Source organism: Aquirufa sp. 5-AUSEE-100C1, assembly GCF_054558655.1.
Genome location: NZ_JBPXKO010000003.1, coordinates 238,187 through 295,857, shown reverse-complemented (window position 1 = coordinate 295,857; position 57,671 = coordinate 238,187). Strand labels below are relative to the sequence as shown.

Annotated in this window: 56 protein-coding genes and 1 tRNA gene (2 of these 57 running past the window's edge); 39 read left to right on the top strand and 18 right to left on the bottom strand. The window is 38.0% G+C overall.

The annotated features are described in order from the left end of the window. Positions 1-517: the 5' portion of a lipoyl(octanoyl) transferase LipB gene (gene lipB, locus ACMH5P_RS08385; RefSeq protein WP_459493900.1), read on the bottom strand. It extends 221 nt beyond the left edge of the window; 517 of the gene's 738 nt are visible here — the first part of the coding sequence; the start codon lies at positions 515-517; the stop codon falls past the left edge of the window. Here lipB and ACMH5P_RS08380 point away from each other — a divergent pair. From ACMH5P_RS08380 to ACMH5P_RS08335, 10 genes are all read left to right on the top strand, one after another. Further along, the gene (locus tag ACMH5P_RS08380) at positions 516-941 is read left to right on the top strand and encodes a YraN family protein (RefSeq protein WP_459493899.1); all 426 of its coding nucleotides are present in this window, start codon (positions 516-518) and stop codon (positions 939-941) included. The two genes, lipB and ACMH5P_RS08380, sit on opposite strands and share 2 nt — an antisense overlap. A gap of 22 nt (positions 942-963) precedes the next feature. Beyond that, a complete protein-coding gene (ybeY, locus tag ACMH5P_RS08375; protein ID WP_459493898.1) occupies positions 964-1,374 on the top strand; it encodes an rRNA maturation RNase YbeY in 411 nt (136 codons plus the stop codon). Positions 1,375-1,406: 32 nt separating this feature from the next. Continuing rightward, a complete protein-coding gene (gene mnmG / locus ACMH5P_RS08370) occupies positions 1,407-3,266 on the top strand; it encodes a tRNA uridine-5-carboxymethylaminomethyl(34) synthesis enzyme MnmG (protein ID WP_459494205.1) in 1,860 nt (619 codons plus the stop codon). Positions 3,267-3,268: 2 nt separating this feature from the next. Further along, a complete protein-coding gene (locus ACMH5P_RS08365) occupies positions 3,269-4,153 on the top strand; it encodes a class I SAM-dependent methyltransferase (protein ID WP_459493897.1) in 885 nt (294 codons plus the stop codon). After that, positions 4,146-5,768: an Ig-like domain-containing domain gene (locus ACMH5P_RS08360; RefSeq protein WP_459493896.1), complete on the top strand. Its 1,623-nt coding sequence runs from the start codon at positions 4,146-4,148 to the stop codon at positions 5,766-5,768. The genes ACMH5P_RS08365 and ACMH5P_RS08360 overlap by 8 nt, the downstream gene beginning before the upstream one ends. A gap of 499 nt (positions 5,769-6,267) precedes the next feature. Beyond that, positions 6,268-8,043 (top strand): AMP-dependent synthetase/ligase, encoded by a 1,776-nt coding sequence (locus tag ACMH5P_RS08355; RefSeq protein ID WP_459493895.1) that lies wholly within the window; start codon positions 6,268-6,270, stop codon positions 8,041-8,043. Positions 8,044-8,141: 98 nt separating this feature from the next. Next, positions 8,142-9,218, top strand: a complete 1,077-nt coding sequence (gmd, locus tag ACMH5P_RS08350; protein WP_459493894.1) for a GDP-mannose 4,6-dehydratase — start codon at positions 8,142-8,144, stop codon at positions 9,216-9,218. A 3-nt stretch (positions 9,219-9,221) separates the two neighbouring features. Beyond that, a complete protein-coding gene (locus ACMH5P_RS08345; RefSeq protein ID WP_459493893.1) occupies positions 9,222-10,475 on the top strand; it encodes a nucleotide sugar dehydrogenase in 1,254 nt (417 codons plus the stop codon). 1 nt (position 10,476) lies between these two features. Further along, entirely contained in the window at positions 10,477-10,947 is a 471-nt protein-coding gene (locus ACMH5P_RS08340) for a UpxY family transcription antiterminator (RefSeq protein WP_459493892.1), read from the top strand. Positions 10,948-11,098: 151 nt separating this feature from the next. Continuing rightward, positions 11,099-12,535, top strand: a complete 1,437-nt coding sequence (locus ACMH5P_RS08335; protein ID WP_459493891.1) for a capsule assembly Wzi family protein — start codon at positions 11,099-11,101, stop codon at positions 12,533-12,535. On the opposite strand, the gene ACMH5P_RS08330 is transcribed toward ACMH5P_RS08335, so the two are convergent. Further along, positions 12,532-13,767 (bottom strand): nucleoside recognition domain-containing protein, encoded by a 1,236-nt coding sequence (locus ACMH5P_RS08330; protein ID WP_459493890.1) that lies wholly within the window; start codon positions 13,765-13,767, stop codon positions 12,532-12,534. The two genes, ACMH5P_RS08335 and ACMH5P_RS08330, sit on opposite strands and share 4 nt — an antisense overlap. 46 nt (positions 13,768-13,813) lie before the next feature. Here ACMH5P_RS08330 and ACMH5P_RS08325 point away from each other — a divergent pair, with 46 nt between their 5' ends. From ACMH5P_RS08325 to ACMH5P_RS08300, 6 genes are all read left to right on the top strand, one after another. Continuing rightward, positions 13,814-14,482, top strand: coding sequence for a M15 family metallopeptidase (locus ACMH5P_RS08325; RefSeq protein ID WP_459493889.1), 669 nt, complete (start codon positions 13,814-13,816; stop codon positions 14,480-14,482). 96 nt (positions 14,483-14,578) lie between these two features. After that, positions 14,579-16,033: a TolC family protein gene (locus ACMH5P_RS08320; protein WP_459493887.1), complete on the top strand. Its 1,455-nt coding sequence runs from the start codon at positions 14,579-14,581 to the stop codon at positions 16,031-16,033. A 215-nt stretch (positions 16,034-16,248) separates the two neighbouring features. After that, a complete protein-coding gene (locus tag ACMH5P_RS08315) occupies positions 16,249-17,631 on the top strand; it encodes an efflux RND transporter periplasmic adaptor subunit (RefSeq protein WP_459493885.1) in 1,383 nt (460 codons plus the stop codon). Between the two features lie 77 nt (positions 17,632-17,708). Further along, positions 17,709-17,782 (top strand) — tRNA-Asn (locus tag ACMH5P_RS08310). Positions 17,783-18,035: 253 nt separating this feature from the next. After that, a complete protein-coding gene (locus ACMH5P_RS08305) occupies positions 18,036-18,581 on the top strand; it encodes a hypothetical protein (RefSeq protein WP_459493883.1) in 546 nt (181 codons plus the stop codon). Between the two features lie 192 nt (positions 18,582-18,773). Continuing rightward, the gene (locus ACMH5P_RS08300) at positions 18,774-19,094 is read left to right on the top strand and encodes a hypothetical protein (RefSeq protein ID WP_459493882.1); all 321 of its coding nucleotides are present in this window, start codon (positions 18,774-18,776) and stop codon (positions 19,092-19,094) included. Between the two features lie 411 nt (positions 19,095-19,505). Here ACMH5P_RS08300 and ACMH5P_RS08295 read toward each other — a convergent pair whose 3' ends face one another. Together ACMH5P_RS08295 and ACMH5P_RS08290 are read right to left on the bottom strand one after the other, a co-directional pair. Then, the gene (locus ACMH5P_RS08295; RefSeq protein ID WP_459493881.1) at positions 19,506-19,817 is read right to left on the bottom strand and encodes a hypothetical protein; all 312 of its coding nucleotides are present in this window, start codon (positions 19,815-19,817) and stop codon (positions 19,506-19,508) included. Positions 19,818-19,893: 76 nt separating this feature from the next. Beyond that, on the bottom strand, positions 19,894-20,343 hold the full coding sequence (locus tag ACMH5P_RS08290; protein ID WP_459493880.1) for a 5-fold beta-flower protein: 450 nt from the start codon (positions 20,341-20,343) through the stop codon (positions 19,894-19,896). A gap of 703 nt (positions 20,344-21,046) precedes the next feature. Between ACMH5P_RS08290 and ACMH5P_RS08285 the strand changes: the two genes are divergently transcribed. The 5 genes from ACMH5P_RS08285 (at position 21,047) to ACMH5P_RS08265 (ending at position 26,124) form a co-directional block, all read left to right on the top strand. Next, positions 21,047-21,913: a DUF3347 domain-containing protein gene (locus ACMH5P_RS08285; RefSeq protein ID WP_459493879.1), complete on the top strand. Its 867-nt coding sequence runs from the start codon at positions 21,047-21,049 to the stop codon at positions 21,911-21,913. Further along, entirely contained in the window at positions 21,914-22,474 is a 561-nt protein-coding gene (locus tag ACMH5P_RS08280) for a helix-turn-helix domain-containing protein (RefSeq protein ID WP_459493878.1), read from the top strand. A gap of 100 nt (positions 22,475-22,574) precedes the next feature. Beyond that, positions 22,575-23,288 carry a heavy-metal-associated domain-containing protein gene (locus ACMH5P_RS08275; protein ID WP_395768086.1) on the top strand — a complete coding sequence of 238 codons (714 nt, stop codon included), beginning with the start codon at positions 22,575-22,577 and terminating at the stop codon, positions 23,286-23,288. 2 nt (positions 23,289-23,290) lie between these two features. Further along, complete coding sequence (locus tag ACMH5P_RS08270) at positions 23,291-25,519, top strand: multicopper oxidase family protein (RefSeq protein ID WP_395768087.1); 2,229 nt, start codon at positions 23,291-23,293, stop codon at positions 25,517-25,519. A 44-nt stretch (positions 25,520-25,563) separates the two neighbouring features. After that, entirely contained in the window at positions 25,564-26,124 is a 561-nt protein-coding gene (locus ACMH5P_RS08265) for a DUF2911 domain-containing protein (RefSeq protein ID WP_459493877.1), read from the top strand. Positions 26,125-26,444: 320 nt separating this feature from the next. Here ACMH5P_RS08265 and ACMH5P_RS08260 read toward each other — a convergent pair whose 3' ends face one another. The 3 genes from ACMH5P_RS08260 to ACMH5P_RS08250 form a co-directional block, all read right to left on the bottom strand. After that, positions 26,445-26,849, bottom strand: a complete 405-nt coding sequence (locus tag ACMH5P_RS08260) for a hypothetical protein (RefSeq protein ID WP_459493876.1) — start codon at positions 26,847-26,849, stop codon at positions 26,445-26,447. 429 nt (positions 26,850-27,278) lie between these two features. Beyond that, positions 27,279-27,896 carry a recombinase family protein gene (locus tag ACMH5P_RS08255; protein ID WP_459493875.1) on the bottom strand — a complete coding sequence of 206 codons (618 nt, stop codon included), beginning with the start codon at positions 27,894-27,896 and terminating at the stop codon, positions 27,279-27,281. A 115-nt stretch (positions 27,897-28,011) separates the two neighbouring features. After that, positions 28,012-28,257, bottom strand: a complete 246-nt coding sequence (locus ACMH5P_RS08250) for a hypothetical protein (RefSeq protein ID WP_276343953.1) — start codon at positions 28,255-28,257, stop codon at positions 28,012-28,014. 346 nt (positions 28,258-28,603) lie between these two features. Between ACMH5P_RS08250 and ACMH5P_RS08245 the strand changes: the two genes are divergently transcribed. Then, complete coding sequence (locus ACMH5P_RS08245) at positions 28,604-29,647, top strand: BT4734/BF3469 family protein (protein ID WP_276343954.1); 1,044 nt, start codon at positions 28,604-28,606, stop codon at positions 29,645-29,647. 147 nt (positions 29,648-29,794) lie between these two features. Here ACMH5P_RS08245 and ACMH5P_RS08240 read toward each other — a convergent pair whose 3' ends face one another. Genes ACMH5P_RS08240 through ACMH5P_RS08230 form a run of 3 tightly spaced genes read right to left on the bottom strand, consistent with a single transcriptional unit; the run spans position 29,795 to position 37,506 of the window. Then, positions 29,795-31,825 (bottom strand): heavy metal translocating P-type ATPase, encoded by a 2,031-nt coding sequence (locus ACMH5P_RS08240; protein ID WP_223130142.1) that lies wholly within the window; start codon positions 31,823-31,825, stop codon positions 29,795-29,797. 25 nt (positions 31,826-31,850) lie between these two features. Beyond that, positions 31,851-33,107: an efflux RND transporter periplasmic adaptor subunit gene (locus ACMH5P_RS08235; RefSeq protein WP_276343955.1), complete on the bottom strand. Its 1,257-nt coding sequence runs from the start codon at positions 33,105-33,107 to the stop codon at positions 31,851-31,853. Position 33,108: 1 nt separating this feature from the next. Next, on the bottom strand, positions 33,109-37,506 hold the full coding sequence (locus tag ACMH5P_RS08230) for a CusA/CzcA family heavy metal efflux RND transporter (RefSeq protein ID WP_459493874.1): 4,398 nt from the start codon (positions 37,504-37,506) through the stop codon (positions 33,109-33,111). A 27-nt stretch (positions 37,507-37,533) separates the two neighbouring features. Here ACMH5P_RS08230 and ACMH5P_RS08225 point away from each other — a divergent pair, with 27 nt between their 5' ends. After that, a complete protein-coding gene (locus ACMH5P_RS08225; RefSeq protein ID WP_459493873.1) occupies positions 37,534-37,743 on the top strand; it encodes a hypothetical protein in 210 nt (69 codons plus the stop codon). 46 nt (positions 37,744-37,789) lie between these two features. Here ACMH5P_RS08225 and ACMH5P_RS08220 read toward each other — a convergent pair whose 3' ends face one another. The 4 genes from ACMH5P_RS08220 to ACMH5P_RS08205 form a co-directional block, all read right to left on the bottom strand. Next, complete coding sequence (locus ACMH5P_RS08220) at positions 37,790-38,104, bottom strand: DUF6660 family protein (RefSeq protein ID WP_329959048.1); 315 nt, start codon at positions 38,102-38,104, stop codon at positions 37,790-37,792. A 138-nt stretch (positions 38,105-38,242) separates the two neighbouring features. Continuing rightward, positions 38,243-39,607 (bottom strand): DUF3987 domain-containing protein, encoded by a 1,365-nt coding sequence (locus ACMH5P_RS08215; RefSeq protein WP_130895641.1) that lies wholly within the window; start codon positions 39,605-39,607, stop codon positions 38,243-38,245. Between the two features lie 456 nt (positions 39,608-40,063). Continuing rightward, entirely contained in the window at positions 40,064-40,717 is a 654-nt protein-coding gene (locus tag ACMH5P_RS08210) for a recombinase family protein (protein WP_130922412.1), read from the bottom strand. A 75-nt stretch (positions 40,718-40,792) separates the two neighbouring features. Beyond that, positions 40,793-41,044 (bottom strand): hypothetical protein, encoded by a 252-nt coding sequence (locus tag ACMH5P_RS08205; RefSeq protein ID WP_459493872.1) that lies wholly within the window; start codon positions 41,042-41,044, stop codon positions 40,793-40,795. Between the two features lie 344 nt (positions 41,045-41,388). Here ACMH5P_RS08205 and ACMH5P_RS08200 point away from each other — a divergent pair, with 344 nt between their 5' ends. The 6 genes from ACMH5P_RS08200 (at position 41,389) to ACMH5P_RS08175 (ending at position 47,403) form a co-directional block, all read left to right on the top strand. After that, positions 41,389-42,657 carry a hypothetical protein gene (locus ACMH5P_RS08200; RefSeq protein ID WP_459493871.1) on the top strand — a complete coding sequence of 423 codons (1,269 nt, stop codon included), beginning with the start codon at positions 41,389-41,391 and terminating at the stop codon, positions 42,655-42,657. A gap of 119 nt (positions 42,658-42,776) precedes the next feature. After that, positions 42,777-43,433 carry a hypothetical protein gene (locus ACMH5P_RS08195; protein WP_459493869.1) on the top strand — a complete coding sequence of 219 codons (657 nt, stop codon included), beginning with the start codon at positions 42,777-42,779 and terminating at the stop codon, positions 43,431-43,433. Between the two features lie 220 nt (positions 43,434-43,653). Then, on the top strand, positions 43,654-45,246 hold the full coding sequence (locus ACMH5P_RS08190; RefSeq protein WP_459493867.1) for a DNA methyltransferase: 1,593 nt from the start codon (positions 43,654-43,656) through the stop codon (positions 45,244-45,246). Between the two features lie 42 nt (positions 45,247-45,288). Beyond that, complete coding sequence (locus ACMH5P_RS08185) at positions 45,289-45,873, top strand: hypothetical protein (protein ID WP_276343963.1); 585 nt, start codon at positions 45,289-45,291, stop codon at positions 45,871-45,873. A gap of 65 nt (positions 45,874-45,938) precedes the next feature. Then, positions 45,939-46,187, top strand: coding sequence for a helix-turn-helix domain-containing protein (locus tag ACMH5P_RS08180; protein WP_420841143.1), 249 nt, complete (start codon positions 45,939-45,941; stop codon positions 46,185-46,187). 91 nt (positions 46,188-46,278) lie between these two features. Continuing rightward, on the top strand, positions 46,279-47,403 hold the full coding sequence (locus ACMH5P_RS08175) for a tyrosine-type recombinase/integrase (protein ID WP_459493866.1): 1,125 nt from the start codon (positions 46,279-46,281) through the stop codon (positions 47,401-47,403). Here the strand turns inward: ACMH5P_RS08175 and ACMH5P_RS08170 are convergent. Together ACMH5P_RS08170 and ACMH5P_RS08165 are read right to left on the bottom strand one after the other, a co-directional pair. Then, positions 47,395-48,240 (bottom strand): hypothetical protein, encoded by an 846-nt coding sequence (locus tag ACMH5P_RS08170; protein WP_459493864.1) that lies wholly within the window; start codon positions 48,238-48,240, stop codon positions 47,395-47,397. The two genes, ACMH5P_RS08175 and ACMH5P_RS08170, sit on opposite strands and share 9 nt — an antisense overlap. A 366-nt stretch (positions 48,241-48,606) precedes the next feature. Next, a complete protein-coding gene (locus tag ACMH5P_RS08165; protein WP_459493863.1) occupies positions 48,607-49,431 on the bottom strand; it encodes a helix-turn-helix domain-containing protein in 825 nt (274 codons plus the stop codon). A 143-nt stretch (positions 49,432-49,574) separates the two neighbouring features. On the opposite strand from ACMH5P_RS08165, the gene ACMH5P_RS08160 reads away from it, so the two are divergent. The 7 genes from ACMH5P_RS08160 (at position 49,575) to ACMH5P_RS08130 (ending at position 53,806) form a co-directional block, all read left to right on the top strand. Beyond that, positions 49,575-50,474 carry an MBL fold metallo-hydrolase gene (locus ACMH5P_RS08160; RefSeq protein WP_459493862.1) on the top strand — a complete coding sequence of 300 codons (900 nt, stop codon included), beginning with the start codon at positions 49,575-49,577 and terminating at the stop codon, positions 50,472-50,474. Between the two features lie 91 nt (positions 50,475-50,565). Further along, positions 50,566-50,871, top strand: a complete 306-nt coding sequence (locus ACMH5P_RS08155) for a putative quinol monooxygenase (RefSeq protein WP_459493861.1) — start codon at positions 50,566-50,568, stop codon at positions 50,869-50,871. A gap of 211 nt (positions 50,872-51,082) precedes the next feature. Then, positions 51,083-51,319, top strand: a complete 237-nt coding sequence (locus ACMH5P_RS08150) for a DUF1059 domain-containing protein (RefSeq protein WP_459493860.1) — start codon at positions 51,083-51,085, stop codon at positions 51,317-51,319. A gap of 210 nt (positions 51,320-51,529) precedes the next feature. Next, entirely contained in the window at positions 51,530-51,757 is a 228-nt protein-coding gene (locus ACMH5P_RS08145; RefSeq protein ID WP_459493859.1) for a hypothetical protein, read from the top strand. A gap of 251 nt (positions 51,758-52,008) precedes the next feature. Beyond that, a complete protein-coding gene (locus ACMH5P_RS08140; protein ID WP_459493858.1) occupies positions 52,009-52,554 on the top strand; it encodes a Crp/Fnr family transcriptional regulator in 546 nt (181 codons plus the stop codon). A gap of 85 nt (positions 52,555-52,639) precedes the next feature. Next, complete coding sequence (locus ACMH5P_RS08135) at positions 52,640-52,978, top strand: DUF2147 domain-containing protein (RefSeq protein WP_459493857.1); 339 nt, start codon at positions 52,640-52,642, stop codon at positions 52,976-52,978. A 54-nt stretch (positions 52,979-53,032) separates the two neighbouring features. Next, a complete protein-coding gene (locus ACMH5P_RS08130) occupies positions 53,033-53,806 on the top strand; it encodes a sterol desaturase family protein (protein WP_459493856.1) in 774 nt (257 codons plus the stop codon). Between the two features lie 154 nt (positions 53,807-53,960). Here ACMH5P_RS08130 and ACMH5P_RS08125 read toward each other — a convergent pair whose 3' ends face one another. Further along, positions 53,961-54,557 (bottom strand): GNAT family N-acetyltransferase, encoded by a 597-nt coding sequence (locus tag ACMH5P_RS08125; RefSeq protein WP_459493855.1) that lies wholly within the window; start codon positions 54,555-54,557, stop codon positions 53,961-53,963. A 15-nt stretch (positions 54,558-54,572) separates the two neighbouring features. Then, positions 54,573-55,415: a M50 family metallopeptidase gene (locus ACMH5P_RS08120; RefSeq protein WP_459493854.1), complete on the bottom strand. Its 843-nt coding sequence runs from the start codon at positions 55,413-55,415 to the stop codon at positions 54,573-54,575. A gap of 163 nt (positions 55,416-55,578) precedes the next feature. Here ACMH5P_RS08120 and ACMH5P_RS08115 point away from each other — a divergent pair, with 163 nt between their 5' ends. The 3 genes from ACMH5P_RS08115 to ACMH5P_RS08105 all read left to right on the top strand — a co-directional run. Then, positions 55,579-55,962: a hypothetical protein gene (locus tag ACMH5P_RS08115; protein WP_459493853.1), complete on the top strand. Its 384-nt coding sequence runs from the start codon at positions 55,579-55,581 to the stop codon at positions 55,960-55,962. 47 nt (positions 55,963-56,009) lie between these two features. Further along, positions 56,010-56,465: a hypothetical protein gene (locus tag ACMH5P_RS08110; RefSeq protein ID WP_459493852.1), complete on the top strand. Its 456-nt coding sequence runs from the start codon at positions 56,010-56,012 to the stop codon at positions 56,463-56,465. Between the two features lie 159 nt (positions 56,466-56,624). Beyond that, on the top strand, positions 56,625-57,671 hold the 5' portion of the coding sequence (locus ACMH5P_RS08105; protein ID WP_459493851.1) for an LTA synthase family protein. 894 nt of this gene lie beyond the right edge of the window; only the first 1,047 of its 1,941 coding nucleotides appear in the window; the start codon lies at positions 56,625-56,627; its stop codon lies off the right edge, out of view.

Here is a 57,671-nt window from a genome sequence, read left to right as displayed (position 1 = left end):
TAATCCAACGAGATGCTTTGACGCCAAATGCACAAATCTTTCTTGGGTCGTCCGACTCGGGGTCTATCCAAACTCCGGTAAGCCCATCAATTCGTCCGGCCTGTAAGCCATAAGACGAACAGGTTCGAATGACAGCCTCTTCAAGCATTCGCAGATAGAGGTGTATATCGGTAAAGAAATTCTCTAGATCAAAAATGGGGTATCCGACCAATTGTCCCGGCCCATGGTAAGTAATGTCGCCGCCGCGGTTTATTTTAAAAAAGCTGGCGCCAATTGTATGCAGAAAGGATTCTTGCATTAATAGATGAGACTCATCGCCGCTTTTCCCCAAGGTATAAACATGCGGGTGCTCACAAAATAAAAGGAAGTTCGGCGTAGGCTTTTGGTCTATTTCATCTAAGCCTCTATTCGACAATTTTATCCCTGCCGTATGGGCCATCAATGATTCTTGAAGGTCCCAGGTTTCCTTGTAGGCGACAAGGCCTAAATCAACAAATTGGACATTTTTATTCTGCATGGAAAATTATCAAAAACAAGCTCGGCCGCTTCCCTTAGAAGCCTTTTATTTGAAAAACAAATATACAAGAATGGCGAAACATTTACGACTAGGCTGGCTTGCGGAAAACCTGGCAACTGATTATTTGCGGCAACAAGGGTATTATATCCGAGAAAAAAATTACCGAGCTGGAATCGCGGAAGTAGATCTGGTCGCACAAAAATCCCAAACCCTGTGTTTTGTTGAGGTTAAAGCCAAAAAGTCAGGTGGGTTTGGGACACCCGAAGAACGGATCGATGCTGGGAAAATTCGTCGCTATCATCAAGCCGCAACGAACTATCAAGAGGATGAAAATTGGTTTGGGGAAATCCGGTTCGACACCATTTCCATTACTTTTTTTCCACAAGCTGTACAAATTGAGCATTTCGAGGATGCTTTTTCGTAAATTCGTGGTTTAGTTTACAAATATGATCAGTTTTCACACCGAGGACGTTTCTTTTAATCTACCCGATAAGCTTAAACACAAGCAATGGCTTCAAGCTGTTGCCAAAGAGGAGCAAAAAAAAATCGAGGAGCTAAACTATGTGTTTTGTTCTGACGACTATTTATTGCAGATCAACCAGGAATACTTGCAGCACGATACCTATACAGATATCGTCACCTTTGACAATTCTGATAATCCCAAAATTATCGAAGGGGATATCTTTATTTCATACGATCGCATCTTGGAAAATGCCGCGAAATTTGGCACCGAAAACAGCGAACTGCAGCGCGTCATGGTTCACGGCTTATTGCACCTGTGTGGTTATAAAGACAAGGCGAAAGCGGATAAAAGCTTAATGACCGAAAAAGAAAACTACTATTTGGAAAAAAGATAACACGTGTTCCACGTGAAACAAAAATAAAAATGATGCAGAATTCATATGATGTAATCGTAGTAGGAGCGGGGCATGCGGGCTGTGAGGCGGCGCATGCGGCGGCGCAAATGGGCTCCAAGGTTTTGCTGATTACGATGAACATGCAAACCATTGCACAGATGTCTTGTAACCCGGCGATGGGTGGGGTTGCGAAAGGACAGATCGTGCGAGAGGTAGATGCGCTGGGAGGGATGTCGGGAATTATCTCGGACAAAACGATGATCCAGTTTAGGATGCTTAATCGCTCGAAGGGTCCTGCGATGTGGTCGCCACGTTGCCAGTCGGACCGTGCGCGATTTGCCGAAGAGTGGCGTTGGGCCTTGGAGCAAAATGCCAATGTTGATTTTTGGCAGGACTCGGTCGAATCGCTACTTGTGGAGGAGGGTGTTGTGAAGGGGGTAAAGACGCGGATGGGCATGGCATATTTTGCACCCACGGTTGTGTTGACAAATGGGACGTTTTTGAATGGCCTTATTCATATTGGTGAAAAGAATTTTGGCGGGGGTCGAATGGCCGAACCAATGGCTGGGGGGATTACGGAACAATTGATTCAATTGGGTTTTGAATCGGGACGAATGAAAACGGGAACACCGCCGCGTGTAGATGGTCGTAGTTTGGATTATTCCAAAATGGAGGAGCAAAAAGGGGATGAGAACCCCACTGCATTTTCCTATTTGACGAAAACACCCCTGAAGGAACAGCGCTCTTGTTGGATTACACACACGAATGAAAAAGTACACGAAGTCTTGCGAAAAGGTTTTGATCGCAGCCCAATGTTTGCAGGAAGAATCAAGGGGTTGGGGCCGCGTTATTGTCCATCCGTAGAAGACAAGATTAATCGTTTTGCGGATAAGGATTCCCATCAAATTTTCGTTGAGCCAGAAGGTTGGAATACGGTTGAGATTTATGTAAATGGATTCTCAACGTCATTGCCGGAAGACATTCAGTTCGAGGCTATTCGTTTGATTCCGGGTTTTGAAAATGCAAAATTATTCCGCCCGGGTTATGCTATTGAATATGATTACTTCCCGCCGACACAATTAAGTTCGACTTTGGAAACAAAACGGGTGTCGGGTTTATTCTTTGCTGGTCAAATTAATGGAACAACTGGTTATGAAGAGGCTGCATGCCAAGGCTTAATGGCGGGAATAAATGCCCATCAAAAAGCGCACGGATTAGATCCATTTACCTTGTCAAGGTCAGAGGCGTATATCGGTGTGTTAATTGACGACCTTATCAACAAAGGTACTGATGAGCCTTACCGCATGTTCACCTCACGCGCCGAATTCCGAACCCTATTGCGACAAGACAACGCCGATGAGAGACTAACCGAAAAAGGATACGCACTCGGACTGGCAACACAAGAACGCATGGATACCTATGCGCAGAAAAAACAACAAGTTGCCGAGTTGTTGGAAACCATTCAAACAACAAAAGTAAAGCCGGCCGAAATCAATGATTGGTTGGAAAGCCAAGGAACAGCAACGCTAAAAGAAGGAGCTCCGATAATCAATTTACTAAAGCGGTCGGATTTGAGTTTTGAACAAATTCTCCAACATGAGATTGGACAGAAGCTGAAAGAAACCTATACGCAAGAGGTGCTAGAACAAGTAGAAATTATCGTCAAGTACGAAAGCTATATCGAGAAAGAGCGCTTGATGGTCAATAAGATGAAGAGCATGGAAGATTTGGCGATACCGGCCAACTTCGATTATGATAAGATAAAAACTTTATCCACCGAGTCCCGAATCAAGCTTAAATCCATTCGTCCACAAACGATTGGTCAGGCTAGTCGGATTTCAGGCGTGTCTGCCGCCGACGTATCTATATTACTATTATTCATGGGTCGCTAACTATGGAAACATTATCATCATGTCCTGCGTGTGGAGAAAAGAAAATGACACGCGAGTTAGACGCTAAAGATTACACGGTATCGAAAAATACGTTTGGAATTGTGCGTTGCTCGTCCTGTGATTTGTTATTTACGAACCCTCGGCCAGAAGCAGAGAATGCCGGATACTTTTATAAATCTGAAAACTACATTTCACATAGCAATACGCAGAAAGGCTTCGTTAATAAATTGTATCATGCCGTTCGAAATATCACGCTAAAACAAAAGACCGCGCTTATCCAAAGTGAACAAAAAGGCGAAAAGAAACTGCTGGATATAGGCTGTGGCAACGGACACTTTTTACATGCCTGCCAACAAGCCGGGTGGAAGATCACGGGAATGGAACTAGATCCCGATACGGCAGTGAGAGCATCCGAGTTAACCCAACAAAATATCTATCCCAATTTGATGGCAATTCCAACGAAGGAAAAGTTTGAAATGATAACGCTGTGGCATGTGTTGGAACATGTCTATGAATTGGACGCCTATTTTGAGTTCTTTAAAAATCGGATTAATGATGGCGGAAAATTGCTTTTAGCATTACCTAATTCGAAGTCTTTTGATGCGGATTACTTTAAGGAATTTTGGGCAGCATATGATGTTCCACGACACATTTATCACTTCAATCCAGAAACCATTCAGTCGGTGGCCAAAAAACATGGCTTTGTTCTGAAAAAACAAAAGGGTCAGATTTTCGATAGTTTTTACATTGCTCTATTGAGCCACGAATATAAGACGGGAAGCAAAAAACTGATTAGCTCATTTTTTATTGGGCTTTGGTCCAATTTGTTTGCCTATTTTAAAACGGGGAATTATTCGAGTAATATCTATATTTTTGAGCATGCTTAAATTCGTGCAACACATCGCTTTCGTATCCTTCATGCTATTCATTAGCCTGAACCTTTTTGTCCGCTGTGCTCAAACGGCCAGCCCTCCAGGAGGAAAAAAGGATACTTTAGCGCCCAAGATTGTCAGCACAATTCCATTGAACAAAAGCAAAAACTACAATAGCAAAAAGATTGAATTAAACTTCAATGAATACGTCAATATTCGAAGTCTCAATCAAGAGCTTTTAATCACCCCCAATGTAGGAACCTACGAGACGCGCATTCGCCCCATGGGTTTGACGATTTTGTTGGATTCAAGTCTACAAAAAAATACAACCTATACCTTCAATTTCAGAAACGCAATTGAAGATATGTCGGAGCGCAACATTGGCAAAAACATTAAATTGGTTTTTAGTACGGGTTCAGACATCGATTCCTTGCAGATTAGTGGAAATGTGAAGAGCCTGGAAACCAACAAAAAATTGGAATCGGTTTTGGTGGGCCTATACCCTTACACAGATACCCTGCGAATTGATCAAGCAAAGCCTTATTACTTCACGAAAACAGATACCTCGGGAAATTATCAAATCGAAAATATTGCGGCAGGGAAATATTACATGGCTGCATTTATCGATGCCAATAATAATTTGTTGTACAACTCCAATAAGGAGGCTGTCGACTTTATGACTCAGGACTTCATCGATTTAAAGAAAAATTATAGCCAGGACTTTCGCATCGCATTACAAAATCAGGATCCACTTAAAATAAGTAAGACAACGAGTACGGCAAAAACAATACTTTATGAACTTTCCCGGGGGGTTAAATCAATACAAATAGAACCTAAGACACTCGCCTATCAAGTAGAGAACAATCGAAACCTGCGCTTTTATGTGGGAAACGTGGAGCAAAAAGATACCGTTAGAATCACCGCGAACGTGATCGATTCCTTGAATCGTGTAACAAATCTCTCTTTAAAATTAAAATTCCGGGAACCCAACAAAAAAGAAAAAATCACAAGTACACCCTTGCGTTTTGAGGTATTCCCATTGGGAAATCGTCTATTAAGTCCTTCAGATTCCATAAGCATCAAATTCCAAAAACCGATTGCGCTCATCGATACGAAAGGTATTCGCTTTGGTACGGGTCCCGACGAAGAAATCCAGTTGCCAGATGATGCATTTGCTTGGAATAGTTTTGTAAATGAATTAACCATTCATCGTAGCTACTTGCCACTAAGAGCGAAATTTGAACTAAAGCTCGCCAAAAATACGTTCATCAGCGTTGAGAAAGACACCTCACAAGTATTTTCACAGAACTTTGAATTTCAAAATTTAGAAAATTATGGAAGTATTTCAGGCAGCGTCGAGGGAACATCGGGTCAATACATTTATCAATTAATTAAATCGGATAATAAGGTCTTGGCTTACCAACAAATTGGAGGATCCAAATTCGACTTTCCCCACGTGGAACCCGGAATCTATGAGTTACGTGCCATTGAGGACAAAAATAGCAATGGGCTATGGGATTTAGGCAACTTTCGAACAAAGACCAAACCCGAAGCGATTCATTATTTCCCTACGAAAATTAAACTGAAGGCTAATTTTCAGATCACGGATGTGTTGATAAGTACGAAATAAACACCCATTTTATCCACATTCACTGTGGATGATTGTGGATAAATAAAATGACTAAGGACCGAATGTGTATAAATCGATACTTATCCACGATGATTGGTCAAGTTATCCACAAGAAGAAAGTCTAAGAATAAAATATAAGTGATTAAATTACAGCTAATTACAAAGTAAAATAAGACTTATCCACTTATCCACATAGAACAACAAAAAGAAACAAAGAAAAGATTTTAAAGATTTTTTCTTTTTTTAATTTACATGTGTGGATAAAAGAAGAAAGGGAAAAACACGCTGGCGGGGTATCCCATATTTAATGTTTTATTGATATTTTTTTCGATTTTTAATTAAAAATAGGTCAGAATAGCATTAAAAGTTAATCCCGATTGTGGATAACTTGTGGATAAGCCTATTTTAGCCAAATTTGTGTACAAAATTTTCGCATTATAGTACAAATGGAAGAGCTGTTTTGTTAACTTTGACTTAACAAATCAACAAATAAAAAACCATGCTCGACTTTTCTAATTTCAATCGTGTTTTTGATTTATTGCCTATTTATGATCGACTTCATAAATCGGATTTATTTTGTCTAAAACGTAATGGCGAATGGCGTCGTTACAGTTCAGAGGAAAGTTTAGAAATTATCCAAGATTTAGCTTTGGGCTTATTAGATCTTAAAGTAAAGCCTGGTGACAAGATTGCGATTATATCCGCTAATCGTCCCGAGTGGAATTTCATTGATTTTGCGATTCAATTGGTAGGTGCTGTATCTGTTCCGATGTATCCAACGATTACGGTAGAGGATTATACGTTTATTTTCGAAAATGCGGAAGTGAAGTATGTTTTTGTAGAGGGAGAGGAATTGTATTTGAAGGCGAAAGAGGCGGCTAAGGGAAACAAGAAGATTAAGAAGATATTCACTTTTGATCCGGTGGATGGTACTGATATGTGGACCGATGTGAAAGATGCAGGTTTTGGAAAAGATCGTGCGCCTTTGAAACCACTAATGGATGCTGTGAAACCGAGCGATTTGTTGACATTAATTTATACGTCCGGAACAACCGGTCGGCCGAAAGGCGTCATGCTAACGCATCACAACATTGTATCCAATGTTAAATCATTGATTCGTGGAAAGTTTTTCGATTTAAGTGCGAAGGATTGTGCCTTAAGTTTTTTACCACTTTGTCACATCTATGAGCGGACAGATATCTACATGTATATGTCGTATGGGGTTTCTATATATTATGCGGAAAGCATGGAAACCATTGCGGATAATATCAAGGAAGTAAAGCCATCGATGTTTGCCTCGGTTCCTCGTTTGTTGGAGAAAGTATATAACAAGATCTTAGCGAAGGGTAATGAATTGACAGGCATTAAGCGGAAACTGTTTTTTGGAGCTATTGAATTTGGCTTACAATATGATCCGATGGTTAAATTGGGCTTGCTTGGTTCGATGAAATTAGCGGTTTATCGGAAGTTAATCTTCAGTAAATGGAAGGAGGCTTTGGGAGGAAACGTACGTTTAATTGCGTCGGGTTCAGCGGCCTTACAACCGCGTTTGTCGCGTGTATTTTGGGCGGCGGGAATTCCGGTGAGTGAGGGCTATGGTTTGACGGAAACATCACCTGTTATTTCGGTATCGCAGGTAAATCCCCCAGATTTTCGAATTGGTTGTGTAGGAAGCTTGGTGGATAGTATTGAGCTGAAGATTGCGGAAGATGGAGAGATTTGTGTTCGTGGTGATTCTGTGATGGTGGGATATTACAAGAATCCAGAGGCTACCGCTGAAGCGATTGATCCTGAAGGCTGGTTCCACACGGGCGACATAGGCGAAATGGTGGAAGGCAAATATTTAAAGATTACAGATCGCAAGAAGGAAATATTTAAGACGTCGGGCGGGAAATATGTAGCGCCTCAATTGGTCGAGAACAAATTGAAAGAATCAGCCTTCATTGAGCAATGTATGGTTGTGGGCGAAGGTCAGAAATTCCCATCAGCCTTAGTTATTCCTGAATTTAATGCTTTGGGTGTCTGGTGTAAACAGCACGGAATTGAGGTCGGAACCCCTGAGGAATTAATACAAAACAAGGATGTCATTCGAAAGCTAGAGGAAGAAGTTATGTCGACGATGGGATCGGTGGCTAAATACGAGCAGGTAAAGAAAATAGTCTTATTGCCTCGCTTGTTTACGGTACAGGACGGTGAAATTACGCCTACATTGAAGTTGAAACGTAAGGCCATTTATGCCAAACACGAAAAGGCAATTCTGGCGCTTTACCAATAAAAACAATGTGTTTTCACATTTTGGGTTGAGTGCTCCGTATAATTTTCGTAATTTTGGGGTTTGTAAGAAATTCCGTTAGGAATTATTAAATTGGATGTATGTCAGAGCAAAAGAAAGTAGCCCTCATTACGGGAATTACCGGTCAAGATGGGGCGTATTTAGCAGAGCTATTGTTGAGCAAAAATTACGTCGTTCACGGAATCAAACGTAGAAGTTCATTAATTAATACACAGCGGATTGATCACCTATACGAAGATCCGCATGTAAACTCGTCGCAGTTTCATTTGCATTACGGCGACTTAAGTGACTCGACAAACATTATTCGCATCATCCAAGATGTGCAACCGGATGAAATTTACAATTTAGGTGCGATGTCGCACGTAAAGGTTTCTTTCGACGAGCCTGAGTATACAGCGCAAGTAGACGGAATCGGTACGTTGCGAATTTTAGAGGCCGTACGATTATTGGGCCTATCCAAGAAGACAAAAATCTATCAGGCATCTACGTCTGAATTATATGGCTTGGTACAAGAAGTACCTCAGTCGGAAAAAACACCCTTTTATCCACGTTCTCCTTATGCCGTAGCTAAATTATATGGCTATTGGATTACGGTAAACTACCGCGAGGCTTATGATATGTTTGCGGTCAATGGTATTCTATTTAATCACGAGTCGCCTTTGCGTGGCGAAACTTTTGTAACGCGTAAAATTACGCGTGGCGTTTCGCAAATTGCTTTGGGCCAGATGGAGAAATTGTATCTGGGGAATCTAGATGCTAAGCGTGATTGGGGACATGCCAAAGACTACGTAGAAGCGATGTGGTTGATTTTACAGCAAGAAAAGCCTGAGGACTTTGTCATTGCAACGGGCATTACCACAACGGTGCGGGATTTTATCCGCATGGCATTTAACGAGGTAGGAATCGAAGTTGAATTTAGCGGCGAAGGAGTTAACGAAGTTGCCAAAATTAAGGCCTGCAATAATCCGGCTTATCAAGTAGAAATAGGCAAGGAAGTGGTCGCGGTAGATCCGCGTTATTTCCGTCCGACTGAGGTTGAGTTGTTAATTGGAGACCCAACGAAAGCCAAAGAAAAGTTAGGCTGGAAATTGAAATATGACTTACCTGCCTTGGTGAAAGACATGATGGCGGCCGACGTACAATTATTTACCAAATAGAACATGAATCCATCGATAGCCATTATCGGATTGGGCTATGTGGGATTTCCCCTAGCTGTAGAGTTTGGTAAATTATACCCAACGCTAGGTTTTGATATTGATGCCTCTCGAATTGCCGAATTACAATCAGGAATCGACCGGACACAGGAAGTCAGCGCGGCGCAATTGGCGGAATCAGTCCAATTGCGTTTTTCGTCGCAAGTTACGGATTTGGCTTCTTGTAATACATTCATTGTGACGGTTCCTACGCCCATCGATCATTTCAAGAAACCAGACCTAAGCCCCTTGTTAAATGCATCCGAAATGATTGGAAAGGTGCTCAAGAAAGGTGATGTCGTGATTTACGAGTCAACGGTTTATCCGGGCTGTACGGAAGAAGATTGTGTGCCGGTGTTGGAAAAGCATTCGGGTTTAGTGTTTAATCAAGATTTTTTCTGCGGGTATTCGCCAGAACGGATTAATCCGGGCGATAAGGTAAATACCTTGACTAAAATAAAGAAAGTTACCTCGGGCTCAACGCCGGAAATAGCGGAGTGGGTGGATCAATTATATCGGTCGATTATTGTCGCGGGAACGCACAAGGCTTCATCACTCAAAGTGGCGGAGGCTAGCAAGGCGATTGAGAATGCACAACGAGACGTGAATATATCCTTCGTGAATGAATTGGCCCTGATATTTGATCGCATGGGAATCGACACGACGGAGGTATTAGAGGCGGCGGGAACGAAGTGGAATTTCTTGAATTTTAAGCCAGGTTTAGTGGGTGGTCACTGCATCGGTGTAGATCCCTATTATTTATTGCACAAATCGGAAAGTTTAGGGTATTATCCACAGGTAATATTGTCGGGCCGCCGGGTGAATGATAACATGGGTATTTTCGTAGCGAATAAGCTTGTGAAATTGTTGATTCAAAAAGGCAAGAAAATAGGCGGAGCCAAAACCTTAATGCTGGGAATTACCTTCAAAGAAAACTGTCCAGACATTCGAAATTCGCGTGTGGTAGATATTTACAAGGAGTTGGTCGATTTCGGTATGGATGTCGATGTATATGATCCTTGGGCGAACGCGAAAGAGGTTGCACATGAGCACGGAATCGATTTGGTTTCTAGCTTAGGCAAGGGTTATGACGCGATTGTATTAACGGTGGCTCATCGCGAATTTCTTGACCTCGCATATGGCAAACTAAAAGCCAAAGACGGGGTGATTTTTGATATCAAATCGGTTTTGGATAAGTCCACCGTAGACGCTCGATTGTAACATGGCTTGGTATGCGGTGTACACAAAATCGCGCACGGAGAAGAAGGTCACCATGCGCTTGCAAGAGGCCGGTATCGAGGCCTATTGTCCCGTAAATAAGCGCGAAAAACAGTGGTCAGACCGAAAAAAAATCACCGAAGAGCCCTTATTTCGTTCCTATGTTTTTGTAAACATTGATCTTGACCAACAAGGTTCGATAGTGCGTCGGACACTTGGTGTCGTTAATTTCGTGTATTGGTTAAACAAGCCTGCGGTTATTCAGGACGACGAAATTTTAGCTATCCAACAGTTTTTATCGGAACATGCGGCCGTCGAGGTCTTTGGAAATACCCTACAAGTTGGGGATTTTATTACGATCGACGCCGGGGCATTAAAAGGCCAAAAGGCGGAAGTCGTGGGTGTTAAAAATCGCCACGAGGTTCGTTTACGCATTGATTCCTTGGGTTTTGAGCTGGTGGCGCGGGTTCTGTAGAGACGCGATACTTCGCGTCTGTTGGTTTTATATAATTAGACGCGAAGTATCGCGTCTCTACAATAAGGTGTTGATTAGACGCGAAGTATCGCGCCTCTACGTAGTAAAATTTTGCCCCTTTTTTGTATTTTGCATTCCTAAAATCAAATTCATGCGTTTTCGCGCGGTAGTACTATTTTCTTTGTTGGCCTTCGGTGCTTTGTCGCAAGATAAATCCGTCCCTAGTTTAGAGTTGGGCATGGGATTGAATTCCGATACGTATGCTCCGTTTTGGTTGCGCGCAAATCAATATGGAGCCGTTCCTACGAAGGAAAACTACGGCACGGCAGCTGTTTCTTGGAGTGGATTTACACAAGTGAATAAGCGAATAAGCTGGGGTTTTGGCGTTCGTGCGTTGGTTAATTTATCGGAAACGAAGGCGGATGTTTTGTTGCAAGAGGCTTACCTGAAAGGGAAATTGGGCATATTCGAATTGCAGGCTGGACGGAAAAAGCAAATTCAAGGATTGGCGGATTCAACACTTAGTTCGGGCTCCTACATTTGGTCCGGAAACGCCCTACCTATGCCTATGATTAATTTAGTCGTAAATGATTATTGGGCGCCAAAATTCGTAAAAGGGATTTTGGGATTCAAGGGAAACTATGCGCACGGCTGGTTTGATAATCAACGAAGCGATGTGGCTGATATTTACTTACACCAAAAGTCATTTTATGGTCGTTTAGGTAAACCGAACTGGTTGTTTAAATTCTATGGGGGGTTTAATCACCAGGTTCAATGGGGCGGAACGCTTAAATATGCTGACCCAGGGAATGTGTCAGCGAAGAATGGAAAAATTGCCACTGGGGTGAAAGAATATTTTTATATGATTACCGGTAGGAGCATGAATACTGTCGGCGGCGATACCGCAAAATACGGAATCAATGACGGTTGGAATCGATTGGGGAATCACTTGGGATCTGTGGATGTGGGCATGGAGATTGATTGGTCAAAGGCCAAAATCTTTTTTTACCGCCAAAGTGTTTACGAGGACGGTTCCTTATACTACGGGAACAACATTACGGATGGTTTGCACGGGATTTCCTTTACGCGCAAGGCGAAACAAGGTTTAACCAAAGTGGTGTTGGAGTATTTAAATACCACATCGCAGGGAGGAACAATATTTAATGATTCGGATGTTAATCGCGGATTAGATAATTATTTCAACAGCAGTGTTTATCGAGACGGTTGGACCTATGCAGGAAGAGGCTTGGGAACCCCCTTGATGACGCTGGATTCGGAGACCGACTTAACCAATACAGATCTTACGTATTTTGATAACAATCGCGTGGAGTCGTTTTACGTCGGAATAGAAGCTAAGCTAGGCGAAAATTCATTTTTAATTCGCGGATCAATGTCAAATGCTTTTGGTACCTATTCTTCGGTGATTAATCCTGCCAAAAGACAATTCTCGGGGGCCGTTCAATGGCAACGTCCCGTGCAAATTCTAGGATATAATGCGCAGCTAAAAGCATCGATCGGCGCAGATCGTGGGCTTTGGACGCCTCAGGTTATCGGAGGAAATGTGTCTGTTCTTATTCCGCTAAACTAGCCGAAAAACAAATAGCTGACCCAAATTGCAGTCGCGATACCGACGAAATCTGCGAACAGTCCAGCCCACAAAGTATAACGAATATTGCGTACCTGTACCGAACCAAAGTACAAGGCGACCACATATAAAACTGTTTCTGCGGAGCCCTGGAAAACACAAGACAATCGACCCACAAAAGAATCTGACCCGAAGGTCTTCATCGTATCAATCATCATGGCACGCGACCCACTACCACTCACGGGATGCAATAAGGCCGTTGGCATGGCATCCACCCAGCGATTATCGATTCCTGATAAATCTACTAAGTATTTAATTCCGTCTACCATATAGCCTAATACCCCCGAATTTCGTAGGCAGGAAATAGCCACCAGCATCCCCACGAGGTAGGGAATAATTTTCACCGAAGTTTCGAAACCGCCTTTGGCGCCTTCTACAAAGGTTCCAAAAATATCGATTTTCTTACGCATGGCTGCGGCGATAAACGAGAAGATCAATAGGAACAAAATCCCGTTTGAGATGACCTTGGATTGCATTTCAATCGCCTCCTTGGACAAGGAGCTGAAATACCACAAGACAGCACCTAAGAAGGCCGTAAGGCCGGCGAGCCAGGCGAATAGCGTGGGCTCCAACAAGTTGATTTTTTGTTTGATCGCGACAAAGATTAAACCGGTAATCGTTGTGGCATAGGTTGCCATGAGGCATGGAATAAAGATATCGGAGGCATCTTGTGCGCCATAAATGGCCCGCTGGGCCATGATACTCAAGGGAATCAAGACGGGTCCGGCGGAGTGTAGAACCAAGAACATGATTTGGGAATTTGACGCAGTCTCTTTGTTGGGATTTACGTCTTGCAAGCTCTGCATCGCCTTTAAACCAAAGGGTGTCGCGGCATTATCCAAACCCAGTAAATTCGCGGAAAAGTTCATGATCATTTGCCCATGAACGGGGTGGTCTTGGGGAATCTCGGGAAATAGGCGTGAGAAAAATGGACCAATGCGCCGCGCCAAAAACTGAATGGCACCCGCCTTCTCCCCCACTTGCAAGATACCCATGAAAAAAGTCATGACACCGGCGAGTGGTAGGGCGATTTTCATGACGGCGATTTCGGCAGAGTCGAACATTCCGTCGACGAGAATTTTGAAAATTTCCGCATTGCCGAAGAAAAGGTATTGAATAATGGCGACCACAAAGGCCACCCCGAAGAATAAAAACCAAATCCAGTTTAATGCCATAGGGTCGAGGAAATTTGGTTAAATTTAGGGAAAATCTCTGATTTATATGCGCACCCTATTCCTTCTGCTCCTCTCCTATGCCGCTTGGGCTCAAAAAACGAATTGCTCCTATGAGCTTGCTATGCAAACGCAAGGGCTCCTGGAAGTCACATCGAACGCCCCGGGAGTCATGGTGGAATTGAAATATGCGACGGCCGACAATTTCATGGGCAAGGACGTCTATGGTTGTCTCCAACACGCGTATGTGCAAAAGCCGGTTTTGGCTATGCTGAAGAAGGCACAGGCCGCCTTGGAAAAGAAACACCCTGGGTATCATTTATTGATTTACGATGCGGCGCGCCCCCTATCCATTCAGTGGATTTTATGGAACACATTGACGCAATATAAGCCGGCAGAACGACAAAAATATGTGGCCAATCCGAAGGAACACTCCATCCATAATTATGGATCTGCATTGGACCTAACCGTTGCGGACGCACAGGGAAAGCCTTTAGATATGGGAACAAAATTCGATTTCTTTGGGGATTTGGCCTACCCTTCTAAGGAAAAGGCTCTTTTGGCGGCCGGCAAATTAAGTCAAACCGCCTATCAAAACCGTCTAATTTTACGGGATGCGATGCAAGCGGCAGGATTTATGCGCATTGAATTTGAATGGTGGCATTTTAATGCTTTTTCAAGGGCGGAGGCCAAACGGCGTTTTCCCGTGGTGCAGTAATCTCGGATTTTATCAGCGACTCTTGCCGTTTATCCAAAAATTCATTTGGCTAAACCGGCATTTGTGTATTATTGTGAACTAATTCTATCGACGCCTATGTCTATTAAAAAATATCTTTCATTTGCCTTGTTGACGGGAATGTCTTGGGGCGCCCTTGCGCAGACTGCGATTCAGGGAAATGCGCAGGTTCAGCACTTGAGCTTAAGCCAGGCGGTTGACATCGCGCTTCAGCACAATTTGACGGTTAAGTCTTATGAAGTGAGTTTGAAGAATGCGGAGTTGACTTACCAACAAGCGAAGTACAACCAATTACCATCTTTGGGGGGAAATATCAATCAGGCGGCGAGTTTTGGTCGTTCCTTGAATCCATTTACCAACGGATTTGATTCGCGTAACATCAATTACAATAACGTGGGTTTGAATGCGAATGTGACGCTATTTAATGGGGGTCAATTGCGTAACAGTATTTTACAGAATGAGTTTGCTTTGAAGGCAACGCAACAGGATTTATTGTCGATGCGCGAGAACATTGCTTTGCAGGTTGTGCTTTCGTATTTGTCTATTTTAAATGCGGAGGACCAGTTGTCGATTGCGAAAGCGCAGACTGAAATCACCAAATTGCAAATCGATCGCACGCAGAAATTGGTGACAGCGGGTACCCTACCCGTTTCGAATGTCTTGGACCTAAAGGCGCAGTTGGCGAATGAGGAATCCAATGTCGTGTCGTTCCAAAGTACCCTAGACATCAACAAATTGACTTTGCAACAATTGTTAAATGATTCGAATATTAAGGCCTTTGAATTGCAGCGCATTCAGGTGCCGGTACCATCTTCGAAGTCGTATGATTTGTCGGTGAATGAGATTTACACCAAAGCGCTCGAAATTCAACCCTTGGTGCGTGCGGCAGATTTCCGCGTTCAAGGTGCGGCGAAGAGTGTGGATGTGGCGAAGGCGTTTCGTTTGCCTACGTTGTCTTTGAACGGCAGCTGGTCGGCGAACCAATCCAACGCCTTGCGGTCTATCGAATTATTGGGAACGCAGACGGTGAATTTGGGAACGGTGGCGATTGGTGGAACGACTTATCCGGTGTCTACGGTTCAGCCTAAGTATGGCGAGGGAGCTACGGTGGGTTATTTTGATCAATTGAACAATACGCAAAACAAGGTGGTTTCGTTGAATTTAAATATTCCGATTTTTACACGTTATTCGAATCGTACACGGATTATGCAGGCGGGCTTGCAGAAGCAGAATGCGGAGATTGAGGCGGATCGGGCGCGTTTGACTTTGCGTCAAAACATTGAACAGGCCTATGTGAACATGTTGAATGCCGCGAATAAGTATGAGGCCTCTGCACAACAGGTTTCGGCATTGGAGGAAAGCTTCCGGGCGTCTGAGAGTCGGTTTAATGCGGGAACGATTGATTTTGTGAGCTATAATTTACAGAAGACGAATTTGGATAAGGCGCGTTTGGCCTTGATTCAGGTGAAATACGATTTTGTGTTTCGGACTAAGATTTTGGATTACTACCAGGGGAAGAGTTTGACTTTTTAGATCAAATTTTTAGAGACGCGATACTCCGTGTCTAAATATCCAAATCGTAGAGACGCGATACTTCGCGTCTAAATATCCAAATCGTAGAGACGCGATACTTCACGTCTAATAAGTATAGAATTTAATTAGTGAAAGACGCGAGACATCGGGTCAAAATAGTAGAGAATTTTTTAACAAAAGACGCGAGGTATCGCGTCTCTACAATAATTAACAAGATGAATAACAAAAAAACGTATCTTATCATTGCTGGGGCGGTGGTATTGATTTTTGGAGGATTGGCTTTGGCGAAGAAGATGGAGTGGATCGGGAAAGAGGAGCCGACGGAGGTGGAGTATGCCAAAGTGCAGAAAGGAACGATCGTGGAGAAGGTTTCGGCATCGGGTAAGATTCAGCCGGAGGTTGAGGTGAAGGTTTCGCCGGACGTTTCGGGGGAGATTGTATCATTAAATGTGGCGGAAGGGGATTCCGTGGTAGCGGGTCAGGAATTGTTGAAGATTCGTCCGGACAATTATGTGTCCTTGTTAGCCCGTGCTGAGGCGCAGGTAAACGCCCAGAAGGCGGGTTCGGAGCAGAGCAAGGCGGTGCTGGCACAGAGCGAGGCGCGTTTAAGCAAGGCAAAAATTGACTTTGATCGGAACAGTCGTTTACATAAGGATAAGGTCATTTCCGATGCGGATTTCGATCAGTTCCAGTCGGCCTATTTAGTTGCCAAACAAGACTTGGAGGCGGCGAAGGCGAATGTGAAGGCAGCGAACTTTAACGTTAAATCTGCGGAGGCGGCGTTTAAGGAGGCGAAGACCAACTTGACGAAAACAACAATTTATGCGCCACAGAGTGGGATTATTTCGAAGTTGAACGTGGAATTGGGCGAGCGTGTGGTAGGAACGTCGCAGATGGCGGGAACGGAGATGTTGCGCATTGCGAATTTGAACAACATGGAGGTTCGTGTGAATGTGAATGAGAATGATATTACGCGGGTGAGTTTGGGCGATACGGTATTGATTGATGTGGATGCTTTTTCTTCGTCTGAGCGTAAGTTTAAAGGCGTAGTTTATGAGGTGGCGAGTTCGGCGAATTCATCGGGAACGGCAACTTCGGTGACGACGGATGCGGTAACGGAATTTGAGGTGAAGATTCGTGTTTTGCGTAGTTCCTATGCGGACTTGATTAAGGGTAAATTGTCGTATCCCTTGAAGCCGGGCATGACGGCGTCGGTGGAGATTTTGACGAATACAAAATCGAATATCTTGACGGTGCCTTTATCGGCAGTCACAACACGTGATCTAAATGCTCCGGCGGAGGCGAAGGAAGGCGAAGAGAAGCCATCTGAGGGCTCAACGGTGACGACGCAGGAGGATGCCAATGCAGCTAAGAAACGCAAGGAGAGTATCAAAGAAGTAGTCTTTGTGGAGGAGAAAGGAAAGGCGAAGCAGGTTGTGGTGAAGACGGGTATTTCCGACTTTGAGAACATTGAGATTATTTCGGGATTGAAGGAAGGCCAAGAGATTATCTCGGGTCCTTATGCAACGGTAGCGAAGAAGTTGAAGGACGGCGAAGTGGTTAAGAAAAAGGACGCTAAAAAGGCAGAAAAGAAATAAATTTGAAAAAAAAGAGGGGGCTATCTTGCATTTAATGAATTAGCCCCCTATTTTTGCAGTCCCAATAGGAACAAAATTCCTTCTTAGCTCAGTTGGTTAGAGCACATGACTGTTAATCATGGGGTCCCTGGTTCGAGCCCAGGAGAGGGAGCAAACAAGAAAGTCATCAGAAATGGTGACTTTTTTCGTTTAAAAACCTTCCCTATTACATCCATTCATCGATTTTTGTGGTTCGAGCTCAGAAGAGGGTTTGGTGATTTTTAGACCTTTTTCTAAGAGGATTATATCTGATATTTTCGTTTTGTGCCAAGAATGTGCCAAGAGTTGTTTTTAATCAACGTGATTTCACCTTTTTAAAGTGAGAAATCATCCTGTAAATTGGAGGAAGTTTAATACCTCTTCCTATGACGAAAATTAACAGCTTATCCCGCAAAGAACTCTATGACCTAGTATGGTCAAAACCAATTTCAACCCTATCAAAGGAACATGATTTAAGCGACCTCGAATTGAGGAAAATCTGTATTGATTACCAAATACCCCTACCAAAGAATGGACATTGGTCTAAGCTAAAGTATTCAAAGCCAGTTAAAATCATTCCTTTCATCGAGGACTTTGATGGTTCTAACATGATTCAGTATGTTCCAAAGATAAAATCTACAAAGGAGTTGGTTAAAAAGTTTAAACCAATTAGAACGGAGGTGCCATTAAAGTTGACAAATCCGTTACCTGAAATATTGGAAGCGGAAGCCGAGTTAAAGCAATATAAGTTTACAAGTTGGTGGCCAATGACTCGTTCATCAGAAGTGTTAAGTATAAAGGTGTCGAATTTCAAGTTGTTGAATCGAGCATTGAGGATAATGGGTTTCTTTTTAAAATCAATTACCAAGCGTGGATTTAGGTATGAAATTATACGGGGTTCATTAAGAATTGAAAAGTATGATATTAAATAAACTATCAATTGTCGAGAACTCAATAATCGTAAATTCTTCAAGGACAAACATGGTTGGAACTCACCCTCTTTAACACCTAATGGATTACTTTCTATTAACATTGAGGGTTACCGTTCCAAGCAATGGAAAGATGGTAAGATAAAGTTGGAGGAGCGCATAGATATAATTGTACTTCAATTGGATGATTACTTCATGAATGAGAAATTATATCTCATTCAAATTGAACATAATAGTCGTGAGAGAGAAAGGCTTGAGAAAGAGAGACTTGCTCGACAGAAAGTAATTCAAAATGATATTGACGAGTTTAAAAAATTAAAGATGAATGCTCGCCGGTACCATGAATGTCAAATGATGCGTGATTATATCAATGCCGCGTCAAAATACCGTGATGAAAATTGGATTCAATGGGCAAGCGATGCGGTTGATTGGTACGACCCAATCATATTAAAACCACATGAAAAACTTGATTATGCCGATAGGTCGTCCTTGGAACTTATGAGGCGGGTTTTGTGATGATACCAACATCTTGATAATCTAATCCCAAGGTGTTAAATCATCAAGTTTTAAAGATACATTTGAGAGTTATAAAGTTTTCAGAATATTAGTGGTGGTCAAAAAAAGGAGTTGGATTATATCCTCTCCTTTTTTGTTGATTTTAAAAAATGGAAAAACTTCTTTTCGTCTCACTAATGGCCATCTTTCTAATGGACTGCGATACCAAACCGATAGATTACAATAAACGTATCCGCAAATCCTCATACGTTCGAGCTGGTTCAACGCAGACGGGTCGCCTAAGCAAATACCACACATGGCGGGGAGTTAGTCTCTCCAGTAGAGTGTTTAATTATTGGCTTATCTCTTGAAGTTACTATAATCGTAATAAGAATAGAAGGAAGTTGAGAAATAAGTAGGGAGATAATCCCCCTACAGTAATAATAACGGAATCAAGGATAGTGCCACACCAATTGCCGCAATGGTCCAATAGGTGTTCATTGTCTTTTTTGTAATCTTTAAGGTTTCGACCTTAACTTCCTCTTGCATTTCTGCCTTTCTAAATTCAGCACAATCCTTTTCCTTTTGGTTAAAGTATGCGAATTCACGCTCGGTCATTTGAGCAATTGTTTTGGTCTTTAAAGAAACATAAAGTGAATCACTACATGGAGATTGTATAGGTGATTGAGAAAACCCTAAAATTGAAACAGAAAGTAATGCGATAGTGAATACTAATTTTTTCATGGTGTTATATTTTGGTTGTATCCAAAGGTTAAAAATGTCTCCGCCATCTGAGTACACTGATTGGGTTTTACATTCATTAATGCTTGGAATGTGTTTTCATATCCATCTGGTTTTGAAAACAATGTAAAGCACAGGCCACTCCTTTTAATGATTTATGAACATTGCCAATAACTACTCCTTTGGCATCTTTGATATTACACGTTTCCTTGTCAAAATCAACTATGGTGAAAATAATATTACCTTTTTCATCAAAATACGTTTTCCCGTCTTTACCCATTTTACCCATTATCTTTCCATTTTCGTCTTTTAGAACTCCATTAGCACCAAGAAACCCAAGTTTTTTACCCTTCGAATCACTAATAATTTTATCTTTCGAAACAGTACCGGTTTTTACTCCATCGAAGTATATATCCCCCTTGGAATTTAGTATCAAATGGCCTTTGCTATCTCTTACCTGCTGTGCCGACACTGAAAGCGCAATAAACATGCTGAATACAATCGACAAAATAATTGATGACTTTTTCATGATTTGTTTGTTTACATTGTTAAAACCAATCGTAACGAATTAAGTACCGCTGAACTAATTTTGCCGTATGACATTCATCATCATTTCATTCATTTTAAGAAATTACACGTTTTATCATTATTTGTGAAATTAATCTAAGAGCACTTTATTTAATTTAAAGGAAGTATTAAAATTTTGAGCCAATTAATTAAAAAATGAAACAAATTCGTAATTTAAGCGTTTTAAACATTGTGTTACAAAAATTCTACATACTGCTCATAATTACATTTCTTGGCTGTCTAACGACGCCCATGAAATCCTATGCGTGTGGAACAAAATCAAAGAATGCGGAGAAATCTTGCTGTTTAAAAGACATGCCTGAGAAATCTAACAAAAAGGATTGTTGCAATAATCGTAAAGTCACCCAACAAAAGGAAGACAATAGTTGTGGAGGGAATTGTGATAATTCTAAATGTAGTTGTCCCTCAACTTTAACTTCGCTGGTTTTGTCCAATTTTTTAGTCCCCGTAGACATTAATACCTTTACGGCAAGAGAAAAAGTAAAATCTTATTATAACGAAACCTACCATTCTTTTGGTTTTGGTTACATTTGGACCCCTCCCAATATAGGCTAATTTATTGCCATGACAGCCACAGGACTGTCTCAACGGAAGCAAAATATTGCTTTAGAATCAATTATTTCTAACAGTAAAATTCTTAAAAAATGAAATCAATAAAATTATTGATGGCAATGGTATTATTGCTATCCATCTCAACATGTTTCGCAGAAATTAAAAATGCCAAAGTGGAAACGGTGCATATCTATGGCAATTGTTCCATCTGTAAAAGAACTATTGAAACGGCTGCCAATGTAAAGAATGTGGTCCAGGTAGAATGGAATAAGGACACAAAAATGGCAGTCCTTACCTATGATGAAAAACAAACAAATCAAGTTGAAATCTTAAAGCGCATCGGTTTGGCGGGGTATGACAGCGACAAATTTCTCGCTCCTGACAATGTATATTCTAAACTTGAAACCTGTTGCCAATATGAACGGGCAGGAAAAGTTGTTGCAAAAGTTGAAGACGTAAAAACGGTAATACTTGCCGCAGAAGAAAAAGTTGTCGCACCAAATTTAGAGATAAAAACAGAAGGGGAGCAACTACAACTAAAAGAAGTCTTCAATTCTTATTTTGCAGTGAAAGATGCTTTAGTTAAAACAGACGGCAATATGGCAGCAACTAAAGCCATTTTACTTTTAAATTCCATAAACGCAGTTAAAATGGAAAATTTAACGAAAGATGAACATTCCGAATGGATGAAAGTGATGAAAGATTTGGTTTTTGATGCGGAACATATTTCAGAAACTAAAGATGTGGGTCATCAAAGAGACCACTTCACATCTTTATCCAAAAATATGTATGCGGTAATGAAAGTGTCCAAACAAGATGTACCGATATATTATCAATTTTGTCCGATGGCTAACAAAGGGAAAGGTGCAAATTGGTTGAGTAAGGAAAACATCGTTAAAAATCCATATTATGGCTCTAAAATGATGGGATGTGGTAAAACTGTTGAAACCTTGAACTAAATGAAGCTATACATAAAAAATATGGTTTGTAATCGTTGTAAAATGGTTGTGAAGTCTGAGTTGGAAAAACTTGGACTTCACCCAATTTACATTGAGTTAGGTGAGGTGGAAATAAAAGAAGAAAATATAGATTCCATAAAGTTTGAGGTAATAAAAATCTTTAAGTCTATTGGTTTTGAATTAATTGATGACAAAAAAGTAAGAGTAATTGAACAAGTAAAAAATCTAATTATAGAATTGGTTCATCAAAAAAACAATGACTTAAAAGTTAATATTTCTAATTATTTATCACAACACCTAAATCAAGAATACAAATCTATAAGTGCCCTTTTTTCAGCAGTGGAGAATCAAACCATTGAGCAATTCTTTATCAAGCAAAAAATTGAAAAAGTAAAAGAATTGCTCATATATGATGAATTAACATTGAGCCAAATTGCCTACCTATTGAATTACAGTAGTGTTGCATATCTAAGTAATCAATTTAAAAGGGAAACAGGTTTTACAACGTCCTTTTTTAAGCAACTTAAATCAGGTAAAAGAACCGGTATAGACAGATTATAAGACAGGAAATCTTATATAATTTTTAAAAAATAACGTAACATCCCGATGGTTTTAATTTAGGAAATTTCCGTTTTTAAAAAATCTGTTAAAAAACACGAATATGATACATACATATCAATTAACTGGAATGACCTGTACAAGTTGTGAAGCAAAAGTAAAATCATCGTTAGAGAGGGTTGAAAACGTAACTAAGGTGGAAGTTTCAAAGGAGGACAGTAGGGTGACAATTTCAATGGATAGGCATATTAGCTTGTCAGATTTTCAGAAAGTGTTAGATGCAAAATATACCATTTCTGCAATAGAACACATTGAATTAGAGGAGCAAGCAAAATCTTGGTTTCAAACCTATACTCCTATTCTGTTAATATTTCTCTATATCACTACTATTACATTATTAATTCAACTAAAAAACGAACAATTTATTTTAATGGAGGCGATGCAGCATTTTATGGCTGGGTTCTTCTTGGTGTTCTCGTTTTTCAAATTATTAAATCTAAAAGGTTTTGCTGAAAGTTATGTAATGTATGATGTGGTAGCAAAGAAAATACCCATTTGGGCATATTTATACGCTTTTGTAGAAGTTGGCTTGGGCATTTCTTATCTTTTAAATTACAATCCATTGATAACAAATACATGTACGTTTGTAGTCATGAGTGTAAGTATATTAGGGGTTTTGCAGTCGGTATTTGATAATAAGAAAATACAATGTGCTTGTTTGGGGGCAGTTTTTAATTTGCCAATGAGTACTGTTACAATAATCGAAGATGCATTGATGATTGTAATGAGTGGATATATGATTTTAAATTTATTTTAAACATGAGATTGATACTAATAATTGCCATTTTATTCCTTTTTTCGATAAATATATATGGACAAAATGTAGTCCGTTACGACCTTTACGTGAAAGATACTTTAGTGCATTTTGCCGGCAAAGAAAAACGTGCGATTGCGGTTAATGGTCAAATACCTATGCCAACTTTGACTTTTACCGAAGGAGATACGGCTGAAATACATGTTCATAACCAGCTTAAGGAGGAAACATCGTTACATTGGCACGGGCTATTTTTACCCAATAAAGAAGATGGGGTTCCCAACCTGACACAAATGCCTATTCGGCCAAATACAACTCATATCTATCGTTTTCCCATCATTCAAAATGGTACGCATTGGTATCATTCGCATTCAGGATTACAAGAGCAAATAGGAATGTATGGGAATTTTGTCATGTTAAAAAGACCCAATGACCCCACCTTTAGAAAGGGAATAGATGATTTACCAACACTCCCCATCGTTTTGAGTGAGTGGACCAATCTAAAACCTGAGAACATCCATAGAATGCTCCATAATGCTAATGATTATCCTGCATTGAAAAAGAACTCCGTTCAAAGTTATAGTGAAGCAATTTCTGCAGGTCATTTTAAAACTAAATTGAAAAATGAATGGAAGCGAATGTTGGCTATGGATGTGAGTGATGTCTATTATGAAAAAATATTCATTAATGGTCAACCGAGTTCACAGCTTAAAAGTATCTCAGGATACAAATTAAGAGGTGGTGATAAAGTTAGATTAAGAATTTCAAATGGTGGTGCATCATCATATTTTTGGCTTACCTATGCAGGTGGAAAAATTACTGTGGTTGCGAATGATGGTAATGATGTGGAGCCGGTTGAAGTTGATAGATTAATTATAGCAGTTTCGGAAACCTATGATGTCATTGTTACCATTCCAGCAGATAAGACTTCATATGAATTTTTAGCAACTACGGAAGACCGGACAAATTCCGCATCCATTTATATTGGGAATGGAATAAAACAGTTGAAATCACCTTTACCCCGATTAAAGTATTTTGAAGGGATGAAGATGATGAATGACATGATGAAGATGAATGGTGAACTGGATGATATGGGTATGGCCATGAGTTTAAATCAAATGGACATGAATGTGGTGATGTATCCTGAAATAACGGGCGATGCTAAACCAAAACAAGATGACAATGACCCCAATCGTTATAATGCCAATGCACTGGGAGATATTGTAACTCTGAATTATGCCATGTTGAAGTCCCCTACTATAACAGCATTGCCCAAGGCAGCTCCCGTAAAAGAATTATACTTTAAACTGTCGGGTAATATGAACCGGTACGTTTGGAGTTTAGACAATAAAGTCGTTTCAGAGTCGGATAAAATACTCATCAAAAAAGGGGAGAATGTGCGAATTGTAATATACAATGGTTCCATGATGCGCCACCCAATGCACCTGCATGGACATGATTTTAGATTACTGAATGGTCAAGGACAAAATGCTCCTTTAAAAAACATAGTTGATATAATGCCGATGGAAACAGACACATTAGAATTTAATGCGAATGTTGAGGGAGATTGGTTTTTTCATTGTCATATTTTATACCACATGATGAGTGGTATGGGGAGGGTATTTAGTTATGAAAATCAGATGCCCAATCCATTGATTCCCAATCCCAAACTTGCGCAGCGGAAACTGTTTGCAGATGACCGTAAATTTCATTTTATGGCTGAGAATGATTTTGCAACAAATGGTAATGATGGAATGGCTATGTTACAAAATACAAGGTGGAGCATTGGCTCTGAATGGCGATTGGGGTATCATGATTTTCATGGATATGAGGTAGAAACACATATTGGTAGATACATCGGTAAAATGCAGTGGTTAATGCCATTTATCGGCTTTGATTGGCGTTATAGAAAGTTTGGAATAGATGAACAGGAAACAAATATATTTGGACAAACCAATAGCAAGGACTTAAGAAGTCTTGTTACGGTCGGTGTAAATTACACGTTGCCGTTACTTATTGTAGGACAAGCTGAAATCTATCAAGATGGAAATATTCGTTTTCAACTTATGAGAGAAGATATGCCAATTACCAAACGACTTAGAATGAGTTTTATGCTTAATACCGATAAGGAATACATGGCCGGTTTTCGTTACATCGTAAACAAAAACATGGGAATTACATCGCATTATGATAGTGATATGGGATTGGGAGCTGGAATTACTTTTTCGTATTAAAAACTTTTAAATTGTATATTGAGAGAATTCAAAATAACAAAATCATGAAAAAAATCATTGTTTTAAACCTCTTGTTGGCATTTCCTATTGGTGTTTTTGCCCAACACCAAAACCATCAACCCCCAGCCGATACAAGTAAAACAGCGGTCAAACCCAAAAGTCCCAAAATGACCGCAATGACAATGGTAGGCACAAATCACGTGCATGTAGATTACGGTTCACCGAGTGTAAGAGGACGGAATATTTGGAATGGTTTAGTTGCCTATAATCAAGTATGGTCATCGGGAGCTCACAAGGCTACATGGATAGATTTTGGCCAGGATGTAATAGTTAAAGGTAAAGTTATTCCAAAAGGTAAATATGGATTTTTTACTATTCCAGGTAAAGAAACGTGGACTTTGATTTTGAGTAAAACATGGGATATGCACTTAGCAGATGATTATAAAGAAGAAAATGACATTATACGAATCAAGGTAAAACCCTTCAAAGGCGACAAATCAGTTGAAGCACTCACTTACCAAGTATTACCCATCAATACTAACGAGGGCAAGATAAAATTGAGCTGGGAGTATTTGAGTGTTGAGTTTCCGTTTAAAAATAAGTAACTGATATTTTTCGTTTTGTCCTAAGAATGTGCCAAGAGTTGGTTATAATCAAAGTGATTTTACCTTTTGAAAGTGAGAAATCATCCTTTAAATTGGAGGAAGTTTAAGACCTCTTCCTATGACGGAAATTAACAACTTATCCCGCAAAGAACTCTACTGACCTCAAACCACAAATCCAATATTAAAACCTCCATATGATTCGATAGACCTAATTTCTACTAATCCTTGTGATGTAGGGTTGTAAATTCACGAAAAATTAGGTGTTGAAAATTGAAGTACGACATGCATTGCTGACTTCATCTAACTTAAAAGAAGTAAATCTAATTATCTAAATCATCCAGTTCCTCTAAATCGTAGTCTTCGAGATTGAATTCGAAGTCTTCGTCTCGCAGATGAATGTTTCTTCTCAATGGACCGGTATAGAACATGTTTCCATTAACAAATTCAATGTATTGTTGTGGGATTGCTGAAATTATGGACAGATTAAAAATAAGTTCTTTCAACGAGGTACTCGTAATTGCAACCATGTCACTTTCTTCCAGTTTTAGTTCTTCTAATACTTTGTAGAACAACCCTTCATAGAATCTAACCTCCTTTAGAAGACCAAGGTTTCCAATTGTTTGCGAGGCATCAGGATTGGTAAATGTTACGTTTAAGACCTTTAGTTTTGATAAATTCTCATTGTCAAAATTGTCTTCTATCTGAGTAAATCCTTGTAATCTCATTTCAGTGTATTCTTTACTTTCAATTCGTTTATTATGTTCTGAGATAGGCGTTCAAACTGGGATTCTGAGAGAATGATTTTCTTCGAAATAGTCTTTGACGTCATGGTATTTTTCATAAATGTCCTTTACCATAAATACCGGAAAAATTGCCAAAATTTTTAAAATGGGATTTCACCTTAAAAGGTATTCGTAAGGTTTTTAGGGGTAGACATTTCCAATTTTGGCTAAAATTTGGTCCGGATTTTAAACGAGGAATTGAACCGAGTTTAAAAACGAAGGTATTTCATATATAAGGGGGGGCCGGTTTAGGGACTTCCTCCAGGACCTCCCGCAGGGGCTCCGTAAGGGGACCCTGTTTATCTTTCATTTTACCGGGAAATGTACAAATGTCCTTTGTGTCTTGGTAACCACTTAATTTGATTGTACCATTTACATTATCAACATCAATTTTTTGACCTTGGTAATCGTATTGATATGAAGACCTGTAATCTTTGAAATTTCAACAGATTTGTAGTTCTTCTTTAGTAATTCCATTGCATGTCTATTTTTTGACTTGGACAAGAATTTTAGCGGGTCTTCACTTGTACCGTGTTTTCTTCCTAAGAATACGTTGCCTTTCAGTTTTGCCAGTTCAATTCCTTCTTTCTGTGCCGACTTAATCATGTTACGATTCATTTCCGCAATTACAGACATCATGGCAATACACATCTTAGAGATTGGATTCTCTGTTCCATCTTGGTTTAAAGTTGATAGCCCTTGTTCAATAAAATGAACTGGTATTTTCCTCTCGACCATAAAGTGTAGAAAATCTACAATTCCTTTTAGGTCACGACCGCATCGGTCGATTTGCCAAAAGGATACAGAACCTACCAAATCCATTGATATTAGTTTGAATAGTTCCTTTCCACCGGGTCTTTCAAATAATGCAATCGCTCCTGAGATTTTGTCCTCTATAACCTTGTCGTAGTTAGCCCCTTGAACTCTTTGTCTATCTAAGTTTTGGTCTATCGAACTGGTACGGACATATAGAATACTAAGTTTTTTCATAATATTAGACTTATGGTGTTATAACCCTAAAATTATGCCTTAATACGCTAGAATGCTGCATTTTTTGTTCAATTTCTACATGAGAGAGCTTCACATTTCAAGGTATACTCTAATATTATGTGTTTGAGTTATGATTTAAGAAGTCATTCAATGCTTGGTATGACATGTTCCGGTATTGGTATTCTTTCTTTGCGTACCTCCGGTATTTTTTTGCTTCAGGATGGTCGCAACTAATCAATTCAAGAAATTGCTCTCTAGTTAATTGAGATAAAGATGTGATAACACCGGGTGCCGGTGAATATTCATCTGAGGAAATGTCATTTTCTGTCATTTTTTCTAAAATGGTTTGAGTTTCGAACATGGGTCAATTCCCACCACGTTAAATTTCGGCGAAATCTGTTCTATTTTAGTCCCTAAATTGTGGCTGGTGATACCAACATCCCAAATTTCAATTTTGTTACCTATTGGAAGTTCCACCTATGGCCGGTACGATAAAAACTACCTTTAAATTACAGGAAGTGGGGTTAGTTTTCTTAGCAATTCCTTAGCATTGGAGCCTTCCCTTTTTTATTCATTTTCGATATATTTATTTAAAAGGTAAAAATTAGTTTGTAGTGGAGCTGATTTATACCATAAAGATTTAGAGTACTCCCCCTCATTAAAGTAACCGTCCACTACCGGTGAAATAATGGGGGATTTTTAATTACATGTTTTCTTATTTCAATGGTGGTATTAAAAACATTAACCCAAAAAGACACATCGATTTACCTACACTGGTAAGGTTGATAAAGAAAAATCCTGAGAAACTTAAAATCGAAAAGATTCGAGAACTAAGAAGGAACGGCAAGAAATATAAGGCACTTAAGGATACTCTTCCTAATGTAACTCCTAATTGTATGGTTAGGGTCCGCAAACTTAAAGATGCGGAATACAATCTGATTGCATTATCCTCATACTTCTACTTTGATATTGATGACTATCCAAACTCACAGCAGTTAAAAGACCGGTTCATTTTGGAATATGGACATCTTGCATCCCTTATTTGTATTTCTCCAAGTAGCGGTGGTATTACAATCATTTTTAAGGTATCCAATCTTTTAAAGACTGAGAATGACTTTCTTGTTGCTCGTCAATATATAATAGATAATATATTGATTAATGTGAAATATGATACAAATGCAGAAGATATTGCTCGAGCTATGTTTATTTCTTCTGACCCTGAATTATTCTATAACTATGAAAATGAATTAGATATTCCGGTTGAATTATTTAAAAAGACAGTAACAACTAAAGAAAAAAAGTGCCGGTTGAAAGATAAAAATCCCCTTACTGGTTTAATACCTATCTATTGTGCACCTCAAGAACACTTCATACCCATTCCAATTAAAGAAGTACTGGAGCAACTTATATTTGAAACTCCTGTTCAAGTTGATAATCCAATCGTAGATTTTAAGGAAGTTAAATTTGTGGAGATACGATTTAAATATCTTATTAAAGATGGATTGAAACATAAAACCTTTACAGGGATGATTCATAAGTTAATGTTTCTTAATCCAAATGCTGATAGACAATTGCTCTTATCATACCTATATCATGTAAATAATGAATATACCGGTAACAAGAAGATGGAGTTGAAGCGACTAATCAATTTGTTTGATTTTGTTTATAATAATGCAATGTTTCTTGGAAACTCAGATGTTAAACAGTCGTCTTTGTGGATGGGGCAATATCCTTCATGCTTTGTTGTATAAAAAGCAAATTCAGCCTCCTGCAAGGGGGCTGTAAATGGAATGATATTTAATTGTAGTGTTTGTTGCATAAGCCAATCTTTATTTTATCAGTTAGTCAATAATATTACAAATATTAGCCTCCTTTATTTAAATATATACATTGCAAATTTAAAACTTCATCCGTTGTATTCGCACCGCATTTAATATTGCTAATAAAGCCACTCCAACATCCGCAAAAACGGCTTCCCACATGGTGGCTAAACCACCTGCACCCAATACCAATACAATGGCTTTTACTGCAAATGCTAAAATGATATTCTGTATTACAATGCTCCTGGTGGCTTTGCCTATTTTAATGGCGGTTACAATCTTTAAAGGCTGGTCTGTTTGTATCACTACATTGGCTGTTTCTATGGCTGCATCGCTGCCCATTGCACCCATTGCAATGCCCACATCGCTTAAAGCCAATACGGGTGCATCGTTGATGCCATCGCCTACAAATGCAATGATTTTTGTCTTGTCCTGTTTTAGTTCTTCTACTTTCTGTACTTTGTTTTCTGGTAGCAAATCGCCAAAGGCGGTATCTATGCCAATTTGTTTTGCTACTTTTTGGGTAATGGAATTTTTATCGCCACTAAGCATTATGGTTTGTTTAATGCCGTTCAGGTGCATTTGCCTGATGGCTTCCTGTGCATCCTCTTTTACTTCATCGGCTATCAATACATAACCTGTATACTGGTTGCCTATGGCTACCACTACAATGCTTTCTATAATTTCGTCAATAGCTGCATCGTATGTGATATTATATTTCTTTAGCAGTTTTGTATTACCTGCCAATACTTCTTTCCCGTTCACATTTCCCTTTAAGCCATGCCCTGAAATTTCTTCTATCTCTGTCGCCTGGTAAGTTTGTGTTTCGTTCTTTTCATACTCGGCAATGGCTTTGGCAATAGGATGTGTTGATTTGCTTTCTAATGCAGCTAATGTTTTTATGAAATCTGTTTTGTCCATTCCGTTAGTTACAATTGCCTGCACTTTAAAAACACCTGCCGTTAGTGTGCCGGTTTTGTCCATCACAACGGTATTTATTTTGGTCATTAACTCTAAATAATTAGAACCTTTAAACAAAATACCATTTCTTGAAGCCGCACCTATGCCGCCAAAATAGCCCAATGGAATAGAGATAACCAATGCACAAGGGCAACTGATAACTAAGAAAATTAAAGCCCTGTACAGCCAATCATTAAACACATAATTGCTTAGAACAAAGTAGGGAACCACCACCAATGCTACTGCCAAAAAGAAAACGATAGGTGTATAGATTTTGGCAAATTTTCTTATCAGCAATTCTGTTTTTGCCTTTCTTGCAGTAGCATTTTGCACCATTTCCAAAATCCGTGCAAGGGAACTATCGGCAAATTTTTTGGTTACTTTCAGTTCAATTACTTTATCAAGGTTTAGCATACCTGCCAATACCTGTGCTCCTTTATAAATAGATTTTGGTTTGCTTTCTCCTGTAAGTGCTGCGGTATTGAAGCTGCTGCCCTCACTTAACATTTCACCATCTAACGGAATTTTTTCGCCTGCTTTAATTTGTATGGTTTCGCCTATTTCTACTTCTTCGGGTTTTATTTCTTCGTATTTATTATTCCTTAAAACGCTGGCAGAAGATGGACGGACATCTAATAAGGCTTTGATATTGTTTTTTGCTTTATTAACTGCTGCCTTCTGAAACAATTCACCAACGGCATAGAATAACATTACCGCAACACCTTCGGGATATTGACCGATGGCAAAAGCCCCCATAGTGGCCAATACCATTAATGTAAACTCGGTGAAGAACTCTTTTTTAAGACTGGCTTCCCATCCTTCTTTTATTACCGGTAAACCAACAGGTAGGTATGCAATAGCATACCATGCAAGGCGTACATAGTTTGTAAAGAATGAGGGTTTGAAATAATTATCCAACGCAATGCCAATGAGCAACATAACGAAACTGATAATGGCTGGCAGGTATTGTTTCCATACACTACTATGAGCTTGCAATTGGACTTTATCTTGTCCACTATCAATGGTTTTCTTTTTATGCAGCAGTTGTTCTGCACCTGCTTCGGTATAGATTTTTTCTTCTAATGTGCAGCAGGTCATCCTGCCTTGTTCATCGTAAGTATGCTTATGATTTGGGGCTGTATTTATCATTTTATGAAAATTGATTTAGTTATTATTATTCTTCCTCTTTACCACCACTGGTTTTTGATAATACATAAAATGCACCTTTGGTTGCAATCCTTGCACCTTTCGGTATTTCTTCCAATGGCGTAATTTCTATGTAGCCCAATTCTGTTACACCTGTGGTTACTTCTATCTTTTTAAACTGAATATGCTTTTCAGCTTTGGCTTCTGTATTCTTTTCTGACTTTTCCCCTGCTTCCTTTTTTTCAGCCTTCTCTTTACCTTCGCTTTCCTCATCCACAACCATAAAAATATATTGCTTGCCTTCTGCACTTACCACTGCATCAACAGGAACTGCCTGCACTGTTTGATTACCTACATTAATCAATGCAGATACATACATACCCGGTAACAATTTGATGCCGCCTGTATTGTTGATTTTGGAATGTACAATTACCGATTTGTTTTCATTTTCAAAAGATTGATTGATACCGTAAATAGTACCTGTTATTTGCTTATTGTTCTGATTGGATAGAATGAACTCTACTGTCTGCCCATTCTTTACTTTAAACAAATCCTTTTCATACACCTGCAAATCACAATGAACTTGTGAGTTATCTACAATATCCATTAAGGAGGTTTGCATATCAATATAGCTGCCTGTTTTTATGGGAATATGCCCTATTACACCACTGATAGGTGCAGTGATGGGAATTTGATTTACAAAATTCCCGTTTGCTACAGATGCAGGACTGATGTTTAATTGCTGTAATTGTGTTTCTATCCCTTTCAGCCTTGCTTTATCCGTTTCATATTTGGATGCTGCCTGTTGAAACACTTTTCCTGTACCTGCACTTTTGGTATTCAGTTCCTTTTGGCGTTGGTACTCCTGTTCAGAATAAACAAATTCTTTTTTCAGCATGAGGTAGTCCTGCTGCAACTTCACAATGTCTGTGTTTTCTAATATTGCTACTGTTTGCCCCTGGCGAACATAGTTGCCTTCCAACACTAATATTTTTTTAATGATGCCGGACACCAATGAATTTACATCGGCTTTATTTTGTGGGGGCACTTCCAATTGTCCGCTTGACTTTACCACACTGTTTAGATTTTTCATTTCTATTGTACCTAACTCAATGCCTACGGCTTTCATTTGCTCCTCCGAAACTTCTATGGTTTCTGAATGGGTTTCCTCAACTTTAGTTGTTTCTTTTGTTTCCGTTTTATTGCCCGATTTGCAGGATGTAAAACCGATTGCAACTACAAAGAGTGCAAATGCTATGATTGATTTTATATTTATTGACTTCATTTTATTTATTTCCTTTTAAGTAGTTTAACAATATGATGGACTGATTGAACTGGTTTACTGCATCAGTGTATTGCAGCCGGGTATTGATAGCGGTTTGCAGGTTTTGGATGTACTCCATATACCCAATTTCGCCTTTGGTATATGCTGTGTTTGAAATCCTGATAATATCGTCTGCCTGTTTTAAACCTGTGGTTTCGTAATACTGCAAACCTTCTTTTGCTTTCAGGTATTCGTTGTATTGCACTGCATAACTACTTTGCATGTATAGCAAGGTTTGCTGCCGTTCTGTTTCAATCAACGTATTATTAATTTTGGCAGCTTTTATTTTTGCTTTTTGTGAACCAAAGAATAACGGCACTCCAATACCTACCTGAAATCCTGCTATCCTTGTACCAGGGAAATAATTACGGTTAATTTTTGCTGGGTCAAACCCTTTGATAATAGCCTGATGATAATAGCCCACATTCAAATCAGGAAGTAGCTTGCTTTTCTCCAAATTTATTTGTGATGTACTTACATTCAGCCGTTGATTATAATACTCTATCAGCGGATTTGATTTTATTGCAGCCGTGTCAAACTTGTAATCATCCGGCATCTTGGGTAATTCATTTTCTTTTGGCATTACCGGTTCGGATGTATTCAGCCATTTCTGCAATACCAATTGATAACTGCTTAATGTTGTATTGGCTTGCTTTAACTGCAATTGGTTTTCTTTGTATCTGCTTTCGGCTTGCATTTTCTCCAACTGGTTTGTTTCACCTGTATTATAGCGAAGGGTAGCCCGTTTGAGAAAGTTGCTGTAAATACTATCCTGCTGTTGCAACAGCTTTATTTTTTGTGAACTATAAACCAAATTGTAATAGGCTTCGGTTACTTCTTTTATTATTTCATTCTGTGATAGCAATTTTGATTTTTGTGCTAATAATGTTTCCTGTTTCAGTAGTTTATTTTGATTAGCATACACAGTAGGGAAAGCAATGGTTTGAGTAATGCCTATGCTGTTATCAATATTGCCGCCACTTGTTGGGTCTTGCACTAATTGCAGGTTTGTTTTATCAGGATTAAAACCTGTTTTTTGCAGTACCTGAGATTGCCGAATGTATAGGTCGGCTCCCTTTATTTGCAGGTTATTTTTTAAAGCTATATCAATACATTCCTGTAAAGTTTTTTGATTGCTTTGTGCATAAGATTTTTCTGCAAACAAACTGATGAATGTAAACAGCAACAACACAGCCGCTGTATTGCCGGGGAGTTTTGTTTTTTTCATTTTATTTAGTTTGAAATTAATTTTAGTGTTGAATAAAATGTAGAGTGCAGGAAGTACAAGCAAGGTGAAAAGCGTAGCTGTAATTAAACCGCCAATAACTACGGTGGCTAATGGCTTTTGCACTTCACCACCTGCACCTGTGGAAAGTGCCATTGGTAAAAACCCTAATGATGCAACTGCTGCCGTCATAATTACAGGACGCAGCCTTATGGCTGTACCTTTTCTTACCCTTTCATATATATCGGTAATGCCTTCGTCTTTTAACTGGTTGAAGTAACCAATCAATACAATGCCATTTAATACTGCTACACCAAACAAAGCTATAAAACCAACACCTGCCGAAATACTGAATGGCATACCTCTTAGCCACAAAGCAATGATGCCACCAATGGCGGATAATGGAACTGCGGTAAAAATCAGGAATGATTGTTTTACACTGTTGAAAGTAAAGTAGAGCAATACTAAAATGAGTAATAATGCTACCGGCACTGCAATACCTAACCTTGCCTTTGCTTCTTTCAGGTTTTGAAACTGACCACCATAGGTATAGTAATAACCTGAAGGTAGTTTTAGTTTTTCATCTAATATGGGTTGTATTTCTTCTACCGTGCTTTCAACATCTCTGCCATGAACATTGAAACCTACAAAAGTTCTACGCTGCCCATCCTCATGACTTATTTGTGCAGGGGCTGTTTTGAATGAAATATTTGCTACCTGGTTAATAGGCACTTTGTTGCCTGATGGCAATGGCACATAAAGGTTTTCAATATTGCTGAAGTCTTTCCGCAAATCTTTTTGCAACCGTACTACCATGTCAAACCGTTTATCTCCTTCAAACACAACACCTGCCACATTTCCTGCAAAAGCAGTTTTCAGCACCATGTTTACATCACTGATGTTTAATCCGTATTGTGCAATTTTATCACGGTTATACTCCACTTGTATTTGTGGCAAGCCGCTTATTTTTTCTACAAAAGGTTCACTTACTCCTTTTACATTTTTTATCAAACCTGCTATTTTATTTGCCTGAGCATTCAGTATTTCCAAATCTTCACCATAGATTTTTATTGCCACATCCTGTTTGATACCTGTAATTAATTCATTAAACCGCATCTGCATTGGTTGTGTAATTTCAAAATTTACACCGGGTAAAATGCTTAGTGCTTCTTCCATTTTTTCCATCATTTCTTCCCTGGTATGTGCAGATGTCCATTCTTCTTTAGGCTTCATGGAAAGCATCATATCGGCTCTTTCTATCGGCATCGGGTCGGTTGGAATTTCAGAACTCCCTATTCTTGTTACCGCCTGTTTTATTTCAGGAAACTTATCCTTTAAAATTTTCTCCGCCTTGCCAAATGTTTCTACTACCTGCGTTAATGATGTGCCTTGTGCCATGCTTATTTCAACGGAAAGGTCGCCTTCTTCCAATGTCGGGATAAACTCACCGCCTAAGCTGTTGAACAGGATTAAGCTGCCGGCAAATAATACTACCATAGCAGCCACAATTGTTTTTTTCCAATGCAAAGCCCAATTGAGTAATGGTATGTAAAGTTGTTGCAAGGAATCAATTATTTTATCTGATATATTGCGTTTATGTGTTGCCTTTTTACTGAGGAACAATGCACTCATCATTGGCACATAAGTCAATGAAAGAATAAATGCCCCTAAAATAGCAAAGGCAACTGTTTGTGCCATTGGCCTAAACATTTTGCCTTCAATACCAACTAAGGCAAAAAGGGGCAGGTAAACAATCAAGATGATTATTTCGCCAAAGGCAGCACTATTTCGGATTTTGGATGCGGCCTGAAATACTTCTTCATCCATTTGCGGCTGTGTAAGTTTTTGCAAATCGACATGATGATGTTTACTCATGTAAATGCGGTGTACAATTGCTTCTACAATAATTACCGCACCATCTACAATAAGCCCAAAATCAATAGCTCCCAAACTCATCAGGTTGCCACTTACACCAAACAAATTCATTAAAATAATGGCAAAGAGCATCGCTAAGGGAATAACAGAAGCTACTATCAGCCCTGCCCTAAAATTTCCTAACAGCAACACCAATACAAACACTACAATCAGTCCTCCTTCAATCAAATTCTTTTCTACCGTGCCCATAGCCCTGTTTACTAATTCTGTGCGGTCAATAAATGGTTCTATTACTACACCTTCGGGCAATGATTTTTGTATTTGTGCCATTCGCTGTTTAACATTTGTAATTACCTGTGCAAAGTTTTCTCCTTTCAGCATCAGGGTAATACCTGCCACTACTTCGCCTTCACCGTTTCTTGTAACTGCACCGTACCGTGTTGCACTGCCAAACTGTACCGTTGCCACGTCCCGGATTAATACAGGAATGCCGTTTACGTTTTTTACAACTATTTTTTCAATATCACTTAATGACTTTACCAGTCCCAAACCACGAATGAAATAAGCATTGCTGCGTTGTTCTATGTAGCTGCCCCCGGTGTTTTCATTGTTACTCTCTAATGCTTTGTAAATTTCAGGTATGGTAATATTCATTGCATTGAGCTTGTCGTTATCCAAAGCAATTTCATATTGCTTTACATAACCACCCCAACCGCTTACTTCTGCCAAACCTTCTGTACCTGCCAATTGCCTCCGCACAATCCAATCCTGCATGGTACGCAAATCAGTAGCGGTGTATTTGTTTTCAAAGCCTTTTTTGGCATGAATGATATATTGATATATTTCACCCAATCCCGTAGTAATAGGCCCCAAAGTGGGCTCACCCAATCCTTGCGGAATTTGTGCTTCGGCTTCTTTAAGTCGTTCACTTATTTGCTGCCTTGCCCAATAGACATCAGCATTGTCTTTAAAAACAATTGTGATTACGGATATACCACTACGGCTAATGCTCCGCTTTTCAATTACATTGGGAATATTTGCCATTGCCAACTCAATAGGTGTGGTAATAAACTGCTCTACCTCCTGAGCACCTAATGTTGGAGCTTGTGTAATTATCTGTACCTGGTTGTTTGTGATGTCGGGCACGGCATCAATTGGTAACCGCATAGCGGATATAACGCCCCAAATAATGAGAGCCAATGTAAAAGCCCCCACTACAAGTTTGTTTTTTATTGAGAACTGAATTATTTTTTGAAACATTGAAAATTTTATTTGTTTATGAATTTTATGTATTGGTTAATCCATGCAGCAATAGCGAACAACATCAAGATGCATATTATCGCTATCCCTACCGCTTTGAATACCTGCAATAGAGTAAGCGGTTTACGCTTTTTCTTTTTGCTTTTAATGGACAATTTGTTTTTGATTTATATGATTAATCACGGCTATAAACCGGGAAGCATACCACAACGTAAAATGAATTACATCAAACTATAAAGCCTGATGAATAGCATTAAGGAAACGAAATGTTGTGATTTGTAGATTAACCTATCTTAGGCGGTTGCCAAACAGAATGGAAGTCGTAGGAGTTAAACACTATTTCGTAATGAAACTTCACAGATTGAAATAGCATTTTAGGCATTTTGTACAATGCCAAAGGCTGAGAAAAAGCCGATGCAGGACAGTGGGAACAAGTACAGAAGGGAGTACAGGCTTCGTCACCAGTTTGGTGTTGTTGTTGCTGAGTAGTAGCAGAAATCTTTTGCTCAGCCATTACATTACGCTCCTGCCTGTCAATGCATGGAAGGCATGACAGCACCAAAAGGTAAATGCTCATTATGAAGGCAAAAAATTTCATTGCGTCAAATATAAGCAGAAATATGAAAGGTTGTACCCCCAACCTGCAAAACTTGCAAAGTCTTCAAAGTCTGCAAACTCTGCAATGTGTAGAAGGGTTTGAACTGGTGGGGCAAAAAAAACCCCCGAAGGAACAGTTTCAAATGCGTTGGTATGAACCTGCTTTGATTTTGGTAAGGGTGTACCCGGTTGCAGATTTTAGCACATCATCAACCGTTCTGGCAGATAGCTTAAACTTAGTGCCTATTTCGGTTGCTTCCTTCCTTGTAAATTCTTGGGGCAAAGCCTCAAAGAATTTGCGTTTGCCATCGCCTGAATGAAACTGCATGGTTTCATTTTGCTTGGGTAGGTTATTGAACATTAGTAAACTATGCTCTAAGTAGGTTTGAACTATTAGTAAGACTGTATTAAAATCTTCATCGGTACAAATAATTGTAGCGGTCATTTCTCCGTTTTCAAACTTTCTTAATGCTGATAGTATCATGCAAAGCCTAAAGAAAATTAAACCCATACGATAAACTACCCCTGCTGCATCTTCACTGGTGAAAGTAACAACCTCTGAAAGCATTAAAGGAAATTCTGTATTGATTGTGAGCCATTGTGAGGGGGGTAATTCAATTGTAGTGTGTGATTGTTCCATTAGGCTTATCAAGCCTAAAACCTGTTCAGAAAGTGCCTCAAAGTGGTCGTTAAAAACAATGGTGTTGCTCTGCGGTGATGGGTCTTGCCATTCAATTTTATTTTTATAAGCATAGAATAAGAAACGGCTAAACAAACCATCTTCTGCGGATGATAATAACCTGGGAGCTTGTGCAGGTGTGCCTGTTAAGGCCACCGCCAAACATGGGTCGTTTATTTCATCGTATTGGTTATCTGTTTTTCGGGTACTTGATACTGTTTCGTGGTGAAATGCAGTTCTTAGAATGGTTGAATAATCGCCCCAATCCTGTTTTTTTGCTCCACTCATTGTATCGGCTTCTGTTTCGCAAATAATGCCTTTGCCGTCATTGGCTTTTAAGTGTTCTATCATTCTTGCCTTACTGCAATCGGCTGGAATGAATACTATTTTGAAAGGTGGCTTTTCAGGTTTTTCGGGTGCTGGCTCTCCTTTGCTCTTGGTACGTTCCAACTGTTTAAAATCTGCCATTTCATTCTCATGTACTTTTTGAGCATCCCTGCTTTGCTGCAATATCTTCTGATGGTACTTGTCCGCTAATCGCTTTGCATTTTTCAATACTCCTTTGCCACTTGCTGCCGGTGCAATGATGAAAGTGTACAAGTGAGGAAAAACTCTTTCCTGAAAATACACACCAGTTACGTTTGGTAAACAACCGCTAAGAATAGAAATAGCACCAGTAAAGAATACATCTCTTTTACGTTTGTCGGTAAATGCCCTCGCACCTTCTTTAATGATATTAGGCAAAGCCTCAAATACTTCGTCAGGGATTGTAGGAGTAGTTTTTAAATAATCTTCTAAAGGGTCTTCATCTGTTTGAGGGTGCAACTGCTAAGACTATCAATGCGACTCTTTTGACTTGCGATGGAGATTTTGACCACATTCCAAATTCTATGCTGAAGGTTAAGAAGTTTGAGTACGCCAAAATAAACATAATTTGACAGTTGGATGAAGAATTATACCAATAAACATTACAGCTCAAATAGACTTAATCTTGATATTAAAAATATGTACACTAGACTTTTAGATACAAATAGTCCGGCCATAGATAAATTCTGTCAAGAGCATAAATACATTTACCGTTATTTGCCTTTTGAAAGATTTTTGGAGGTACTTCATAAAAAGCAGCTTGCATTCATATCGCCAATAAAATGGAATGACCTCTTTGAGATTTACTGGTGAGTTTTTTGGTGAATTCACTGCATGTAAAAAATCAAACTTGTTACCGGGATGATTAAATTGGAAACGTGGTCCCGGTATCTTCATTTTTAGATGAGCAACAGTTTAGACCGTCAGGATTCCTCTTTTGATTGCTGTCTTTTTAACTTTCAATATGGTGTTGGTTGATGTATTGTTTGTTAGTCCTGATACTTGGCGGATTGATAACCCTTTTTTCAGATACTTTAGTACCTGTGGGTACTTGCTGAGTAATTCCTCTTCTGTTTGAAACGAACCTACCTTTCTCCCGATAGGATTAGTCTTACGGTACTGCTCAAAACCGGAGCGTAATCGTTGAACAATATTATTCCTCTCCAGTTGGTTTAACGTGTTTATGATTTCCAACATGAACTGGGTCATAGGGTTGATATGGCCTTTATCATCCAAGGTCTCTATGTTAAAGTTCTTGATGAATATAGACACCTTCATAGCATTACATTGATTCAATATCTGTAAGACCTCAAGAGAATTTCTGCCGATACGACTAAGTTCCCAAATTAAGATTTTCTGAACGGGATTGTTTTCTATGTAGGTTAACATGGATTGAAGAACTGGTCTTTCAGATGTCTTTTTTGTGCCGGAGATAGTTTCCTCAAATACATTTAAGACTTGATAGTTCATTCTTTCAGCGTATTCCTTTAGTTCTTCAGTCTGGCGAAGTGTGTCTTGGATTTGGGTGCTGACCCTACTGAACACCACAACTTTGGTTTTTTGTTTCATTTTATGCTTTTAGCCAAAGTTAGAGCAGTATTTTGACCGGTGCGGCATCTTTTTCAAGGTTTTTTTGAGACAGTTTTAATTTGAGACGTTTTTATATCGATTGAAGAACTCATTCAAGGAATGATATGATTTCATTCTGAACTTGAACTCTTTCATTGAATAATCTCGGTAATTCTTTGCCGCAGGATGGTCACTTGACATCAGGTCATGAAATTGTTCTTTGGTTAGTTGGGAAAGGGAAGTAATTGTACCTTCTGCCGGTGAATATTCCTCCGAGGAAATGTCATTTTCTGTCATTTTTTCTAAAATGGTTTGAGTTTCGAACATGGGTCAATTCCCACCATACCAATTTACGGCGAAATCTATTCTAAAATAGACCTTGAATTGTGGCTGGTGATACCAACATTCCAAATTTCAATTTTTTCACCTGTTGGAAGTTACACCTACTTCCTTTACGACAAAAACCTCCTTTAAATTACAGGAAGTGGGGTTGGATTTCTTAGCAATTCCTTAGCATTGAAGCCTTCCCTTTTTAATCCATTTTCGATATATTTATTAATACGGTAAGAATTAGTTAGTAGTGGAGCTGATTGATACCATAAAGATTTGATTACCCCCCTCATTAAAGTAACCGTCCACTACCGGTGAACTAATGGGGGATTTTTATTTACATGTTTTCTTATTTCAATGGTGGTATTAAAAGCATTTACCCAAAAAGACATATCGACTTACCTATATTGGTAAGGTTGATAAAGAATAATCCTGAGAAGTTTAAAATCGAAAAGGTTCGAGAACTTAGAAGGACCAGTATGGATTACTCAACCCCTAAGAGTTATTTACCTTACATTACACCCAATTGTTTGGTTAAGATTCGTAACCTAAAAGAATCGGACTATAATCTAATTGTACCATCATCGTACATCTACTTTGATATTGATGACTATCCGAATTCTCAAAAACTAAAAGACCGGTTCATACTCGAATATGGTCACCTAGCTTCTCTTATATGTATATCATGTAGCGGTGGAGGTATTTCTATCTTCTTTAAGGTATCTAATCTACTTAAGAATGAGAATGACTTCCTAATTGCTCGGCAATACATTATTGATAACATATTGGTTAATGAAAAGATTGATACCAATGCTGGTGGTATTGCACGTGCCATGTTTATTTCTTCTGACCCTGATTTATTCTTTAACTACGAGAATGAATTAGAGGTGCCAGTGGCATTATTTAAAAAGAGCAAGAAGAAGATTGATAACTGCCGGTTGGAAGACAAAATATCTAATGGAGGTATGATACGTATCCATTGTGCACCCCAAGAACCATTTATACCCATCCCAATCAAAGAAGTTTTAGAGCAATTGATACTGGAAACTCCAGTAATTGTGGAGAACCCGGTAGTAGATTACAATGAAGTCAATTACGTTGAGATAAGGTTCCAGTATCTTATTAAGGATGGATTGAAACATAAGACGTTTACTAATATGACTCACAAGTTAATGTTTCTAAATCCTTCTGCCGATAAACATTTGCTCCTTTCATATCTCTACCATGTGAATGAGGAATATACCGGAAATAAGAAGATGGAGCTACGTGAACTGATGGGTTTATTTGAAACCATATACCATGGTGCAACATTTCTTGGGAACTCAAAGGTTAAACCGGTCCTTAAACGTATTCATTATAATAAGGATTGTGATGCAACATTCAACAAACGTAAAGTCTCGGGTAAGATTAGAGGGGTTTTAAAAGAGAACGAAACTAAGCTAAAAATTAGGGCAGCAATTAAGGAGATGGAAGCCAAAGGTATCCCCATTTCCAAGTCAAGTATATCTAAACATTCAGGAATTCACCGGGGAACAATCATAAAACACATGGATACAGACCTTCATGACATAAAAAATATTATAGACGAAATCAACGATTCTATTGAATGAAGGCATATTTCAGCTTCCTTTAAATTAAAGGAAGAAAAATAATTTAAAATATATTTGTAAGTTTTTTTGAAAGTACAACATTGTTCTTACCTTTGTCAAACCAAACAGGCAAATTATATATGTCATTCATTCAGGAGGTTCTTACTTACGGTAACGAAATTGTTCAGCATGCGCTGGATGCCATGAATGGGTATGAGGGTAATTACCAGCAAGCACTTTTACTATTGTTGTTAATGCCCAAGGCAACCAATAATAAGTTAAACAAAGAGATGACTGATAAATTCTTTGACGAATTTCCGGCCTTAAAATCGATTCCCCCTGCTAAGAAAGTAGTTGAGTTTATATTGGAAGATAATTTCAAAGACGAGATATATAACGATACAAGCGACATGAGTAGGTGGACAAAGTTGACTCGATTGAAGCAAAATATGTTAGACTATTACACACATAATGTCTGTGAGTCGAACCAAGGTGGTCAGTTTCATGAGTTCCATACCAAGTTTTACCAAATGAGTCTTCAATTGAAGAGACTACGATTAGTAATTCAACCGGAGTTTCATGTTATAAAGAACGTTCACCCTGTGAGCAAAATACCGTATCTGTCTGTTAGAGGATTCTGGCTTGATGATAATGACAAGAAGGTAAAGGTATTCACTAAGTCATTGGGAAGAGAAGATAGTTTTTTAGATGGTAAAAATGATAGCGAAATGTTGAAGGACGCAGCAATCCAAATCCAAAACCTTGCGTATTCTAAGTATCATGAGTTATATAGTTAGTGGTTTTTTTTATTCACAATGTAAGTCTTTTAATAAGTTAAACATGTAGAAATTAAGTAAATTGTAATCATCAATTAACTCGGGAGTGGGTGGATTGATAATGGCCGGCGCCATGAAAGGTCAAGACGACTTGAAGTAGACTTCAAGTCTAGTTTAGCGCCCTATTTTTTTATCATCTTTGTAAGTAAAAATTAAAGACTTACATATAAGCAAACAGAAAATGAAAGAGTATAATTTATTGAAGCACGCATCTCAAGTTTTTGTATTACCGATGGAGGATATTCGAATTCACCCTGAAGTATTATCAATCATCAAGCCAAAGAAGATGGACCACATTGAATACACTATGGAAAAGTATAAACAACTAATGCCAGTATTAGGAAATTTGGTTGATGGTATTTTCTATATCACAGATGGAGTTCTTCGGTATGAGGTTGCCAAGAAATTAGGTATGCCGACACTAAAATGTCTTGACTCTGATACCCTAGACAAAGATGTAATTCGGGTAAGAATGACAAGTAATCAACGTTCTAAGATGTCATACATGGAGATGGCTACATACGCTGAACACACTTTAGGAGTAATTGGTAAGTCGCAGGGCAAGAAAAGAAAATCGTGGCTTGGTATGGAGGCAATCGAGGACGATGAAAATTTTGGATTAGCGGGCAAGGACCGTTATGAACTTACCTGTCATCTTCTTGACTTACCAATTAAGGCTTCTTCCTTACGAAAATTGATGGAAGTCAAAAGGTTCGAAGATGAGAACCCCGGTAACAATTTTGGTATTATGTCAGGTTTAGAAGAAGGAAATTACAAGATTGATAAGGCGTATCAATTAGTTGTAGAATTCAATTTTAAAAAGAATGAAGGATTTACTGAAATCGAACTTTATCCAATCAAGACAGAGAATTATGAGGTAATTCATGGGAACATTGAGGATGTTACTTTGCCTGAGAATATGGAAATCGACGTAGTATTCACATCTCCAGTTTATTACAAGTTACGTAAGTACGGCGATGACCCAAATGAGATGGGATGGGAAAAAACACCTCAATTGTATGCTGAAAGACTTGTCGATAGTTTGATGACACCTTATAATCATTTGAAGGAGTCAGGTAGTATGTTCGTGAATCTTGGTGAAACCTATGATAAAGGTCGATGTTTGGCCGTGATTGAACATGTTGTTATTGAGATGGTAAAGAGAGGTATGTTTTATGTTGACCGAATTATTTGGAAAAAAGATGCCAACAAGCCGATTTCTAATCAAAATCATAGATTTCAACCTAGTTATGAGGTAGTTCTTCACTTCGCAAAATCTAAAAATTATTACTTTGACAGATTTCGGGTCAAAAAAGATGATATTAATTATAAAATTTCACGTGGTTGTAAGGATTACGGTTGGGATGGTGTTAATTACTTCGTTCCCAACTTCTACAAACAGTTGCGCACAGTTTTGAGTGAAAATGAGTTACATGATATTGTCACCGTCCAAACAAACTCAGCGAGAATTAAACATGTAAAGGGAGAGCATTATCATCCTGCAACCTTTTCCCAAATGTTACCGGCTATTTTTTTATCAACGTTTTGTCCCAAACCAACTGTGGATTACAAACCTTTAGTGTTTGACCCGTTCTTAGGTGGGGCAAGTTGTGGCAGAACCGCCTTGATGATGGGGTATCGTTTCTGCGGAGTTGAGCTTTATGAGAAAAATGTTGAAACTTCGAAACGTATTTTGGCAGAGAGTTTACAGGAGTTTGAACCTCGGGCATTGAATCAAATTGAAGCCGAAATGGTATATGAATTAGTAGCATAATAAAATCCCCCCAAACAATATTATTTAGAACATCAAATTAATATGAAACGTTATCTCGGTCAAATTAACCATCAAGTAAATGATGAGTACTATACCCCTCCAATTTTAGTTGAGCTGATTCTACCTTATGTAAAGAAGGAATCAACTGTTTGGTGTCCATTCGATACCTCCGAAAGTGAATTTGTTATCCACTTGAAACAAGAGGGACATAGAGTGATTCACTCACATATTAAGGATGGTTTTGACTTTTTTGAGTTGATGGCACCGGAATGTGATTATATAATCTCTAATCCCCCATTTTCACGTAAGAATGATGTATTCAAACGATTATTTATGATAGGTATTCCTTTTGCGATGGTTATGAATGTTCAAATTTTAAATTATCATGAGACTGGTGACTTATTTAAGGATTACAAATTTGAATTATTATTACCCACAAAAAGAATAAGTTATGATGGTTCTCATACTCCTTTTCTAAGTGGATACTTCTGTCACAAGATGTTACCGGTTCAACTCATGTATGTACCTGTTGAGCATACAAATATTGGCCGACACTTCGTTCCCTCAAGAATGTTGAATACTTTGGAACGAAAGAGAAAAAATAAATTAAACATTGGCAAAAAGTAAATTATATAAATGCTGCCCATATATTTTCGGCAGTTAAATTTGGCGCCGTTTTTCAACAAACTATCATGAGAAACTTCATTTACGACTACACTAAGTACCTAACCGTTAAGATGACATGTGATTATCTTAATATATCACGTTCCACATTGGGGGCATGGATGAAAGATGGGAAGATACCATTTTCAAGGATTGGTCGTTCACCTCGATTCGACAGAGATGAACTTGACCAATGGATTAAATCAGGAGTAAGAACAACTATGGACTTACCCCCATTACCAACATTAAATAGAAAAGTACGCTATGGCAACAATTAATATTAGATTAGATAAGAGAGGGAATAGACCCGATAAACATGGGAGATTTAATCTTTCTGTCATTGTTCAACACCAAGGGGAAGTCTTATACTTGAATGTTGATAAGCTGACGGAACAACAGTATAACCACGTTTTTGTTAAGCGTTCGTTGGATGATAAGAGTAAGGAATACCGTCAAAGATGTGATGAGTTTTTAGATAAGGCGGAGAAGGTATTCACAAAAGTAATACCATTTGATAGACAACAGTTTAGAGAGGAGTTTTTTAAGGAGGAGGTAGTTGAACCGGTCACTAAGATTACACCAACACAAATGACCTATTTCGAAATGGCGGAATATTTCAGAGAGAATAAGAGATTAAAACCTGCTTCGAAAAACAGAATGAAGACCGCAAGAAACCAGTTGGAGAAGTTCAAGCCAGGGTTAACCTACAAGGACATTACCGTTAAATTTTTACATGATTTTGAACATGAGGTTACTAAACGAGGCGGTTCACCAGCAACCATTTCAGGTTACATGACTGATATTCGTACGGTTATCAATTACCACAGAAACATCACCAAGTTTATTCCTCAGGACTATGAATATCCATTTGGAGCAGGAGGTTATGGTATCAAAACCTATTTCCCTTCGAAGGTTGTATTAAGAGCGGAGGAAATACAAGCAATTGCGGAATTAACAGAGTTTGAAACGAAGGAACAGGAATGGGCACGTGACATTTGGTTGTTCTTGTACCGGTGTAATGGAATCAATTTTGTGGACCTATTGGCGATGAGATGGGACCATATCAAAGGAGGTAGTTTTAGGTTCTACAGGACCAAAACTAAGACTACGAGACGAAGTAATATTAAACCCATCGTTGCTCCAATTACAGACAAACTACAGGAGGTGTTAGACAAGATTGGTGTTAAGGATAGTCCTTTCATTATCGGTAAGATGAAGGATGGATATTCCGATACGACTTTGTCAAATAAGTCACATAAGCTGTGCGGTGAAATTAATAAGGAGTTGAAGTATGTTACTCAAAAATTAGACCTCTCCTTAAACCTTGTGTTAGATATTGCGCGGGATTCGTATGCTACCACTTTGAACCGTAATGGACGTTCAATAAACCATATTGCTGAGCACTTGGGTCACGCCACTACAGTGGTAACTCAACACTATGTCGGCCAGTTAACGGTGGAGCAGTCAAAGGAGATTAATAGTTGTTTATTCTGATGTTTTCCCATATTCAACATCAAGTGTTGTCATTGCCATTAATGTTTCGAGTGAATATCTTTTATAAAATTTTAAAAAGGATAAAAAGAATAAATATGGTAAAATAATCATAACACTAGTTTTCTTCCAACTTATGCTTTCAATTGAAAAGCCTTGTAATGTGAATGTATATAAGTTTACCCAAAAAAAGACAACAAATAAAAAGGAAACGCATCGTAGAAATCCATATAGAGCAACATAATTTTGAAATTTTGGATTATGAGATTTGGTTCGCTCAAAAGTGTAGTGATGCATAATGGTAAAGAAATCGACATCATCCGGATTGATTGTCATTTTCTTCATGGTAGAATTTTTAGATAATTTGTTATATGCTTGTTCACTTTTTGCTTTAATAAATGAAATAGAAAAATCATCCAATGTTCGATTATTCCAATAGTTGAATCCAAAGTGTTTACCTAATATATAGTCTATTATCGTAATTGGAAATAATGCTAAGGCTAATAAGATTCTAATAAACTTTATTGTTTTTGTTTGATTCGCTAAAAAGTACTTTGGGGGCTTGCATCCAAAGAGAAATTTTGATGGATAACCATAATTCCAAATGGCGTATTTTTCAATTGTATACGAAGAAATAAAACTTATTAAGTGCCCAGTTATGTATGAAAGAATAATAAAAGGTACTGAAGCTGTTAAACTTTCGTAACAAGATATTTCATCGTAGAATGTTTTAACATCATAATTTGAGGAAACAAAAATTAGCCCATATATAAGTGTAGTGCCAGGAATTAAATAACCTAAGAAATCGTAGATTGAAAATGGATTTTGTTTGATTTCCATATTTTTATTTTAGATGATAACTAAAATACAGAATTTCTGCCAAGAATCCCGCCAAGAATATCAGACAAAGGTGGACAAAGTCGGACAAAACAAACTAATTAGTATTTGATTTCTACCAAATCAGTGTTTAAACCCTGTATGGTAACATATCATTATGACCCTTAAAAATCTGTTAATCATGGGGTCCCTGGTTCGAGCCCAGGAGAGGGAGCAAGAGTGCACAAGGCGACAGAAATGTCGCCTTTTTTGTTGTCTATTAGTGAGTTAGGATAGTTGCATTTTTTATAAAATTGACTAATTCAATGACCTATATTCGAAAGGCGTTTTACCAACTCTTTGTTTGAAAAATCTTGTAAAATGAGATGGTTACTTAAATCCAAGTTGATATGATATTTCACTAATTGATTTTGAAGTATCATATATTTTTTCTTTCGCAAGTTCTATCAATTTAAGATGGATTAAATCTTGTGCTGAATTACCTGTTTCTTTTTTAATTAAATCACCAAAATATTTTGGAGATAGGTGAAGTTCATTGGCAAAATAGGAAACAGATGGCAACCCTAATTCTTCAGATTTGTTTGAGTTAATATAGCTTTCAATTAGTTCTTCAAACTTGTTTAATATATCTTTATTTTCAAATTCCCTGGTAATGAATTGTCTATCATAAAAACGGCGACAATAATTCAAGAATAATTCAATGTTATTTACGATTAGTGTTCGGCTGTGTTTATCGATTGGCTTTGAAAGTTCTTGTTGAATTTTGATTAAACAATCAAGGAGCTCATTACGTTCTAATGAAGAAACATGTAGCGCTTCGTTTGAGTTATAAGTAAAAAATCCATATTCTCGAATTGATTTTGATAGTGAAGTGCCCCTTATTAAGTCAGGGTGAAAACACAATGCCCAACCTGATGGCTGAATTAGTTTTTCATTTGATGAAAATCCAAATAGTTGACCGGGTGCAATAAACAAAATTGAGCCATCCTCATAATCGTAGTGGCTACGTCCGTAAGTTAATTCCTCGCATTTTGTATCCTTCATAAACACGATATACAATTCTGAAAGATATTTTGATTGCTTAATAGGGCAGGATTTGGATTGGTCTAAAACACTCACTAGAGGGTGTAAGGTAATTTGTCCCCTTTCGCTATTAAAAATTGAAACACTTTTTATTTTGGTAATTTCTTGCATGTCACTCATCGAATAATAGTATCAAATTTACTTTGTTTTAGGATGAATATGGCAGAATAAGGAAAAATGGTAAGAGAATACGGAAAGGGTATAATCTTGAATGATTTTAAATCCTCGAAATTTGTAATCTAAAATTCTAATTGATGGAAAAGATTGTAAAAGTAATATTCGCCATTGTGTTTTTTGCCTCCAATACAATAAACGCTCAAAGTCAAATGGATAGCGGGAAAATCGGTAAGAAGTTTCAAGCTAAAGCACCTAAAACTGTTCATTTTGGTAAGGAAGCATTTGTTAAAACAAACACTACAATCATCAGATGGCTGGGAATGGCAGGTTTTTTCGTTAATAGTAGAGGTCAAAATTTTATGATTGATCCCTTATTAGAAGGATATGATTTACCATTATTGATGGATTTCCCAATAAAACCCAATGAGGTACCAAAATTGGATGCAGTTTTTGCAACACATAGTGATAATGACCATTACAGCGTAGCAACTTGCAAAAACATGTCTGCGGTAACGAAGGAGTTTCATTCTACCACATTTGTAGATTCTTTGATGCGAAATGACGGGCTAAATTCATTTGGACATTATATCGGTGATGAATTTCAAGTCGGTAATATAAAAGTTAAATTAACTTTGGCAGACCATGATTGGCAAAACAATTTTCCAAAATCTAGCCAAAGATATTATTCACCTGGGGATGCATGTGGATTTTGGTTTAATACACCCGATGGTTCCATTTGGGCACCAGGAGATTCAAGATTTATGCAGGAACAATTACACATGCCCACTCCTGATTTGATACTTTTTGATTATTCAGAAGATGCTGATTTTCATTCAGGACTTGAAGGTGCAGTAAAAATTGCCAATGCTTATCCCAACACGCCATTACTATTGGGACATTGGGGTTTTGTAGATGCTCCTGATTTTAGTCCATTTAATGGTGACCCTGAAAGATTAAAAAGTAGAGTAGTTAATCCCGAAAGAATTGTGGTTTTGGCTCCCGGTCAGCCATACCAATTAAAGAAGTTGAAAAAGTAAATTTATGAACTCGAAAATTTCAGTAGCCTCTATTCTGCTATTTCTGTTAATGTTTACCTATAATCCCCTAACAGCTCAGAAATCAAATACTATGTATAGAATTGCAAAAATTAAAGTAGATGAAAATCAGCTTGAAAATTACAAGTCTGCACTTCAAGAGCAGATGAATGCTGCAATTAAATTAGAGCCGGGTGTATTGTCCTATACTGTTGTTGCCGATAAAAAAGATGCCACATCAATTACCATCTTTGAGGTTTATGCTAATTTAGATGCATATCAGTCCCATATTTTAACTCCACATTTCAAAAAATATAAGGAATCAGTTAAGGATATGGTTTTGTCATTAGAGTTAATTGACACAGATTTAGTTGTAAGAGCAAAAAAACCCAACTATTAAAAACTTCCTGCAAAATTACACGAAGTTCAACACTTTAATTTCCAAATTGTCACATACTCAATCATCGCATTATAGCTGCATCTTTCTTCGAAAAGGGGATCCAAACTGGACAAGACATCAGAAATGATGGCTTTTTCTTTGTCCGTCAGTGAGTTAGGGTAGTTGCAGCTGCTTTGTAGCATTTTATTATATTTATAAAAAAAAATTTATCATGAAAAAAATGACCTGCAAACAGCTCGGTGGAGCTTGTGATATTGAATTTTTAGGAGAGTCTTTTGATGAAATAGCAAACCAAAGTAAAAAACACGGAATGGAAATGTTTCAAAATGGGGATACTGCACATATTGATGCAATGAATGAAATGCAAAAGATGATGAAAGAACCATCTGACTTTGCTAAATGGTTTGAAAGTAAAAAGGAAGAATTTAATAATCTAAACAATATTTAACCTTTCAATTTCCTAATTGTCACATACTCAATCATCGCATTATAGTTGCATCTTTCGTCGAAAAGGGGAGCAAGAGTGCACAAGGCGACAGAAATGTCGCCTTTTTTGTTGTCTATTAGTGAGTTAGGATAGTTGCATTTTTTCAAGTTCAACCTTAAGAAGTATCTAATTAATTTGTAACTTTTATTGACCTTACTCGTTTAAATTAGTATGAAAAAATTTAAATATTTACTTATTGTACAATTCTTCATTTTGCCTATTATTGGTTTTTCTCAAAATAAAGAAGGTGTAAGAGCTTTGATGCAAATTAAAGTCAATTCAGAAGGTAAAACCCCTGTTCATAGTATTCAAGTTTATATCTCAAAAGGAGATTCTGTTTTTAATAAAGCTGTACGTTTTTCAGATGGAATGAGTGTAGATGCCCAAAAGGATATCTAATATAAAATTGCTAGTATCACTATTCAATGACTTCTGTCTTGTCCTTGAAAAATACAAATAGCTTGATTATCTCCTACCATATTTATGCAGATATCTGTAATGCTCTTGTCATATTCTAAAAAGTGATTTTTTTATTTGGGAGGAGGATATAATGTTAACTTTACGTAACAACAAAGCCAGTATAATCACCTCGTTTAAAGTCTTGAAAATCTCATAGTTAGGCACAATTTTACCGCAGAAACAAAAAATGTATGAATATGAAATTCCTTTTTAAATTATTACGAAATCTTAATTCAAAAACTTTTGACAAAGGAGAGAGCATAATAAAAAAAGGTGATAAAACAAATAATGTCTTCTATATCCGAAAAGGGTTGGTACGTAGCTTTTTAATAAATGACAAAGGCGAAGAAATTACTTTTCAGTTGTTTGCCGAGAAGCAACTATTTGGAAATGTTCATATCATTTTGTTAAATGAACCTTCCCAGTTTACCTTTGAAACTTTGGAGAAAACAAAAGTGTACTTTACAGATGTAAAAACTTTTCAAGATTTAAGTTCTGACAATTTAGACTTTCTAAAAATGGACAGCAGGATTTTTGGTCGACAAATTTTGAAACAAGCTTTTCAAAGAATTGATTCCTTTATTTTTCTCTCACCTGAAAAGAGATACCAACAATATCTTAAAGATTACCCAAATATAATTAATCGTGTGCCCGACAAGTACATTGCTAATGTATTAGGCATTACACCTGTTTCTTTGAGTAGGATTAGACAACGTATTTCAAAGAAAAAATATTAATCAAAACCTTTATTATCTTTTGTTAATGAGTTTATCCTCTTTGGGAGTATAAATTTGCATCATTGATTCATGTAATTTTTAAAAAATGAAAAAAAATATTTCGTTTGTTATAGCTCTATTAATGACTGTATTTGCAATGGCACAAAAATCTACTGACAATTTTACGGGTCAATGGAAAACTGCCCAAGGTGCCATAATTGAAATAAACAAATCGGGTTTAGCATTTATTGGAAAACCACAAGGAAAAGATGTGGTGGTACTCAATAATTTAACATTTACCAATGGCAGGTGGCAAGGTATTTTGAGCAATCCGAAGAAAAACACAACTGCAAATTGTGAATCCTATTTAGAAGGAAATAAAATCAGATTTGTGGTAAGGAAGGGAATGATGAAAAAAGAAATATTTTGGTCGAAAACCAATTAATGCATAAATATTTATTCAAAAGTTTGTAATAAAAAATATTTATTAAGTAGCCTTATGGAATTTGAATTTGGACAATACAAGTTGTATGCACTAGTGTTTATTTTCGGGTTAATTACAGCCGAAATTATTTGGAGTTGGCGAAAAGATAAAAATGCTTATGGTGTAAAAGACACCCTTGCAAATCTGAGTATTTTTGCAGGCTTTCAAATATCTAAATACCTTTTTGCAGGGTATCAGTTATGGATTTTTGGTCTCTTTTACCAATTTCGGCTGTTTACCTTTGAAGAATCGGAACTTATGTTTTTAGTTACTTTTTTAGGTGTAGATTTTTGTTATTATTGGTTTCACAGATGCTCTCACGTTGTAAAGTTTTTCTGGGCATTTCATTTGGTACATCATTCAAGCCAACATTACAACCTTACAGTTTCTTATAGACTTAATTGGTTAGGAGCTCTGATAAGTCCTGTGTTTTACATTCCGCTTGCTTTTTTAGGACTACCACTTGATTTTATAGTTATTTGCTATTCGCTTAATTTACTATATCAATTTTTCCTACATACCGAAACGGTAGGTAAATTGGGATTTTTGGAAAACATAATTGACACTCCATCCAACCATCGAGTTCATCACGGTTCTAACGACATTTATATTGACAAAAACTTTGGCGGCACGTTAATAATTTGGGACAAAATTTTCGGGACTTACCAACCTGAAACAGAAAAAGTAAAGTATGGAGTTACCTCAGGATTTGCGGGTTACAATCCATTTTTTTTAGTATTTAAAGGCTTTATAGACTTTATCCGAAATAAGATCAATTATAAAGGCTGACACTTTTACTTATTCAGTTCTAACCTAATTCTATAAAAGAAGAAGTTGTGCTGCATCTCTGAATAACATGGGGAGCAAGAGTGCACAAGGCGACAGAAATGTCGCCTTTTTTGTTGTACTTCAGTCAGTAAGGCGTGCTTCCTCTATTGATTTTCTATATATTTTTCTTCATTCGATAGAATCCATTGTTTGAAAACATAATTTTATGACGCGACATTTCGATAAACCCTTGTCTTTCATATAATTTTTTAGCTTTAGGGTTATCAAAAGCAACATCTAACCATAATGAATTAATGGATTGCTTAATTGAATATTCCTCAACATAATTCATCAACTTAGTCCCAATACCTTCACCTCGTGAAGATGAATCAACAGAAATGTTTTGTATATAAATTCCATCAATTTCTGATTTATCATTGATTGATTTTAAAAAAAGAGATTTAAACCAAATTACGATAAGCTCTCTAGTGGAGAACACCTTAGTGAATGCTTGATTTTCTAATTTTTTATCTAAATTCTTGGGAGCATAAAACAGAAGCAATCCTTTGATTTCGTCTTCGCTACTTTTGTAAACCAGGACATTTTGAAATGAAAACACATTATCTGTTCTCTCAACAAGGTCTTTAATTTTTGGAATGGCAACTGTTCTTTCTCCAAAAATAAAAGGGATTATATTGTCTGTTTCAAATATAAGTCGGGCAATCTCGTGTGTATTATCTGATGAATTTGCAAAATTTATGACAGTGTTCATAGTTTAATTAGTTAACTAATTTATCGATAGGCTATTCCATATATTTACGGGTACGATTTCCTTATAGGTTAGTAATTTTTCTTTTATCAAGGCAGCTTTCTCTGAGTTTCCTCGTTCTTCATAGTGCTTGAACTCAAAATAATATCCCCAAAACTGGACAATAGGTTCAGTATCAGATTGAATTAAAAATAGCTTTTCAATAGAAAGATTTTTATAATGATTATCGATCAATAACTGGCTAGTGGTTTCAATATACGATTGTTCAATATCACCAGTTTTACCTTTGTCATATAAACGTTGCATCCTTTTTCTATCAGTGAAAAAATTGCCCGATTTTTCAGGAATAGTGGTTGCAAAAAATAACCCAGTTGAGATAATTCCTATGATACCAAAACTTGAATTAAATAAGGTATTCGTATAAATAAATAGGGTGATAAACAATAGGCCGAACACTAAAGAAAAAATAGGTCCTGCAATTAAAATCAATGCAAACTGCTCTTTTAGTTTATTCGTAATTAGTATAGGAGAAGAGGCAGCAACCCCGCCAAAATATTGTAATTCTTTATTTAGGTAAAATTTTATCTTATCATCTTGTCGTTTAATACCTAAGAAGGCAACTACAAAAAGCTGAAGTTTAAAACCTTGAATTAAACCTGCAACCAAATGCCCTAGTTCGTGTAAGAAAATGGCAAGAAAGGGGCAAATAATTACGGATATAAAAAAGATAACGGATTCTGAGTTAGTGGTCGGGAATAACTTATAGATAATATCTTTTGGAATAAAATAATAGGCTCCTCCCATAATCCCCATGCCCATCACCATCCCCAATAAACTTTCTTTAACTAATTTATTGTTCATATATTAAAAAAACAGGTATTTAAAAATAGGAAGAATTTAGTTTTACTACACTACCTATTATATAAGCGGCTAAATGTATGGATTTACATCATTTTAATTTATTTATATTACTTTAGGAGCATGTAAAAAATGAGAATGCATTAAACTTATTTAAACGGGAATTATGAAACTTCAATTTTTGAACGCAAACAGTTTTAGTAAAGTTAGCCTTCTAGTTATACTTGGTTTTGGGTGGATGGAGAAAGTATTTGCTTGGGATGGTGTTCCTGAAGGTATTTTTAAAATGGTCGGTTCGAATGTTCTTACCTCTTGGATGACCACTTTAGGTCCCATGGGCCCCAACTACTTTTTAGGATATTTTGAACTCCTTGTGTTTTTGCTTTTGATCTTTAAAGAAAAGTATGGGTCCATATTATCCTGTGTAATTTTTATAGTCACCCTTTCTTTTCTATTTAATGGGTTCTCATTCTCATTAGTAAAGGACATCACTATGTTGGGGATATCTATAGACTTGACCATAAAACATTGGGGGAAAAGTATAGATTGATTTTCAAATGCAATTTATTTGAATGAACTATTCTGATTTTTATTCATATGAAATCACTTTTGCCAAACTTTAAAAGAACTTGCCTAATCGTGGGTTATACATTTATGTTATTGCCCATGAGTCTTTTCGCGAAAGGATTGATGGTGAGTATGGCTGAATTCAAAGTGCCCAAAATCATTTTGGACTCAGCGCATTATTACGATGCGATTCTGTGGGTATATGTGCATATGATGGTCATAGGCTTACTGATCGTGATTATTGGTTATTCGGTCAATGATTTGAATAAACAAAAATGGATCGCGGCTTTACTTTTTATGGTGACCGCTTTCTATGTTTATTTGGATTTTCGAAGTGCCGACTGGGCTTATGGCAATGCACTGTATCAAGGGGAATCATCCATCATTCCCGCGATCATTGGCCTATTGGTTAATCTACTTTTCTTTCAATTAGCGTTACGACTGTTTTTTGGTAGTAAACCAACTATTGGGGATAGCCAAATTTAGCGTTATCGGTATTGCGAATCAGTCTGACAATTGATTTTAGGCAAGCCCTGTCTAGGGTTGCGCAGCCTGTTGGTTCATTTATCTTATTGAATTATTATCTTATTTTTGAATAATGGCTCGATCTCCCGGGAATGCCCAGCAAGAATTAAACAATTGTTTATGAAGAATGTGTTAATTAAACTCCAAAAAATGACGGCATTGATGGCTTTATTGCTATGCATGTACGTTGTTGTACGAGTTATTTTTATTTACACAGTTTCCAAATCCTCGGGGGAATATATCCCTTTTTCAAAGTATCTCATTTACATAGGGAATGGCTTTCGTTTTGATGTAGCGGGCCTAAGTATTTTAAATAGTTTGTTTATCATCTTCTTTTTTTTCCCGCATGGATTTACCGAGTCTAGGTGGGTGAAAAAGGGCACCCTATACTTATTTATCATCAGCAATGCGCTCGGATTATTGGTGAGCCTTAGTGACATTGTTTATTTTCCCTATGTTCAAAAAAGAATTCAGGCCGACACATTTTTATATTTAACGGGCGAAAAGGGAGACAACATTTACATGATTTTATACATTTTTATGAAAGGCAATTGGCCTTTGATTGTGTTGTATTTTTTGATGTTGTATGTCCTTATTAAATACGCCAATCGCATTCTGGCAAAGGTCATTCAACAACATCAAAAGCTAAAAGACTATCTAATTGCGACCGCTTCCTATTTGCTCCTTATTGGTTTATGTATTTTGGGAATAAGGGGCGGCCTCCAAATGAAACCTTTGGATATCATACATGCTTCTGAAATGGTTTCGGCCAAAGAAGTCCCCTACATTTTAAACACCCCCTTTACGATTACCAAAACCCTAGAAAAGGGCTCTTTACGCCCCGTCGAATATTTCCCCATGAAGGTTTACTCGTCTTGTGAATTACCCCTTTCGGTTCCCCAAGTAAAGGACAAATTTGAAGCGAAAAATATCGTTATCATCATTGTAGAGAGCTTGTCTCAGAGTTATTTGAGTTATTATAAGGGCACGAGCGAAACCCCATTCTTAGATTCTCTCTTTAGCAAAAGCTTGGTATTTAATAACGCCTATGCCAATGCAAAAGAATCTATCCAAGGAATACCTGCCGTGGTGGCAAGTATCCCTTCCTGGCAAGACGACTCTTATATTTTTTCTCAATATGCCAACAATCAAGTTCAGTCGATCGCA

Bases quoted from the DNA above. Each gene is read 5' to 3' on its own strand.
- ACMH5P_RS08140 (WP_459493858.1), top strand. From the start codon at position 52,009: ATGAATATGAAATTCCTTTTTAAATTATTACGAAATCTTAATTCAAAA.
- ACMH5P_RS08275 (WP_395768086.1), top strand. From the start codon at position 22,575: ATGATACATACATATCAATTAACTGGAATGACCTGTACAAGTTGTGAA.
- ACMH5P_RS08185 (WP_276343963.1), top strand. From the start codon at position 45,289: ATGAAACGTTATCTCGGTCAAATTAACCATCAAGTAAATGATGAGTAC.
- ACMH5P_RS08315 (WP_459493885.1), top strand. From the start codon at position 16,249: ATGAATAACAAAAAAACGTATCTTATCATTGCTGGGGCGGTGGTATTG.
- ACMH5P_RS08120 (WP_459493854.1), bottom strand. From the start codon at position 55,415: ATGAACAATAAATTAGTTAAAGAAAGTTTATTGGGGATGGTGATGGGC.
- ACMH5P_RS08260 (WP_459493876.1), bottom strand. From the start codon at position 26,849: ATGAGATTACAAGGATTTACTCAGATAGAAGACAATTTTGACAATGAG.
- ACMH5P_RS08205 (WP_459493872.1), bottom strand. From the start codon at position 41,044: ATGTTCGAAACTCAAACCATTTTAGAAAAAATGACAGAAAATGACATT.
- ACMH5P_RS08160 (WP_459493862.1), top strand. From the start codon at position 49,575: ATGGAAAAGATTGTAAAAGTAATATTCGCCATTGTGTTTTTTGCCTCC.
- ACMH5P_RS08305 (WP_459493883.1), top strand. From the start codon at position 18,036: ATGACGAAAATTAACAGCTTATCCCGCAAAGAACTCTATGACCTAGTA.
- ACMH5P_RS08110 (WP_459493852.1), top strand. From the start codon at position 56,010: ATGAAATCACTTTTGCCAAACTTTAAAAGAACTTGCCTAATCGTGGGT.
- ACMH5P_RS08145 (WP_459493859.1), top strand. From the start codon at position 51,530: ATGAAAAAATTTAAATATTTACTTATTGTACAATTCTTCATTTTGCCT.
- gmd (WP_459493894.1), top strand. From the start codon at position 8,142: ATGTCAGAGCAAAAGAAAGTAGCCCTCATTACGGGAATTACCGGTCAA.
- ACMH5P_RS08380 (WP_459493899.1), top strand. From the start codon at position 516: ATGGAAAATTATCAAAAACAAGCTCGGCCGCTTCCCTTAGAAGCCTTT.
- ACMH5P_RS08245 (WP_276343954.1), top strand. From the start codon at position 28,604: ATGTTTTCTTATTTCAATGGTGGTATTAAAAACATTAACCCAAAAAGA.
- ACMH5P_RS08255 (WP_459493875.1), bottom strand. From the start codon at position 27,896: ATGAAAAAACTTAGTATTCTATATGTCCGTACCAGTTCGATAGACCAA.
- ACMH5P_RS08125 (WP_459493855.1), bottom strand. From the start codon at position 54,557: ATGAACACTGTCATAAATTTTGCAAATTCATCAGATAATACACACGAG.
- ACMH5P_RS08330 (WP_459493890.1), bottom strand. From the start codon at position 13,767: ATGGCATTAAACTGGATTTGGTTTTTATTCTTCGGGGTGGCCTTTGTG.
- ACMH5P_RS08220 (WP_329959048.1), bottom strand. From the start codon at position 38,104: ATGAAATTTTTTGCCTTCATAATGAGCATTTACCTTTTGGTGCTGTCA.
- ACMH5P_RS08325 (WP_459493889.1), top strand. From the start codon at position 13,814: ATGCGCACCCTATTCCTTCTGCTCCTCTCCTATGCCGCTTGGGCTCAA.
- ACMH5P_RS08270 (WP_395768087.1), top strand. From the start codon at position 23,291: ATGAGATTGATACTAATAATTGCCATTTTATTCCTTTTTTCGATAAAT.
- ACMH5P_RS08240 (WP_223130142.1), bottom strand. From the start codon at position 31,825: ATGATAAATACAGCCCCAAATCATAAGCATACTTACGATGAACAAGGC.
- ACMH5P_RS08150 (WP_459493860.1), top strand. From the start codon at position 51,083: ATGAAAAAAATGACCTGCAAACAGCTCGGTGGAGCTTGTGATATTGAA.
- ACMH5P_RS08155 (WP_459493861.1), top strand. From the start codon at position 50,566: ATGTATAGAATTGCAAAAATTAAAGTAGATGAAAATCAGCTTGAAAAT.
- ybeY (WP_459493898.1), top strand. From the start codon at position 964: ATGATCAGTTTTCACACCGAGGACGTTTCTTTTAATCTACCCGATAAG.
- ACMH5P_RS08180 (WP_420841143.1), top strand. From the start codon at position 45,939: ATGAGAAACTTCATTTACGACTACACTAAGTACCTAACCGTTAAGATG.
- ACMH5P_RS08130 (WP_459493856.1), top strand. From the start codon at position 53,033: ATGGAATTTGAATTTGGACAATACAAGTTGTATGCACTAGTGTTTATT.
- ACMH5P_RS08210 (WP_130922412.1), bottom strand. From the start codon at position 40,717: ATGAAACAAAAAACCAAAGTTGTGGTGTTCAGTAGGGTCAGCACCCAA.
- ACMH5P_RS08355 (WP_459493895.1), top strand. From the start codon at position 6,268: ATGCTCGACTTTTCTAATTTCAATCGTGTTTTTGATTTATTGCCTATT.
- ACMH5P_RS08225 (WP_459493873.1), top strand. From the start codon at position 37,534: ATGTATTGGTTAATCCATGCAGCAATAGCGAACAACATCAAGATGCAT.
- ACMH5P_RS08190 (WP_459493867.1), top strand. From the start codon at position 43,654: ATGAAAGAGTATAATTTATTGAAGCACGCATCTCAAGTTTTTGTATTA.
- ACMH5P_RS08195 (WP_459493869.1), top strand. From the start codon at position 42,777: ATGTCATTCATTCAGGAGGTTCTTACTTACGGTAACGAAATTGTTCAG.
- ACMH5P_RS08340 (WP_459493892.1), top strand. From the start codon at position 10,477: ATGGCTTGGTATGCGGTGTACACAAAATCGCGCACGGAGAAGAAGGTC.
- ACMH5P_RS08265 (WP_459493877.1), top strand. From the start codon at position 25,564: ATGAAAAAAATCATTGTTTTAAACCTCTTGTTGGCATTTCCTATTGGT.
- ACMH5P_RS08250 (WP_276343953.1), bottom strand. From the start codon at position 28,257: ATGTTCGAAACTCAAACCATTTTAGAAAAAATGACAGAAAATGACATT.
- ACMH5P_RS08135 (WP_459493857.1), top strand. From the start codon at position 52,640: ATGAAAAAAAATATTTCGTTTGTTATAGCTCTATTAATGACTGTATTT.
- mnmG (WP_459494205.1), top strand. From the start codon at position 1,407: ATGCAGAATTCATATGATGTAATCGTAGTAGGAGCGGGGCATGCGGGC.
- ACMH5P_RS08115 (WP_459493853.1), top strand. From the start codon at position 55,579: ATGAAACTTCAATTTTTGAACGCAAACAGTTTTAGTAAAGTTAGCCTT.
- ACMH5P_RS08360 (WP_459493896.1), top strand. From the start codon at position 4,146: ATGCTTAAATTCGTGCAACACATCGCTTTCGTATCCTTCATGCTATTC.
- ACMH5P_RS08280 (WP_459493878.1), top strand. From the start codon at position 21,914: ATGAAGCTATACATAAAAAATATGGTTTGTAATCGTTGTAAAATGGTT.
- ACMH5P_RS08320 (WP_459493887.1), top strand. From the start codon at position 14,579: ATGTCTATTAAAAAATATCTTTCATTTGCCTTGTTGACGGGAATGTCT.
- ACMH5P_RS08235 (WP_276343955.1), bottom strand. From the start codon at position 33,107: ATGAAGTCAATAAATATAAAATCAATCATAGCATTTGCACTCTTTGTA.
- ACMH5P_RS08345 (WP_459493893.1), top strand. From the start codon at position 9,222: ATGAATCCATCGATAGCCATTATCGGATTGGGCTATGTGGGATTTCCC.
- ACMH5P_RS08335 (WP_459493891.1), top strand. From the start codon at position 11,099: ATGCGTTTTCGCGCGGTAGTACTATTTTCTTTGTTGGCCTTCGGTGCT.
- ACMH5P_RS08365 (WP_459493897.1), top strand. From the start codon at position 3,269: ATGGAAACATTATCATCATGTCCTGCGTGTGGAGAAAAGAAAATGACA.
- ACMH5P_RS08170 (WP_459493864.1), bottom strand. From the start codon at position 48,240: ATGGAAATCAAACAAAATCCATTTTCAATCTACGATTTCTTAGGTTAT.
- ACMH5P_RS08230 (WP_459493874.1), bottom strand. From the start codon at position 37,506: ATGTTTCAAAAAATAATTCAGTTCTCAATAAAAAACAAACTTGTAGTG.
- ACMH5P_RS08290 (WP_459493880.1), bottom strand. From the start codon at position 20,343: ATGAAAAAGTCATCAATTATTTTGTCGATTGTATTCAGCATGTTTATT.
- ACMH5P_RS08295 (WP_459493881.1), bottom strand. From the start codon at position 19,817: ATGAAAAAATTAGTATTCACTATCGCATTACTTTCTGTTTCAATTTTA.
- ACMH5P_RS08300 (WP_459493882.1), top strand. From the start codon at position 18,774: ATGAATGAGAAATTATATCTCATTCAAATTGAACATAATAGTCGTGAG.
- ACMH5P_RS08285 (WP_459493879.1), top strand. From the start codon at position 21,047: ATGAAATCAATAAAATTATTGATGGCAATGGTATTATTGCTATCCATC.
- ACMH5P_RS08165 (WP_459493863.1), bottom strand. From the start codon at position 49,431: ATGCAAGAAATTACCAAAATAAAAAGTGTTTCAATTTTTAATAGCGAA.
- ACMH5P_RS08200 (WP_459493871.1), top strand. From the start codon at position 41,389: ATGTTTTCTTATTTCAATGGTGGTATTAAAAGCATTTACCCAAAAAGA.